Source organism: Methanosarcinales archaeon, from assembly GCA_014859725.1.
Classification (GTDB): Archaea; Halobacteriota; Methanosarcinia; order Methanosarcinales; family Methanocomedenaceae; genus Kmv04.
On sequence record JACUTQ010000003.1, the window covers coordinates 1 to 46,131 of the forward strand.

Below are 46,131 nucleotides of genomic sequence, written 5' to 3' on the forward strand. Positions count from 1 at the left end.
CTCCAATGTCCTGTTTGATTTCATTCTCTTTTACGCTTCAAGGCACGCCAGTCAATGACCCCGGACCAGAGGTCCGAGGCCTGTATATAGCGTTTTTTCAGGATTCTCTCCTAATATTCTCATATATATTCCATGCCGGCTCAACCACATCCCAGCCAGCGCCTACAGAAACGTGGTAGCAACCTGGAGCCCGTAGATGATCTCTAAACCATTTCTCAAGTGGGGAAATTCTGAGCACCCTGCTACTTACCTTTTATCAACTTTGATATATAACTTACGGAATATTGGGGCTGTAAAAAAGTTTGGTGTTAGCATTACATACCAACCCGACCAAATCTTTGCGGTCTTTGCGCCCTTTGCGGTTACAGAAAAAAAAAACCACCGCAAAGACCACGAAGTACGCAAAGTTAAAAAGGTCAGAATATTACTAAAGAACCGACTTTTTAACAGATTTTAAAAACAAACATTTACTTATATAAACATCATAATTCGCACATCACAACCTTTTGCGTATCAGGTGAAATAATGAGTCCGAGTGAGGAAATTCAAAAAAAAATCCAGGAGACAAATGTAAAGTTCATACGATTGCAGTTCGTGGATATTCAGGGTATTGTCAAGAATGTAGCCATACCAATATCCCAGATAGAAAAGGCCGTCAATCAAGGCATATCCTTTGACGGCTCCTCTATAGAAGGATTTGTCAGAATTGAAGAATCCGATATGGTACTAAAACCCAATATCAACACTTTCCAGTTACTTCCATGGCGTAAGAATGGCAGTGTTGCCAGAATGGTCTGTGATGTTTATAAACCGGACGGAACACCTTTCGAAGGTGACCCCAGGTTTGTGTTAAGGCGCGCCATAGCAGAAGCGGCATCCATGGGATTTGAAATGAATACCGGACCCGAACTGGAATTCTTCCTTTTCGAGAAAAAAGACGGTCGCCCCACCACCACTCCCCACGATTCAGCCGGATATTTTGACTTCGGTCCTGTGGACCTGGCTGAAGATATCAGGCGGGAAATCGTGATTGCTTTGGAAGGCATGGGATTTGAGATAGAAGCCTCCCACCATGAAGTAGCCTCAGGCCAGCATGAGATCGATTTCAAATACGGTGATTCGCTTACTACTGCCGATAATGTTGTCACATTCAAATATGTAACCAGGACCATTGCTAATAATATGGGACTGCATGCAACCTTTATGCCAAAGCCCCTGTTTGGTGAGAACGGTAGCGGTATGCATACCAACATCTCACTATTCAAGGAAGGTGCAAATGCTTTTTATGACCCTGATAATGAATACGGGATCAGCGACACATTGAAATATTTCATTGGTGGAGTACTTAAACATATCAAAGCAATCACTGCTATTTCCAATCCCACAGTCAATTCGTATAAGAGATTGGTTCCGGGTTATGAAGCCCCTGTATATATTTCATGGTCGGGTGCCAACAGGACATCACTTATCAGAATACCGGCTGCCCGTGGATCAAGTACTAGGACAGAGCTGCGCAGTCCGGATCCCTCATGCAATCCTTATTTGACCTTTGCTGTATTACTTATGGCAGGACTTGAAGGTATCAAAAATAAGATAGACCCTGGAGAGCCGGCAAATGAAAATATCTTTGAAATGACACCCGAGGGTCGCCTGGAACGGGGCATAGATTATCTTCCAATCAATCTGAGGGATGCGCTGGATGAACTGGAAAAGGATGAATTTATTAAAGATGCCCTGGGACCACATGTATTTAAGGACTTCATGAGGATGGGCAGGGCCGAATGGGATGCTTATAGGATTCAGGTACACGACTGGGAGATCCAGCGCTACATTAACATCATGTAAGATAGGTGAATTTTCGTGATCTCTTCAAACACTGACCCACAGGTACAACGAAAATTAATGGAGATCCTTAGGATCATCAATGAAAGCGATGGTCCCATAGGTGCCCGTATCATTGCTGATAAGATGAGAGAACGAGGATATCAGATAGGAGAAAGAGGGGTCAGGTACCACCTCAGGATCCTGGATGAGCGGGGACTTACCTCAAGGGAAGGTTATTCGGGCCGTATTCTTACAGAATTGGGTCTAACTGAGCTGGAAGACGGTCTGATCGGACACAGGGTTGGATTTATTACTACCAATATCGATGAACTGGTCTATAAAACTGACATTGATATAGAGACTGGTAAAGGTAATGTAATTGTTAACACTGCATTGTTAGATAAGGACTTTTTTGAGCAAGCAATCGAGATTATTGCGTCGTTATGTGACAGTCCGTACTCTATAAGTCCTTATGTTAAGATAATGGAAGAAGACAATTATGAATTCAGGGTGCCTGAAGGCATGGTTGGGATCGCCAATGTTTGCAGTATCACCATTGACGGGATACTGGCTAAAAAAGGGCTCCCTGTAAATACAAAATGCGGGGGGCTAGTCCAGGTAAGAGCAGGTATCCCAACTTCCTTTACTGATATCATAATGTATGAAGGGACTACCATCGATCCCATGAGGATTTTCATGGCCCGTAATATGACCTCGGTATTGGAAACAATGCAAACAGGAAATGGAAAAATCTTAGCAAATGTTAGAGAAATTCCTATGTCAGCAAAAGATTATGCAATAGATATTCTGGAAAAGGCAAAAGAGATTGATATCAATGGTCTGATCAAGTTAGGAGAACCAGGGAAGTCTATTCTCAGGGCACCTATTAATCCGGGAAAGATAGGATTATCCATATATGCGGGTATCAATAGTCTGGCAGCTGTACAGGAGAGTGGAATTGATATATCTGTCCATCCAATTTCAAGTATTATGAATTATAAGGATATGAAAAAATTATAGGTTCTATGGAAATATATGAAACCACAGATGCTGATTTTGAAAAACTAAAAGAATTCATGGAATTAGTGGATTCTGAATTTTTTCCACCATTATCCAGTCGGCCTGGAGGTATTAACGGCCGCATTTCTGGCAATCTTGCAAGGCACCATCTTATTGCTGAGATAGAGGGCAGAGTAGCTGGAGTAATAGGATATCGGAAGAACTGGAATGGAACTGGAGAAGCATATGTCTCATTTATCGCGGTCCATCCTGAATACCGGAGAAAAAGGATCGCTTGTTCCCTGGATACTGCATTGATGCAAAAGCTATCTGTTGATGGGATATCATATCTTCCGGATCCTGGAAGATGACAGAGGTGTGGGTGTGGATACTATATATTTTAAAAAAACTATTGAATGTTGACAATTAATTTCTTAAAATATTGTGAGCGGGTTGGGGAGTGGGGGGTTGTTTATAAAAGAATTGAACCCGCTCAATATTCTAACATAATGACCTTCTATAAATATGTTTCCATTATTCAACATCAGTTGCCCCTTTATTTCAACTGGAGGATTAATTAATTTATGAGGTTTGAACAATAATCCAGATCAAGAATTTTAACCGCATGAATGGTCTAATGTGCAAAACCATTATATTTGATTAAATATTACAATAGAGAAATCGGAGTAACACATTTTAATAAAATAGTGTTACGGTTATAAAAATAATTTTATGAGGAGATCATATGACTGGAAAAATCGGAATACTGGCACTGGGACACGGAAGCAAGCTCCCGCATAATAAAGAGGTTGTGACTGGAGTCGCTAACCTGATAGCTGAAAAATATGAAACTGCTGTGGTAAGGACCGGGTTCATGAACATGAACAATCCAACCATGGATGAAGGATTGAAAGCTTTTGAGGGCACAGGTGTAACCACTATTGTGGCAGTCCCCATATTTTTGGCTCACGGAGTACACACCACTGAAGACATTCCCCAGATACTGGGTATCAGCCGGGAAGACCGCAAGACTACCATCCAGCTAAACGGGAATAACGTCACATTAGTTTATGCCGAACCCCTGGGCGCCGATCCTTTGATTGCGGATCTGGCTTATAAGAGGGTCTTGGAAGCATTGAATTAAATTCGCTTATGCTGTTCGAAAATCAAGATGTAACTGTTGTGGATTTGACCCACGGCGGCATTCCCCTGGCCCTGAATATCGCACAATTTGCCCGTGGTGTTACTGGTATAGACGTATACGGCACCGTGGATAGCGTAGTCCTTACAGGGCTTGAAAAGGACGGCATCGAAATTTCCAAGACAATTCAAAGTGATACCGACCTGATAGTGGCACCCGTACACCTGGACCCGGACTTATTACCTGACAGTAATAGCAATGAAATAATTACCCATCACAGAGCAGTAGGCGAGATTCTATTGAATACTGATATGGGAGCAAAAGTCATCGAGATCACAGGGACAGGCGCCAAAACAAGCACTGCTACATTACTGGCAGACATGATGTCCCGACAGATGTCTGTGATATCCCACACAAGCCGGGGGGTGGAACAATGGCAAAATGGAGCACCAGAAATGGTGCATCACGGCCTGAGCATTGCCCCGGGCAGTATACTTGAAGCATTGGAATACACACGAGGCATCAATCCTGATCTATATATTTTCGAGATTTCGCTGGGAGGAACGGGAGCTGCTGATCTGGGAATAATTACTAGCCTGGATAATGAATATACCATAGCTGGCGGCAGCAGGTCATCATCTATGGCAAAAAAACAGATCATTGATTATGCAAAGCAGGGCAGTACACTGCTGATAAATGCAAATGCGGGTGAAATTGATCTGCCAAACAACATAAAATCAGTAAGTTTTAGCGATACCTCAAAAGATGCTGAATTTTCGATTGATAATTCCAAAAGTGACTGGATTATTCGTTTCAGCAAACAGACCTTCAGGTTTGCCCCAAATACCGGTTATGATCCAAATGCATATACAACCGCTATTATTTGCGCAACAGCCGCATCCACACTGATGGGGGTGAGTCCTGAAACAATTGAATCGACCCTATCTGAATTCCATGGAGTCAATGGCAGGATGCAGGTTGTGAAGCACTCAGGCCGGATAATGCTTGATAATTCCAACTCTGGTATGAATCCAGCATCATTAGAGCATGCCCTGGAATATTCCCGCAATATTTCAGAAAATAACAGCAAGCGTGTATATATTATAGGTGAGGAAGCAGAGCAGGTATGCGAAGGTCTTGACCCCGAAGCTGTCAATACTTTTGTCAGTGAACACGACCGGGAACTTGATAATATCATTCTGGTGGGGGAGCGCATGCATGCCATTACCGGAGATAATATTCAACATGCCGGTAGCCTTAAAGATGCTATTGGAATCGCAGAATCACTGACTTTGAAAAACGACATGATAATCTCATGTGTTAAATGTTTCAGATAAATCGGAGGATAATAGAATGAGCCCAGTACCTTTACAAAAAGAACCCACGATCATACATCCCAGACCCAGTTCCATTGTAGCTGCCCTTTACACACTTCGGGACCTTGATGTGGACGTGGTCATCCTGCACGGCCCTCCGGGATGCAGTTTCAAACATGCCAGGTTACTGGAAGAGGATGGGCTGCGTGTAGTTACTACTGCCCTGGACGAATCGGGTTTCGTGTTCGGAGGACACGACCAGCTGGTTAAGCTGCTTGAAAAAGTCATTGAGAAATTCGATCCTAAAAGGATCGGGATCGTAGGAACCTGTGCCAGCATGATCATTGGTGAGGAACTGCACGAAGCTGTTCTGGAGGTAAATCCCGATGTACCTGTTATTGAAGTTGAGGTCCACGCAGGTTACCCCAACAATACCAAAGGTGTTATCATTACACTGGAATCGGCATTGTCTGCCGGTATCTTGAGCGAGGAAGAATTCCAGCGCCAGAAGGTTCTGCTTGAAAAGGCCACTGAAGTGGAAAAACGCCACGGTGCGGCTTCCAAAGAGTATCTGGAACCCAGCCGGGGTGATACCAAATACACAGTGGCGAAAAGGATTATAGAGTTATTAAAGGCAGGCAAGAAAGGTCTCAACATCCTGAATGCCAAAAAGGAGACGGGTTACATGTTCGCTGATATCAATGCGGCTGTGAACCAGGTGGCAAAGGAACTTGGCTCCACATCTGAAATTATCAATATGGCAAACCTTGATGAGAACCTGGGACTTGACAGGGTAAAATCCCATGCCAGAAACATTAATCGTGATCTTCAGAAAATGGGCATTGAGGTACACGAGATTATCGGCGGGCTGGATGAATACCCTGTTGCAGGAGAGCTGGTCAACCGGCTCATAGCTGAGAAATATTCAGATTTTGATTTTGCAGTGATAACAGGTGTGCCCCATGCCATTCCAATGGACAACCTTCAGGGCATGGAGGTTATCTCAGTGACCAATGGTCCCAGGCAGGTACTGCCGTTAAAGGAGATGGGGCATGAATATGTGGTGGTTGAGATAGACCTCCATCCCAAGACTCTTGGTGTTAGCAGCATCGTGGAATCCGAGTTCGGGGCAACTCTGCGGGAGTTGGCACGGGAGGAGGGGACATGAAACAGATCGCTATTTATGGAAAAGGGGGGATCGGGAAGAGCAGTACAGCATCCAATGTTGCAGCTGCCTGTGCTGATGAAGGATACAAGGTCACGATTGTCGGCTGCGATCCAAAAAGCGATTCCTCAATTACACTACTGAGAGGCGAGCGCATCCCTACGGTTATGGAACTGATGCAGCAGGGATTTGAAATCTCAGAAGAAGATGTTGTATTTGAAGGTTACAAAGGAGTTAAATGTGTGGAAGTCGGGGGGCCTGAACCCGGGATAGGCTGTGCTGGCCGGGGGATTATCGTGGCTATTAAAATGCTGCAGAAAAAATCCTCTGTAATGGCGGACAGTGACCTTATCATATATGATGTTCCAGGGGATATTGTGTGCGGGGGGTTCGCTGCCCCGATCAGGAAAGGGCTGGTCAATGATACGTATGTTCTGACATCTGGCGAATATATGCCATTATATGCGGCAAATAATATCTGCAAGGGTTTTTCCCGTCTCGGTAACCATTTGAACGGCGTGATCTGCAACAGTCGAAATGCTGAGAACGAAGAAGCCATTGTCAAAGCCTTTGCTCAGGAATTGGGCAGCGAGCTGCTGGCTTTTATACCCAAGGACCCCATTGTCCAGACCTGTGAGCGGGCGGGATATTCTGTGATTGAAAAGCAACCTGACAGTGAGATCGCTGGAGTGTATCGCAAACTTGCCAGGTCGATAATGGATGGGATTTCATCCTGCAAACCCCAACCTTTGACAGATGCCAGATTGCGGGAGTTAACAGGATAAGGGTATATTTTTTCACAAGTTTTTTAACGTAAGGACATCCTCTTTCAACTGGGTAAACTGAATGAAAGAAGATATATATGATGTTGATTTTCCCTGCAAACGGCTCAGGGTCATTCTTGAACAGATCGTCCCTGATATTGTAGCACGCTGGAAATCCCAGAAATTGGATCGGGATGAAATAAGAAAGAACCTTGGAAACAGACGCCGCAGGGCGTATGAATTGCTGGAAAAATGCCCGTCAGAAAAATATACTCCTGAAATTATTGAAGAAAAATTCAAATGGGCTTATAAAGAATTGAAAATGGAGTATCCTCATTGACGTTCATTTACAGTAATATTTATTTAACTTATCCTCTTATCTGAAGCGGTGATTGATTGGCAAGTGTAAAACGGGCACTAATAAGTGTATCAGATAAGACAGGAATAGTCAATTTTGCAAAAACTCTTGCTGATATGGGTGTCGAGATAATCTCAACCGGAGGTACAGCAAAAACCTTACGAGCAGCCGGGATATCTGTACGGGATGTTTCAGAGGTCACTGGTTTTCCAGAGATGATGGACGGCAGGGTCAAGACCTTGCATCCAAAAATTCATGGAGGATTACTATGTCTTCGGGATAACATAGACCACATGAGCCAGATTCAAAAACATGATACCAGACTTATCGATCTTGTAGCAGTAAACCTGTATCCTTTCAGGGAAACCGTGGCAAAACAGGATGTCACCCTGGAAGAGGCAATTGAAAATATCGATATTGGCGGACCTACCCTTGTCAGGGCATCGGCAAAGAATTACAGGCATGTGGTCATAATCACAGACCCTGCGGACTATTCGTCTATCAGTGCAGAATTACAGGAAGAAGGGGAGGTGTCACTTGCCAGCAAGGAAAAGCTTGCTGTTAAGGCCTTCGGGCATACTGCAGATTATGATTCAGCCATTGATACATACCTCAGCCATCAACTGGCCAATGAGGATATTTTAAGGCTCAAATTTGTGGAAGGCAAGACACTTCGCTATGGTGAGAACTGGCACCAATGGGCAAAATTCTATAAAGAGACCGGAGTGGACGGACCCAGCCTTTCAAAGATCGTCCAGCATAACGGCAAAGAGATGTCATATAACAATTACGTTGATACTGACAATGCGCTGCAAACCATTCTGGAATTTGGTGACAAAACGGCAGCATGCGTGGTCAAACACAACAACCCATGTGGGTTGGCAACTGGTAGAACGTTAAGGGATGCACTGGCTGCTGCCTGGGATGGGGATCCCATTTCGGCCTTTGGCAGTATCATATGTTTCAATAAAACTGTTGATATTGATACTGCCCAGTTTACGAAAGGGAAATTTGTGGAGGTAATCCTGGCTCCCGGATATGAACCGGATGCCCTGGAATTTTTAAAGAAAAAAAGCAAGGACCTGCGAATCCTGGAGCTGCCTGAGATGGTTGAGGAGATTGAGATTGAGAGTAGATTTACCAACATCGTAGGAGGAATGCTCCAGCAGTCAAGGGATGTTGGTGTGTTCGAGAAATGGGATGTGGTTACGGATACGACATTCCCTGAATCCAAAAGAGAACTGGCTGAGTTCTCAATGACAGCCTGCAAAAGGACAAAATCCAATTCAGTTATCATTGCCTGGGAATATGTACCAGGGAGCTTCATGGTTCTGGGTATGGGGGCAGGTCAGCCCAATAGGGTTGATTCTATACGCAAACTGGCAGTGACAAAGGCCAGGGAGAATCTTGAGGTCATATATGAGCGGCAAAAGCCTGGAATATCTTTTGACCGGTATGTGAGGGATGTGATGTCTGAATCCGTACTGTCATCTGATGCTTTCTTCCCATTTGACGATAGTATTATACATTCTGCAGAGCATTACATCAGGTATATCGTGTCTCCTGGAGGTAGTATCAGGGATAATGAGGTAATTGCCACTGCAAACAGGCTGGGAGTTTCACTGGTATTTACAGGTATGCGACATTTCAATCATTGATATTTGAGGAGAACAACATGGAAAGAGATGATAATTCAACAAAATATATTATTGCGTTTATAATATTAGCTGCCATGGTAGTGGCAATGATATATCTAGGCAATACTGGTAATAGTGGAAAAGTGGAAGTAGGAGATACAGTGTTTGTCAATTATGTTGGCAAGGAATTAAATGGCGAGATATTTGATACCTCACTGGAAGATGTGGCAATCGGGGCAGGTATCCAGCAGCCAGATCGACCTTATCAACCATTACAATTCCTGGTTGGGGCAGGTAGGCTTATTGAAGGTTTTGATAGTGGTGTCCTGGGTATGAAAGTGGGTGAAAAAAAGACAATTAACATCCCACCTGAAGAAGGATATGGGGACATTGATTCTTCAAAGATCCAGGTAATTCCATTAATTGATGAGATTCCTTTAATACAGGATATCCCGTTCCCCGAAACAATTGAGTTAGAGCTATTCAAGTTCAACCAGACCTTTGGCACCGGTTATATTGTGGGTGATTCAGTACAGCTACCTGATACTACCATTGATTTAACCATCAAAGAAATCGGTGAGACTGTAAATCTTAGCCGCGATCTGAAAGTGGGAGATACCTACGATCCTGGTGAGGGGTCACCCTGGAATGAGACTGTGACGGCTATGAATGAAACACATTTGACAGTGAAGCATAATGCGCAAGTAGGTGATGTGCTTCAATTAGCCCCATGGAACAGCACGGTGATCGATGTGGATGAGACTAATATCACAGTCCGGCACAATCCTATCCCCGATACCACAGTGGATACATATTCAGGATCTTTTAATATACATTTCAATGAGACTGCGATTACTCTGGACAATAACCACTTTCTAGCAGGAAAAACCCTGGTATTTGATATTGAAATCGTGGATATTGTAAAACCAAATAATAACTGAGCCCTTATTTTTCCGGGCTCTTATTTTTTTTATATTTTGGCAAAGTGACTTCTTCCATCTGATATGATTTTCATCTGTCTGGAAATCTCAAAAGTATCTGATCTGATACCTATATCCCTGCTCCACCAAAAATAACTGACGATTGGTCCCGAAGGTTTGTTCAATGGTACCCTTTGATACCAGTGTGTAGAAATGAGATGTTTGCTCTTTGGGTCGAAGAATGCGCCCTAATCGTTGTGCTTCCTCCTGACGCGAACCAAATGTACCTGAGACTTGAATCATGACGCTGGCATCAGGCAGATCTACGGCAAAATTTGCGACCTTGGATACCACAAGTATATTTATGCCTCCTTTTCTGAACTCATCATAAAGTTTCTCTCTCTCATCATGCCTGGTCTTACCTGTGATAATTGGCAGCCTCAATGATATGGCAAGCTTTTCTAACTGCGAAATGAATTGACCAATGATCAGGATGCTCTCACCTGCGTGGTTTTCCAACAGTTCACAAACAAGCTCTTTTTTACGCTGGTTCTCCGCAGCGATGCGAAACTTAGCGCGTTTATCAGCATGAGCGTACTTAAGCTCTTCTTCAGACGATAGAGGAACGCGATACTCGGTACAGATGGCTTTAGCGATATAGCCGCGACTCTCAAGCGTCTTCCATGGAACATCATATCGCTTAGGACCTATCAGTGCAAAGACATCATCCTCTTTACCATCTTCTCGCACCAAAGTTGCAGTCAGTCCAAGTCGCCGTCTGGCTTGAATTGCCGTTGTTGCACGAAATACCGGAGCCGGGAGCATGTGTACCTCGTCATATATAATAAGCCCCCAGTTATGCTCAGTAAAGATGTTCAGGTTATGCAACGGTTCGTCCTTTGTGCGGCGATATGTCAACATCTGATATGTGGTGATCGTAATTGGCTTGATCTCTTTAACACGTCCTGTAAACTCGCCAATGTCTGTTTCTTCGGTGTGAGTCTTGGAGAGAATTTCATCGCGCCATTGCCGAACCGAGACATTATTGGTGGCGATGATCAAAGTGTGGCTTGATATCTGAACCATAGTTCCAAGTCCTATAATCGTCTTACCTGAACCGCAGGGAAGAACAATCACTCCACTACCCCCCGTCTTCTGTCCTGCACAGTAAAATACATCTACGGCATCTTTTTGATAATCGCGCAACTGAAATGACTTACCTTCAAGGTCAATGCTGCGCAAAGTGAGATCGAACCGTTCTCCATCCAGATATCCGCACAAATCTTTGACAGGGTAGCCTGCCTTTATCAATGCGTGCTTAAGATCACCGCGTCTGACTTGCGGTATGAAAAGTCCAGGGAGACCGTCATTATCAACCCAAAACTGTTCTAATGACTTATTGTTACGGATTCGTTCCAGAATACGGAAATCTTTCACTTCAAGCTCTAAGCAATCATGTGCGGCTTTCTGTAACACCAGCTTGCCATAGGTCTCATACCACTCCCTAATATCGACAATGACATTTGATGGAATGCCGTAACGCGAGAAGTCTTCAAGACCTTCGACAATCTCTTTAAAAGGCACACCTAATGCTGCTGCATTCCAGAGCGACAATGGCGTGACCCTGTAGGTGTGGATAAACTCGGGTGATTTTACCAGCTCGGTAAAAAGAGCTAAAAAGTCCCGACATTCTACGTACCCGGGGTGTTCAACCTCAAGCATTAACGTGCGATCGCTCTGGATGATGAGTGGCTTTTGTGATCTCATGCAATATCCTCGATCTGGATGGTATAATCTTGTTTAAGTGCCTTAATGATTTTCTTTGCCTCTGATTCGTAATGCCTGGCAAAGGAGAGTGTCAATTTGCCCCAATCTGCAGCAACAGGGCATCTGGCAGCTATAAGTCCTTTGCGGAATTCTTCCATCAACTCTTTTGCTGGAAAGTGAAATGTGATCTGGACTTCCCGTTTTATTGTCCCAGGCTTCTTTGCTTTTGCTCCTGCTTTTGATTTTGAAACGCTTGAACCTCGTTTGGGAAAGACTGTGTGTGCACCGTCTGGAAGAGGCGTAAGTGCTGATGAGCGATGTTTTATGTGAAGAGGGATCAACTCCTTCTGCTCAAGATGTGTGAACAACCTGTCAGGTGAATGCACGATTCTTATCGTCGGTGATATACATTCGATCGTGAATCGGTCGATGTCAGGGAGATCTTTATCTCCCTCAAAAAGCACACCATTCTCATAGAGAGTAAACGCTTCTGAAGCCCCAATCCACTCTTCGAGTTCGATTCGAACATTCTGTGGCAGTTCCTGATCGCTTATGTTCTCCAAAAACTTGATCACATCAAGGTCTCCTCTTTCGCTCAATTGAGTCAAAACCTTCTTTTTTCGAAGTTTTAAAATGCTTGTTTTATCCTTTGCCACAACATCTGCAAGTTTTATCAATTGCGCAAGAATCCGAACCGGATATAATTCCGATTCCACGTGCATCTCGAAATTCGGCTGCACTGTAACTCTGGGCTCTATGATCTTACCGCTCATCACGTGCAGGAACTTATCATTAACTCGAAACGCCTGAAGCTGATTTATCTCGGGCAGGTATCCCTTATACTCTGTCTTGGAATAGGCAACCTCGATATATCCTAAAATAATGGGTAATCCTTCTAGGAATCGTTCCACATATCGACCCTCCACTCGCTCAAATGCATCTGCATCACTCTCTGAGATCTGTATCTCCCTACTCCATGTGCTCTTACCCTCATGAAAATTGCCATATCGACCATTCTTTGCATCGTGTTTATGTCGATATTTGGGCTTCCCGGGGATAAGAAAGTATGGATGATGCTCTTTCAGGTATTGGATCAATGAAGAGGTAGTGTACCAAACACCAGGTGTACAGTATTGCAGAACCTCAATTAGAAATCGCCGGGCTCTGGCAAAATCCAATTCTGGCATAATACCAGTCGCTGATCCCCAGGTCGAGAATCCGGATAGCCTGCCAAGCGAACTTGTAACATAAAACTCATTGTAATCATCAAGATAATTTTTTACTAATAAATCCAGAAGCTTCTTCTCCTGCTCTATTAGTGGTAGACCAATAAACTTTTCATATATTATGGTATCGACTTCTATGTAATTGTCAGGAAATGATGGTTCACTACTTGTGTATCCTGCATATATCCCCTCAGTGTCATATTTTACGAACTTGAATAGAAGCGCTAGTTTATCGATATAATTTATCCAATTAGAAAATCCATATGATTCTACAAATTCTATTATAGAAGAATCACTCATAAGTTTTGACAATCGCTTTAAGTCAGATCGGTTCAACTCATTACTTCGGTGTAACCGTTTCACATCACGGTCTTGCACATACTCAACATAGGCATGCAGATCATGACGTATATCATTTTGGTTGGAAAAGATGCTCAGTTCGTTGATATTTGCCGGAGTTAAGTTTGGTTTTGGTTGCATCATTCATTCCTCACCTTCTTGATCACATGTCCTGACATCTCCACAAGTTTTTGTATTGCGGGAAGAAGGGCACATGGAAATGCGATATAATCATCTGGAAGCGAAACAAGGCTTTGCGAATCAGCAAATGAGTTTTCAATCTGCACCTTAAGGGTCAGATCTTTCACCCTTGCAATCATGAGGTGTTCATGAATTATCTGTTTACCCCATCTCTTTTCAGCCATCTCGATTGCGGTACGAAAATCTATTGAATTCTCTTTTAGCCACTCAAACACACTCTCTTTGCGAACTGTCGTAAGCGCATTCCCGATCTTGATGAGGCTGGCGCTCGCTCGCAGATTGGAATCATGAACATCCAGAATGGCAACCGAAGCCAGCACTTCCAGTGCAGTATATGGGATGGTCATCAGATTCAAAGCTACTGTACCGTCTGGCTCGATCTGAAGATAATGTTCAGGTGAAGATGAAGTCGTATCTTCCATGGAATCTTCAGGTAACCGGTAGTATGCCTTTCCATTTACCACAACTTTTATCAGGCAACCCCACTCCCAGCCGACCTCACATATCTTTTTACAGGGGTGATCCGCCGTCTCTCCTGTAAAGATCTTTAGCATCACAGAGAGACTATCTGCGGGCAGCCATTCATGCTCTTTTAGTTGTGAGAGTGCATAGAGTGTAACTTCAATGAGACTCATATCGTCACTCTTCGTACTGGTATCGGTTGTAACAGACGCACGCCAGCAGGCTTGCTGCCATTTCAACAGACGACTTACTCTGAACTTTTCAGCTCCAATGGACAGATTGCCATCTTCGATAGTGAGCGTGAAAGATTTTTGGTTTGATAAAGTAGATTGTTTTTGCTCCCCTCCGATAATCTCCAGTAGTTTATCACGTAGTACCTCTCTCTTGACATCCCCGGTTTTTGTAAATTTCGAAGCTTTGACAACAGGTGGAAGAAAAACTCCGAATTCCGTAGGAAAATAGAATCGCAAACGTTCCAGCTTCGTAGAGCTGAAATATGCACTCGCTTCCTTCTCTATGATAATGAGCACACCCTTTCGCACCAGATTATTCTTTACTGTTTTGAATGTTTCATTATACCGCTGGTTAAAAGTCCCGTAATAGTACCCTTTCGCAGGTTTTGCGCTGCCGTATAGTCTCTCGAAGTACTCGATACTAACTTCTTTGTTTATCTTATTGAGCAAGTGGAGGAATACAACTTCCTCATAGGTTAATGAGTTCAGTGCTTCCTTTATGCCAATCGGGGAGATGAAGAAGTTTTCAAAAATATCACGAGAAGTCGCCTCCTTGGCAGGAAAACCACGGCTTTTGCAGATTGCTTTAATATCAGAGTCATTGAGATCACTTTTGCACATCTGCTTCAACATAATTTGCATATCCATTCAATCACACCTATTTGTATATCTTAACTCCTCTGTGTCAATGATTATTTCCTTCTTTTTAGAAGCGGACCTTAATTATAATACTTACAAAAAGACTAAAAACGTTACGATTTTTTGTAACGTTCACGCTAATCTCTAAAGTCCCAATCAAGGATTTGATCAGGAAGCGTGCCAGCGCCGTAGCCGGATATGAGCATGTTATCCGATGCTAAGGGCAGGCGTCCGCAGATATGATGGCGGGCAGCGGGAGATTAATGGAACGGATGGAGGCGAGGTTTCTGCTTAAATTAACCGGCCGAATAAGAAAGAGCGATTACTCGCTCTCCCTCTTCTGAGAACGGTAGAAAATAGTAACTATAAATGGTATGAAAAATCATATTCAAATACAAAACTATAAAATAAAACAACACAAAAGATGAAATAATGTCAATATCTATCGGACTGGCTGGAAAACCCAATTCTGGAAAGAGCACTTTTTTTAAAGCTGCCACTCTAGCAGATGTGGATATAGCCAATCATCCATTTACCACAATAGATGCCAATCACGGAGTAGCATATGTTCGAGCCCTTTGTGCATGCCAGGGTTTTGGCAAACTCTGCGGGCAGTGCAAAGACGGTGCAAGATATGTGCCCGTGGAAATAATCGATGTAGCAGGACTTGTCCCGGATGCTCACAAGGGCAGAGGTCTTGGCAATGCATTCCTTGATAACCTCAGGCAGGCTAATGCCATCATCCATGTGATAGATGCTTCGGGTGGAACAGACATCGAAGGAAATCCTGTCGGGATAGGTCAGCATGACCCGTTAGAGGATATCGAATTTCTGGAATACGAGATCACAATGTGGATGTTCAGTATCCTGAAGCGCAACTGGGATCGCCTCTCACGAAAAATACAGGCAGTGGGTCTGAAGATCGAACAGGTCATATCTGATCAACTGCAGGGGGCTGGTGTCAGTGTTGTCCATGCAAGGAGAGCTTTACAAAAGACCAATCTTGCATCAGAAAATCCTGCCACATGGACCGATGACCAGATGATAGCATTGTCAGACGTCATCAGGCTGGAAAGCAAACCACTGATCATAGCTGCAAACAAGATGGATATTGCACCCCCCGAATTAATTGAGCGTTTAAGATCGGCAGACAGGATAGTAGTTCCAACATCAGCGGCAGCTGAATTGGCACTTCGAATGGCGGAAAAAAGCGGTGCAATAGACTACCGTCCAGGTGATAAGGAATTCAAGATCACTGGAGAATTGTCTGAACAGCAAAAGAGTGGATTGGATAAGATCAAGATGCTCCTGGATGAAAATGGTGGAACAGGTATTCAGGAATGTATTAATACTGCAGTCCTGAAACTGCTGGACCAGATCGTGCTATATCCTGTAGAGGATGAGAATAAATACACTGATAAGAATGGAAAAATGCTACCCGATGCATATTTGATGAAACAGGGTTCCTCGCCCCACGACCTTGCTTACATGGTGCATACAGATATTGGTGAAGGTTTCTTATATGCTGTGAATGCCAAGACCAAAATGCGTCTCGGTGAAAAACATGAAGTGGAAGATGGCGATGTTATAAAGATCGTCTCTACAAAATAATAAAGCATCATCATCACCTGATTTTTATTCATAATAATAAAAAACAAGATGCTGCAGATAAATATTTATTCAGATTAATCCATCTCCATATCTTCGACCATGTTCTCATCTATTAGTTTCTCGATCCTCTGCCTGGCATGTTCAAGTTTAGAAGAGCAAAGCCTGGTCAATGAAATACCCCGCTCGAACAGTTCGAGGTTCTCATCAAGAGATAGATCACCGGTCTCGATCTTTTTTACGATCTCTTCAAGTTCTGCCAGGGCTGTTTCAAAATTATTATCATCCTGAATGTCCTTATTCTCCTTTGTCAAATATCTTCCTCCCTTTGTAAAACTTTACTTTTTATTTTCCCATCAATAAGTCGTATCTCCAGCGCATCTCCCTTGTTAACCTGGTTAATACTCTTTACCACCTTTTTATCCACCATGGTGATACTATAACCCCTTTTGAGTGTATTTAGAGGACTTATAGCATTGAGCCGTCCTACAGAAGATTCAAGCATTTTTTTATGTTTATCAATATCGTGTTCTGCAATTTGCCTCATACGCAGCCCAAGTTCGTCCACACGCTGGACGTGTTGGTTCAAATTACTGATAAATCCGGAGCCGTTTACAATTTTTTCGAGATGCATAAGATGATTAGTGTGATAATCTATAATATTTCCAAAAGATGATATCAAACGTGACCAGTTGGTATCGATATGTTTTTTCACATCTTCCCTGTCAGGCACCACCAGTTCTGCAGCAGCCGATGGCGTAGGTGCTCGTACATCTGCTATAAGATCGGTTATGGTAAAATCTGTCTCGTGTCCAATAGAACTAACAACCGGGATATTGGAATTGAAGATAGCCATGGCCACTTCCTCGCTATTGAAAGGCCACAGGTCTTCCAGAGCCCCTCCTCCCCTTGCAAGGATAATAACATCCACATCTGTTAGGTTCAGGCGCTTAATTGAGTTCACAATACTCTTGATGGCATTTTCACCCTGTACTACAGTGGGTGAGAGCAGAATATCCACCGGAAATCTTCTCTTGCTGACATTTATGATATCATGCAGCACAGCCCCTGTAGGTGATGTTGCTACGCCGATGCGTCTGGGAAAAACAGGAAGGGGTTTTTTATGTGCTTCATCAAACAGACCCTGGGCTGCCAGTCTTTTTTTCAGGATCTCAAGTGCCTTATGCAGCTCACCCACACCATCGGGTTTTAGGGCAGTCGCCACAAGCTGGTAGTAACCCCTCACCTCGTATACATCGATGTCACCGAATGCCAGTATTTTCATACCAGCTTCAGGTACAAATGCAAGATTCCGGCATGAGCTCTTGAACATCACGCAGCTGAGCTGCGAATTGGCATCTTTCAAAGTGAAATATTTATGTCCGGACCCATGATTGGTAAGATTGGATATCTCTCCCCTCACCCACACACTATGAAGCAGGGGGTCATTATTGATAACGTCGTGCACATAATGATTGAGTTCAACGACAGAGTAAACAAAGGTTTTATCTTTGGTCTTATCTGTAGTTTTATCTATACCAGATTGAAAATCAAACAGGTTCACAACAATATATTAGAATAGTATAGCATGATACTTTTCATAGGGGACTGAAAGTAATCTATGGTTCTATAACATAGAGTCCAGTGTCATCATCCCTTCTACTTCATCCTCATCTATTATTGAGTACTCAAACACAGATCTGCGTATGCTGATTGGTGATCTGGCCCTGACAGCCAATGAAATGCAATCACTGGGCCTGGCATCTATTTCGATAGTGGAACCATTATATGAAATACTTAACCTGGCATAATAGATACCATCTTTAATCTCGTCAATAAAAACTTCATTTATTTTCGCATCCATGCGGTCAATAATGTTTATCACGAGGTCATGGGTCATTGGCCTGGGAGTGACTTCATCATTTAGTGCAGAGTTTATCGAAATCCCCTCTGACACCCCTACATATATGGGCATGATCTTCCCATCTTTATTAGAGATGATGACAATAGGAGTAAGACCATGGATGGTACTGGTCATAAAAACGCCATCTACTTCCACCTGGATAAAGTCATCCATAATATTCAATTCCCAGAGGATAATAAAAAGGTTTTGTAGAGAAAATTAATGATCCTGATAGAATATCTTGATTCCGGCTGCAGTATTGGCAAGCAGCTGCTGTGCCAGCTCCTGGGTTGGCCATGAGCCCAGGCCGCAATCAGGTCCTGCATATTTTATACAACCATCAAATATCTCATGGATATTACCTAGCCTTTTGGCTATTACTTCAGGTGTTTCCATCCGGGTGATAACCTCAGGGAGTTTATCCTGTTCTTTCCAGACATTGGTATTATATTTTTCATTTAGTACAGCTGTCAGTCCGAATATGTCAGTACGGGCTATACCCACCCTTAGAAATGTATCTGATGCTTCCAGGTCCTTGCGGTCGATAAGTTCCAGATATGATGGGTTAGCCGCAGATTCAACTCCGATAACATTAATGGTCGGAACCTCACACACCAATTTATAATTTAAGGGGGAATGGAGGTGTATCTCGGTATCTATACCATGCTCGTGTGCAGTCTCGCCTGCAATGGTAAGGGCCTGGATAATATAGTCATCGCTATGCATGATCTGGGGGTGTATTCCAATACTGGGTTCGTCGATAGAGACTGTTTTGACCTGAATGTCGCTGTGCTGTTTTATGGAATTCTTTATAAACCTGTCAATACTTCTGGCAAAGGTAAGCAGGATGTCCCCATATGATGTACTTCCGAACTCTTGCTGGTATAATTCAATGGGTCCTGTAACACACACCCTGATCTTCAAAGGCTCCCCGTTTTGCTCTTTATATTTTTTAGCAAGGTCAGAAATGGCTTCAAGTTCCAGTATCTTTGCCTCGGACTTTTTGACCATTAACGGTGATTCAGTGCATTTCGGATTATCGATGATTCTGAGGAACTGCCTGTTCATATCCTGAAACTGGGGATATGTGGGTACTTCCACTCCTGCAGTTATTTTCTGTTCCATTGCCTGTGAAATGATCTCGAATAAACGTTCATCCTCGTTCCTGGTCGATACGGCCTGTTCAATCCATTCCCTTGAAACACCAGCAGGAAGAGGGAAGCTTCCAATATCATCATAAATTATTTCAAAATCCATTACGACCACATATGATATATCTTATGTAAATAATACTATTGCCAGATTAATAAAGACTGTTTGATTTAAACAAGTTTACTTGATTTAAATGAAAGGATATTTTTTGGGTACTCTTATATATATGTATGCAATGTAAATCCCGAATGAGCCAAAAAAGGAGTGAAAATAATGAATTTAATCGAGGAAGCACAAAAAGGTAATATTACAGAAGAAATGAAGGAAGTGGCTGTGGCAGAAGGAGTGGAGCCGGACTTTGTAAGAAGGGGAATAGCTGCTGGTAGGATAGTCATTCCGATTACACCTTACAGGGACATCAAATATTGTGGAATAGGTAAGGGTCTTCGCACAAAGGTCAATGCTTCAATAGGCACATCATCAGATATCTCAGACATCGATATGGAAATCGAGAAAGCAAAAGTTGCTGAAGCTGCGGGTGCAGATACCCTTATGGAACTTTCCACTGGCGGAGATTTTCTCGATATAAGAAAACGTGTAGCAGATGCCATCTCGCTTTCAATAGGTTGTGTTCCTCTGTATCAGGCATTCATTGAAGCTGCCAGGAAATATGGATCAGTGGTGGATATGAAAGAGGACGAGCTCTTCAAAGCCACCGTGGATCAGGCAAAGCTGGGTACGAACTTCATGGCAATTCATACAGGTATTAACCGGATTACAGTAGACCGGTTAAAAGCCCAGGGCCGGTACGGAGGACTCTGTTCCAGGGGCGGCTCTTTCATGACTGCCTGGATGATCCATAATGAAAAGGAAAATCCCCTGTACAGCGAGTTCGATTACCTGCTGGAGATCATGAAGGAACATGAAGTTACCCTGAGCATGGGTAACGGGATGCGTGCCGGCGCAGTACACGATGCTACTGACCGGGCCCAGATCCAGGAACTTGTAATTAATTCAGAACTCTCAGACATAGCACACGAGGCTGGTGTCCAGGTAATAGTGGAAGGTCCGGGACATGTACCCATTGACGAGATCAAGACCAATGTGACCCTGATGAAACGCATGAGCGGTGAAAAACCGTTCTATATGCTGGGTCCGCTGGTATCTGATGTGGCGCCAGGATACGACCATATTGTCACCGCGATCGGAGCTTCCATATCCAGTGCTGCAGGTTGCGATTTCCTTTGCTACGTTACACCTGCCGAGCATCTGGCTCTCCCTAACGTGGAAGACGTAAGAGTGGGCGTCATCACCTCAAGGATAGCTGCACATATCGGTGACATGATCAAACTGGGCAAGCGCGATCAGGATCTGGAAATGGCCCGGGCCCGCAGGGACCTGGACTGGGAGAAGATGTTTTCACTGGCCATTGACCCTGAACATGCCAGGGCGATCAGGGACAGCAGGGCACCTGAGGATAATGAAGCATGTACCATGTGCGGGGAATACTGCGCCCTTAAAATCGTAAAAGAGAATTTTGATATTGGGAAATAGGAATTTTTAGAGACTGCCCCTCGATCGGGTAGTCTATTTTCTTGTTAGATTATTTTATCATTTCTCGGATTTTTTCGGCAGTCTTGGTTATCTCATACAATCCCATTCCGAATTTTATGTCTGGTCATATGATTTCTTTGTCAGGGATTCAACTTGTTTTTGACTACCTCGTCCTTTTCCCATTTTATTTATCGTTTTGGACAAAGTTTGTTAGGATCATTATTATCATCTAAAGTATATTAAATATTATTCGATAGGTTTATACTTATAGTTTTCATTCCAAGTACGAATTATAGAGGAATACTAGCTAATAAAGGAAAGGATATTATATGAAAAGTAAAGTGGTTTTGGCTTATTCAGGCGGTCTTGATACATCAGTATGTATCCCGATTCTAAAAGAATATTATGACTTTGAATATATTATTACTGTGATAGTTGATGTCGGCCAGCCTGAGGACGATGTGAAAAATGCTGAAAAAAAGGCCAAATTGATCAGTGATAAGAATTATACAATCGATGCCAACGCCGAATTTGTTAACGATTACATTTTTCCGCTTATTAAGGCCAACGGGAATTATGAGGGTTACGTACTGGGGACAGCAATAGCACGGCCCCTTATTGCTAAAAAGGTGCTCGAAGTGGCAAATTCTGAAAATGCGCAGGCAATTTCCCATGGCTGTACAGGGAAAGGTAATGACCAGTTAAGATTTGAAGCTGTCTTTCGCTCATCTGATAAGAAGATACTTGCTCCCATGAGGGATATGAACCTGACCCGTGAATGGGAGATCGATTATGCTTTAAAGCACAATATCCCGGTTTCTGTAACAAAGGAGAAGCCGTGGAGCATTGATGAGAATATCTGGAGCCGCAGCATTGAAGGCGGCCGGCTGGAAGAACCGGATTATATTCCGCCTGAGGAGATCTACGAATGGACCCAATCCCCTGAAAATGGGCCTGAAGCCGAAATTATCGAGATCGGATTCAGGGCGGGAATTCCAATATCCTTGAATGGTACTGAAATGGATGGCGTTGCCCTGATAAAGGAACTTAACAGGATCGGCGGAATTCATGGTGTGGGACGAACCGATATTATCGAGGACAGGATTCTGGGCCTTAAAGCCAGGGAAAATTACGAACACCCGGCAGCCACTATACTGTTGACTGCCCACAAGGACCTTGAAAAGCTGGTTCTTACAAGGCGTGAATTGAGTTTTAAAGGACGAGTCGATGAGGAATGGTCTGAATTGGCATATATGGGACTGGTGGATGAGCCGTTGTATAGCGATCTAAATGCATTTATAGATAGCACACAAGCCCATGTAGAGGGAATGGTTAAGCTCAAACTGTATAAGGGATGTGCAACCGTAGTTGCCAGGCATTCACCCTATATGCTGTATTCGACAGACCTGGTCTCATTCAATGAGTCCTGCATTGACCAGAAGGATGCTGAAGGGGTGGCCAAATATCACGGATTCCAGGGTAGACTGCATCAGAAGGTAAAGAAATAAGGATTATATTATCGGACTACACAACAGTCCCCCTTCACAGAAAATCTTATAAATCATGACCATACTTTATTTTATTCAGAGTTGGTATGAAAATTGTATTAAGTCAAAGTGCATAATTTTTATATTAATTCTTTTTTCGTTAAATGGAGGGTTAATAATGTCAAAACTTGCAGTTGTATATCTAAGTACTCAGGGAAATACTAAAATTATGGCTGAAGCAATAGCTGATGGTGCAAAATCGAGGAATATGGATGTAGAAATTAAGAGTTTCTATGATTGGAAACCCGAAGAGGCTGCGGCCGCTGATGCGATAGCTATAGGTTCTTCCACATTTCATTATACCATTCTTCCACCTATAGAAAAATTCATAGATACGATGGTAAAGACAGGAATTAAAGGAAAAGTAGGTGTAGCATTTGGCTCATATGGGTGGAGCGGTGAAGCCCCGGGAATGATCGCAGATAAGATGCGAAAAGGGGGAATGGAAATATTAGATCCGGTACTGAGGGTACAATATAAGCCGGGTGATAAGGATATCAAAGAGTGCAACCGGTTAGGTAAGGATATTGCCGAGAAACTCAAGAAAGGATAACTAATCGATAGGTAAAAGTGGGATTGTGGCATATTTTATAGATATGCCCAACCTTCTTGAAGAATCATTAAAAGCAGCTCCTATCGTTAAACGGGGGGAATACCATTATTTTATTCACCCTATTTCAGATGGTGTACCATACCTGGAGCCCAGTCTATTAGAAGAGGTCACAGACAGGATATTAGCAGTAGCAGAACCAGGATTCGATAAGATACTTACTATTGAAGCTATGGGAATCCATATTGGAACCGCCCTTGCACTAAACACTGGTATACCTCTCTCAATTATCAGGAAAAGACCTTATCATCTTCCCAATGAAGTTGAGATCGACCAATCTACAGGTTACTCAAAAGGCAAACTGTTCTTGAACGGAATATCTAAAGGAGATCGTCTGATTATTATCGATGATGTGATCAGCACCGGGGGCACGATGAAAGCAGTCTGTTCGGCTGTTGAAAAGATCGGTGCAGTAATCTGTGATGTGGTGGTAGTAATTGAGCGGGGTGCAGGGGCTGAGCAGTTCAGACGTACGGGATATCCGCTTAAGACCCTGGTGAGACTTGAAGTAGATTCGAAAGGCGTGAAATTAATTTAATTAATTTTCTTCAAATATGAACAATTCTTCTATATCAAGCAGTTTTGATTTCGACCTGGACAGGGTTGTTGGATTAATAGAAAAATCAGGTGCCAGCACCGTAGGGCTCCAATTTCCTGAAGGGTTTAAAAGGCTTGCGTTCTCAATTGTCCGGGAAGTTAAGAACCGGACATCAGCTGATGTAATTATTTCCGGGAATCCGTGTTACGGGGCATGTGATATCGATATGGCAATTATGGATTCTGTGGATATACTGTTCCATTTTGGCCATTCTGAATTAGAAGGTGGGCTTGATAATGTTATATATATTGAAACACCCTCAAAAGCCGATATTAGACCGGTTGTGGAAAAAGCAGCAATCGAATTGGGATCAGGTACTCTTGGGTTATTGACAACTGTACAGCATGTTCATCAAATGGAAGAGACAAGATCTATCCTGGAATCAAAAGGGATTACCTGCAAATTTGGCCCTGGTGATTCCAGGATAAAATATCCGGGTCAGCTGCTCGGATGCAATTTTTCAGCAGCAGATGTGGAGTGCGACCAGTATATGTACATTGGATCTGGCAAGTTCCATCCACTCGGAGTAGCAATTGCAACCAAACGAAAGGTCTTGGCAGCCGACCCTTTTACAGATACAATAGAATGGATTGACCCGGAAAGGATATTGCGTATTCGATATGGGATAATTACAAAATGCCTTGATGCTAAAATCTTTGGGATTATCGTATCAACCAAGATCGGGCAGAACAGGGAGATGCTGGCAGAAGAACTGGGACGATTAGCTGAAAAACACAACAAACAATACCTCATAATATCACTGGATAATATCACCCCGGATGCACTGTTGCAGTTCAAGGTAGATGCTTTTGTAAATACCGCATGTCCACGCATTGCAATAGATGATTCAAATCGGTACAATATACCTATACTTACACCAATGGAGTTCGAGATCGTGCTTGGGGAGCGGGATTGGGACCAGCTGGTATTTGATGAGATCAGGGATGATACGTAAGGTTATTAAATATTGAATATAATGTGAGATTGAGGTGACTTCGATGTCCAAATATAAAAAAAGAGATATGGAACGAAAAGGCGATCGAAAACAGGAAATTCTTGAAAAAAAACTGATTGAGAATAATCTTGAATCTTTGACAACATCGGAAGGGGAAATTGCTGAGTTGCCTGAAGAGGAGTAATACTTTTTGAAAATACGGGTTAAGGTCCTGGCCGGTGGGGTTAATGAAAAATCTATTGATGTTGAACAGGGAAGCACTTATTATGATGTGTTAGCCTGTCTTAAGATAAATCCGGAGACCGTTATTATCATGGTGGACGGGAGGCCTGTTCCAATGGATGAGATGGTATCTGCTGACTATCTTGAAATATTAAGAGTCGTATCAGGCGGATGAATCTGGTAGTTGGTTTTCTTTTACCTATCCTCTGATGATCTCCCAACCTGACCTTAACACCTGCCTGTTGGTAACGAATCTGACAATGGGCGGAAATATCCGAACTGGGGTGATAGCAGCTGATGCACTCATGTCCCAATCCAATATTGACCTGGTAAAATCCGGAGTGAATTGGAAATTCTGCCCCATTTGCGACGACCCTTTAACAGCATGAAGGTACCCTGTAAGAATACCTGTAAGTCCTGGGTCTTCCATGCCGTAAGTGGTATCAATTGAGAGATGCCTGAACCTGATAGTGGTGAGTAGTTCTCTGAAAAACCTTAATAGCGGTTTTATAACATTGTGGGATTTAATTAGTGGGATTTTTCGGGTTTTCTTAGATTCCGGGGGTTCTTTAGTATCTGCGGATTCTTCAGTATCTTGTAGTTTGGCAGTATCTTTGGTTATTGTTGGTTTTTGTTTATGCTGGAAACTGATCATTCTATGGCTGAAAAGCAGGATGTCGGTTTTTTCATCCTTCAATGAATGTCTTAATTTGATTATCAGCCATTTGATAGATATCCTGCCGTCGATTGTTCCTCTGAATCTATTAGATTCGACATGGACTATTACCGGAAACAGCAAAAGACCCAGGACTATTAATATCAATGCAATGAGAATCCCGGGTATCAGCTGCCAGGTCATACAATCCTGAATTGGAATGTCTTATTTATTCCTCAGTTTGTTCGGATTTTGCAGCCTTTCTCTCTTCCATTACTGATTTACATTTATCCATCACATCTGGCAAAACATCGGCTAGTTGGGCCAGCGTACCTTTATCTTTAATGGTAAGCAGTTTGATGTCGTCCTGGGTCATCACAAGAAAAGCCACGGGTGTGATTACAGCTCCACCGCCGCCGCCGCCGCCTGTACCTTCATCTTTGCCGTTTTTCTTACCTTCTCCACCGCCGCTGCCAAATCCAAAACTTACCTTTGTGACAGGAATTATCGTTCTGCCGTCAAGTGTAATATGTTCTCCCACAACGGTCTTTGTGGAAATCATCTCACTGATTTCTTCGGTAATTGTCTTTATCATTTCTTCAACTATCATCGATTACAACCCCTTGTTGAAGTAAAATTAAACGTGATTATATTTGTAGTATTTGGTCAACTGGTAATTGAAAAGTCCCAGGATATTTTTTCATGTATAGTTCTGAAAATATTTCGAATCAGATTTTGCCAGTAAATATCAGGCCAAGAAGATTTTTTAAAGAGGCTCAAAGCTCAGAAACGGATCAATCCATCACGACATCTTACAATAATCGTTGAAGCAGCAGTAATGTGATAAATAGCCCCTTTTTAAAAGTGTTTCTCGATAAATCGAGTTTCTCTGCAATTGCCCTTGTTCCCATTTTGGGATTTCGCTTCTTTAAGTTCCTTATTGTTATCCAATCTTCCACTAAGATCATCCCCCAAAACCTCCTACAATAAAGCAGGAGTATTTTAATAATAGGGTGGGTCAATTTTTGGTGGGAATTTTCATAAATATCGATTTTCCGATTATTAAAAGCAATTTGTTGGTATAAACCAGAAAAAATACAGATAATTTTAAAAAAAAATGGGATAATCAGAATCCCTTTAACTTCCATTTTTGCTTATTTTTCTAATTTGTTAATTCAACACCTAGTTATCTGTTTGTCATAATGTCTGTGTTTGTCATGTCTGTGTTCGTCGTGATCCTCGTGTTCTTCATCGTCTTCATCTGCATCATCATCATCGGGTGCTGGATCAGGTGCTGGTTCTGGCTCAGGTGCCGTATGATGGCACTGGCCATCGCAGGCGCTGCTATCGGGTCCGTAGCTCGGTAATGCTGAAGCTGCCGGTATTGCAACAATAGCTAATACCATTACTACCAGCAATCCACTAATAAAATATTTCTTTTTCATTTTATTTCCTCCATTCTCTAGTTTTATGGATTTGATTTACACATTATCGCACCCCTAATTTTGAGTGCGAAAATATAAAATTAATAATATATGGACATGGATATAATAATTATGACCATATGTTTCTCAATTATGGGAAAAACAAAAATTTTGAATGATTCAACTTAAAGGTCATGTCTCCGATCAATTGAAAATATTTGATATGTGGAACGGCAAGAGCCACCGGGTATGATAAAGATACTATTTGCAGATGGCTGACATTGCAGGAACACATTGTAAAGAAGTTACCGATTACTTTTTTCAAGAGCTTGAGCTTGGCCAGGTGTAAATAGATGAGATATGGTCATATAAAAAAAAGGAAAAAAAGTGACTGATGACAATCCTGATGAATATGGTGATGTTATGCACTAACAGCAAATTTCAAATGTTGCATCCTTCATAGATGGATATTTTAATTTCTTAATTTTCAGTACCTCACTAAAAAACCTCATTGATTCATTCATCTGATACACCCTACTGAGGACTTAACTTTTAATCTATGTCTCACCCATTCTTCAATAAGAAGAATAAAGACAAAGCCATACATTTTTAAGAAGAAATGAGATCATGCATAAAAATATCTAACCGTTGTATTTTTGGATGATGTTCTTGGTTAATAGCCAAAAAAATTATGGGATTTAGATGAAAAACCAGGAATGGATATATTCCCTAAAAAGCAGAGTTAAGGTTTTATAATATAATATAAGTATAAATTTAAAGGTTGTGGGATATATGTTTAATAATTATGGTAAATGTGGTAATGCTTGTCAGATATGCATGCATTTTGACTTGACTTGCCGGGGTTGTCTAGCTGAAAGCGAAGATAATCCTGATACTTACAATTGTGTCATCTTCAATTGTGCTACAAATAAAAATGTCCAATCATGTCTTAGTTGTATTGATTTCCCCTGTGATCTCATTGAAAGCCTCTCAAGGGATTATTGCCCCATACGCAGCAAAAAACATTTACAAGTTCCATAGTGAATTTTATTTTTACATAATCAAACAGATGGATGAATGATATTTGATTAAGAGCTACGGTAAATGTGGTAATGCATGCGAGTTATGCATACATTATGATTTATCCTGTAATGGTTGCTTAGCTGAAAACAAAGATAAGTCTAAAATTTACAATTGTATCATCTTCGATTGTGCTACTGATAAAAAAGTTCAATCATGTCTCAGTTGTATTGAATACCCATGTGATCTTATCAGAGGTCTTTCAAGGAGTTATTGTCCAATACATAGTGTGAAATTCGTAAGGTTTCACAGAAAAAAATAATTTTTCATTCAGGTTTCATATTAATCTTAAAATATCAAGAGTAACAGCTGATTGCAGAGGCAAGAATTTCCATCCCTGCTTCACACGGCTATCCGAAGAAGTATGACTATGAATACAGGCTTAGCGGTGTATGTAATATTTTTCTCGCTGTAAGCTATCGGCGCATGGTGTAGATAACCGAAAAAAAAGCGGTACTGGGTTTATTTTCTTGAAGAGATTGCAGATCAATACAAACCGAGCATAGGACAAACATCTTCAGCCCCAACCACGCCACCCCGTAATAAAATTGCGGGGCATCCGTGCACATTTTGGATTGTTAGCCATTAATCAAGTCTATTTTTAATTATTTTCGCAATTCTTATGGCTTCTTTTTTGCTTTTACCTTTTTCGTCTGTGACCGCCAAATTTACGTGATTATTATTATAAACAAACAATATTCGAGTTTTTTGGATATCTGTATTTGTGTCAGTGTGTGTCAGAACAATCCCCAATGTGTGGATCGCCCCAATTTATATCAATACCTGATCCAAGTTCGCCCACGAATTCGATAATAAATTCTTCTTTGGAAGTACCCTTTAAGTTGGTAATATATTCTATCGTTGTAGAAGGATTCGAATCGTATTTATATAAGATAATTCTCACTACTCGGCCTGATTGATCCGTCCAACGCGATTTTTCCCCGACATTTCGATAACCTATTGGCAGAGTGGCTCCATAAGTCAGATCGGTCAGATTACCAAATACATATAACGTGTTTTTTGGAACGGCAAAAAAATGATAATTAGGATCTAACGTAAGTCCCCGAACATCACTCTGTATAACAATCGAATCGGTTGTTTGATCATCAGATTCCTGATTATTCTGGTGGCTCGCTGGAGTGTCAGTATCTGTTTTTTCTTCACCGATACAACCAGCAATAAAAACAATGCCCACAATTAAAATGCAGGTCAGCAATAAATTTCTTCATGGATTGCCCTTTGATGTAATCTTTTATTTTGAGTTTCATTCCATTTCACTTCTTTTCAGTCACTATACCCCGTACTTGAAGGATATGGGGCTTGTTAACGTTTTTTGGCATATAATGGTTTTTATTTAAATCCTCAGATTAATGTAAATATCTTTGACATCTTGCATGATTTTACTATTTCGAAATACCATTATTAAATATTTACCACATCACAACTCTATTATTTTATATCCCTGTGATATGACTGCAAAGATCTAACATCAATGCGCTTTTCCCGGGTAGCTCTAATACCTCTGGCAGCAGCCAGTGCGGCGGCTGTTGTTGTGTAGTATGGGATATTGTACTTGATAGCAGATTTTCTGATATAGCTATCCTCATAGACACTCTCCTTGCCAATTGGCGTATTGAGCACATATTGAATCTCGCCGTTATGCATGGCATCGACGATATTGGGCCTGCCTTCATGCAATTTCTTTATAATCTCACATTCAATTCCGTTCTCTTTGAAATAAGCAGCAGTGCCACTGGTAGAAAGAATTCTAAAACCTATGGAGACCAGGTCCCTGGCAACCGGAAGAGCGCGCTGCCTGTCGCTGGCAGCAACAGTGATCAGCGCAGTACCGTTCAAAGGTGGTGTAAATCCGGCAGCCACCTGGGACTTGAAAAAAGCGATCTCGAATGATTGGGCAAGACCAAGCACCTCGCCTGTTGAGCGCATCTCAGGTCCCAATACAGGATCCACCTCAGGGAACATGTTGAACGGGAATACAGTTTCCTTTACTCCGAAATGTGAGTATGTGCGCTTATGCACATCCAGACTTTCCAGTTTCGCACCCAGCATCACTTCCGTTGCCATGCGTGCCATGGACACGCCGGTAACCTTTGACACCAGCGGTACGGTACGCGAAGCCCGGGGATTTGCCTCAAGAATGTAGATCTTGTCATCCATTATGGCATACTGGATATTCATAAGGCCAATGATCTTGAGTTCAGTGGCAATTCGTTTGGTATATTCTTCCAGGGTCTTGATGTGTACCTCTGATATCCCGATCGGTGGCAATACACAGGCGCTGTCCCCGGAATGGATGCCGGCCAGCTCAATGTGTTCCATAATGGATGGAATGAAAACATTCGTACCATCAGATATGGCGTCCACTTCACACTCAAGAGCATCTTCCAGGAACTTATCAATAAGCATGGGTTTCTCAGGTGTGATCTCGATGGCACCCATGACATATTTTGTTAACATTTCCTCGTCAAAGACAATTTCCATGCCCCTGCCGCCAAGCACGTATGAGGGACGAACTACCAGAGGATACCCAATACGTTCAGCCACCTTCAAGGCTTCATCCAGGGATGTGGCAGTACCGGGATCAGGCATGGGAATTTTAAGTTTTTCAATGATCGCCGCAAACCTTTCACGGTCTTCTGCCAGGTCAATGCTGGTTACAGACGTTCCCAGGATCGGCACCCCGGCAGCTTCCAGTTCTTCGGCAATGTTCAGGGGGGTCTGACCTCCGAACTGCACGATCACGCCATCCGGTTTTTCTTTTTCATAAATGCTGAGCACATCTTCCACAGTTATGGGCTCGAAATAAAGTTTATCTGAGGTGTCATAGTCCGTGGAAACCGTTTCAGGATTGCAGTTGACCATGATCGACTCATATCCCAGGTCTCTCAGTGCAAAGGCAGCATGTACACAGGTATAATCGAATTCGATGCCCTGCCCAATACGGTTCGGCCCGCCGCCCAGGATCATGATCTTCTTTCTGTCCGAGACCGGTACCTCATCCGGGGCATTGTAGGTTGAATAATAATAGGCTGCATTTTCAGCTCCGCTGACAGGCACAACATTCCATGCTTGCCGCAGGCCCAGGTTCAGACGCTGCTTGCGGATATCCTTTTCAGGTACTCCCAGTATCTTACTCAGGTATTTATCTGAAAAGCCGTCTTTCTTGGCTTGAATAAGCAGGTCACCGGGCAGCTCCTCACCCTTATAGCTGAGAATTTCTTCCTCCAACCGGACCAATTCTTTCATCTGATTGATGAACCAGGGTTTGATGTATGTGATCTCATATAGTTCATCGACAGACACCCCTTTTCGCAGCGCTTCGTACATGATGAACTGGCGCTCTGATGACGGCTCCATGAGCAACTTGCACAATTCGTCCAGTTCCAGGTCATTGAAATTCCTGGCAAACCCCAGGCCGTAACGACCGATCTCTAAAGACCGTATGGCTTTCTGAAAGGCTTCCTTGTAATTCTTGCCGATACTCATGGCCTCCCCGACGGCTCTCATCTGGGTGCCTAATCGATCAATCGATCCCGGGAACTTTTCAAACGCCCAGCGAGCGAATTTTATAACCACATAATCCCCGGAAGGAGTGTATTTATTAAGTGTTTTGTCCCGCCAATAAGGAATGTCCTCCAGAAGAAGGCCTCCTGCCAGCTTGGCTGACACCAGTGCAATAGGGAACCCGGTCGCTTTGGATGCAAGGGCCGATGAGCGGGAGGTACGGGGATTGATCTCGATGACAACAACCCGGTCGGTCTCAGGATCATGTGCGAACTGGACGTTTGTACCCCCGATAACACCGATGGCATCAACAATTAGGTATGAATACTCCTGCAGCCGTTTTTGAAGTACTTCATCAATGGTAAGCATGGGAGCAGAACAGAAGCTGTCGCCAGTATGTACACCCATTGCATCGATATTCTCAATAAAACAGACAGTGATCTTGTTACCGTCGGCATCCCTCACCACCTCCAGTTCCAGTTCTTCCCACCCCATTACTGATTCTTCCACAAGAATCTGCCCGATCAGACTGGCTGATATGCCACGGGCAGCAATGGTGCGAAGTTCATCCACATTATATACGAATCCTCCGCCGGTCCCACCCATGGTATAGGCAGGTCGGATCACTACAGGATAACCGATCTCCTTTGCGATTTTTTCTGCACCCTCAACAGTTTCTGTGGTCTCGCTGATGGGGATTTCCAGGCCTATCTTATTCATGGTTTCCTTGAACAAGGTCCGGTCTTCCCCTCTTTCGATGGCATCAGCCTGGACTCCTATGATCCTGACACCGTATTTTTCCAGCACGCCTTTTTTGTAAAGCTCGGATGAAAGGTTCAATCCTTTCTGGCCGCCCAGGTTTGGCAGCAATGCATCAGGTCGCTCTTTCTCGATTATCTTCTCGAGAGTTTCGAGGTTTAGCGGCTCTATGTATGTTATATCTGCCATCTCAGGATCGGTCATGATGGTAGCAGGATTGGAATTAACCAGAACAATTTCATAACCTAACTGACGCAGCGCCTTGCATGCCTGCGTACCTGAATAGTCGAACTCTGCAGCCTGGCCGATGAGTATGGGCCCGGATCCTATAATTAATACTTTATGGATATCATTCTGTTGTGACATGGTGCACCTTTCCTGGGGTACCTTATTCCTAATACACGTTAAATATCCTTTTGTTCTTGAATCTTAATAAAGCAGAAAAATAACATAGCTATTCTGCTTTTAGTTCCCATACTGCCAAACGTATCAAGATATGGATAACATTTGCTGGGGAGGGTTTATGATCGTTGGGTGAAATAATGGAAAAAAGGCACATGGAGAAAATACAATCAAGAATGATAAGTAGCGGTGTTCCTTCCCTGGATGAGGTAATACAGGGTTTCAGGCTGGGTGATAATATAGTCTGGCAGGTTGACGACCTGGATGACTATTCCTTTTATGCTGACAGGTTCATTCACCAGGGAATCAGGGACGGTTATCAATGCGTTTATATCAGTTTTGCTCCCCATAACCCGGTGCTCAAACCAAGGGAATATCTGGATCTAATAGAGGTTGACCCGGGCAAGGGGTTTGATTTCTTCAGCAGTGAAGTGCACAGGATAATAGAGAAATACGGCAAACAGGTTTTTTATGTCTTTGACAACCTGTCCTCCCTGGTCGTTGAATGGGCCACAGATGAACTTCTTGCCAACTTTTTTAAAGTCACCTGTCCTTACATGTTCGAACTTGATACGATTGCGTTTTTTGCCCTGACAAGGGGCAAGCACAGTCATTCTGCGGTTGCCAGGATACGGGATACAACTCAGATACTGATCGATGTGTACCGTGTGGACTCCAGAATTTACTTGCATCCTTTGAAAGTCTACGACCGTTATTCTCCACAGATGTTTTTGCCCCATGTTATTTCCAATGGAAAGCTGGTGCCTGTATTCAATAGTGGGGATGCTGCAGCAGTTTCCACCAGCCATCGTAAGAAGGTCCTCCAGAGTACCAGTACCATTGCTCCATGGGACAGCGTGTATAAAAAACTAACACAGTACTGGGAAACCGGTATGGTGTCACAATCCACAGAAACAATAGCCCTCAAACAGGAACTTTCACGGATGATCATAGGGAATCATCCCCTTTTCAATAAACTTGCTGACAATTATTTGACCCTCGAAGACCTTTTGAATATTAGAGACCGCATGATCGGGTCTGGCAGGATTGGGGGGAAAGCCGCGGGCATGTTGATTGCCAGAAGCATTCTGCTTAAAGACGGTGAAAACCGCGATTTTTCAGGAATTCTGGAGGCACATGACTCATTCTATATCGGATCAGACGTATTTTTCACTTTTCTGGTGGATAACGACCTTTTTCGTCTGAGGCTGCAGTTATCAGAGAACTCCAGGCTTACGAGGGAAATGTTCAAAGAGGTGGAAAATCGTTTCCTTAACGGAAAATTTCCGGAAGAGATTACAGAACAGTTTCGCAACCTGATAGACTATTTTGGACAGGCACCCATAATTGTGAGGTCCAGCAGTTTACTGGAGGACAGTTTTGGCAATGCGTTTGCAGGCAAATACCGGAGCGAATTCTGTACCAACCAGGGCAACCCTGATGAAAGACTTGAAGAATTTATAGGCGCCATTAAGCTTGTATATGCAAGTGCATTAAATCCAGACGCCTTTTCATACAGAAGGGTCCACGGTCTCGAAGATACCGATGAAAAAATGGCAATTCTTGTACAGCGTGTATCTGGTATACCATATAAGCACTATTTCTTTCCGACCCTTGCCGGTGTGACATTTTCAAAAAATCTTTTCGCCTGGACTCCCCGTATAGACCCAGAGAAGGGAATGATCAGACTGGTATTCGGTCTGGGTACCCGTGCAGTGGACAGGGTTGGCAGGGATTATCCCAGAATGATAGCAATCAGTCATCCGGAACTCAGACCCGAGATAGGCATGGAAATTACAAAATATTCCCAGTGGGAGGTCGATCTGCTTGACCTTAAGGATAATGAGTTCAGGACACTGCCTGTTTCTGAACTGAACACTGATGGTGACTACCCCAATCTTAAATTATTTATGTCCTTATACAAGGACGGTTATCTTTATGACAAGCATACCGGACGTATAGACGGGGTATCGGGCAATCTTATTCTAACTTTCAACAACCTCATAAGAAAGACCGATTTTGTAGAGAACATAGGAGAAATGTTGAAAATAATCGAAAAGGGTTATGACTACCCGGTGGATATGGAATTTACAGCATTTGTGGATTCAAATAACAGGACGAGAATCAACGTATTACAATGTCGTACCATGAAGATACCAGGTATAACCGGTCCCGTTGTCATACCGGCTGATATACCTCAGAAAAATATCTTATTCAGGTCCAGCAAGATCATTAATGGGGGAGTGATTAGTGATATTCGGTACATAGTCTACATAGACCCGAGAGTGTATGCAGGGATTGAAGAACTGCATGTGAAGAAATCAGTGGGGCGTGTGGTTGGCAGGATCAATGAACGACTTCGTCTGGATGGGGAAGCATATATTTTAATGGGACCCGGGAGGTGGGGCAGCAATAATATTGACCTTGGTGTAAACATAACCTATTCAGATATAGACAATACTGCCGTTCTTGTTGAAATTGCCAGGGGGGGAGGCGGCCATACACCTGAAGTATCCTATGGTACACATTTCTTCCAGGATCTGATGGAAGGCCATATCATCTACATGCCTGTGTATCCTGATACACCTGAATCAGAGTTCAATGAGGAATTTTTCGAAGTATCAAAAAATATACTGGCCGAACTGTTGCCTGATGACAAGATGTTTTGCAGTTTTATCAAACTGATAGATGTTCAATCCTCAGAATCTGTTGCACACGCTGCAGTCGTGGCCGATCCCCAGAGCCAAAGCTCTCTCTGTTATCTTATGTCCGCTTCCTCGCCCTGATACAGAGCCTGGAAAAAGCGCAAAATTGAAAATCATTATGCCAATTTCTGTGGCCTAAAGAGATACAGAAAGTTTTATGTTAATTTTAAGGTAATAGGTTGCCTCTGGATAATTTTTCACGATTTTTAGTAGAAAGCTTTTAATAAGAAATAAGGAAACGGCAAGTCCATACCTATTATATTTGTTTTGAAAAATAGTTATACTTTTATAGTATTTAGTAAGTAAGTGTGTGAAATTATCAGGAGGAAGAAAATTATGGAGAATAATCCGTTTGAGATATCGCAGCGGCAGTTGGATGAGTGTGCAAGGATTCTCGAGTTAGAACCCAGTGTACAGGCAGTCCTTCGAGTACCGATGCGTGAACTGCACATGTCATTACACGTACGTATGGATGACGGCAAGGTCCGTGTATTTCCAGCCTACAGGGTTCAATATAATGATGCCAGAGGCCCAACAAAAGGTGGAATTCGATTCCATCCTGATGAGACCATTGACACTGTGAGAGCTCTTGCTGCCTGGATGACATGGAAGTGTGCACTGCTTGATCTGCCTCTTGGCGGAGGGAAAGGGGGAGTGATCTGTAATCCCAAGGAGATGTCTGATGCTGAACTGGAACGCTTAAGCCGGGCCTATATTCGGGGTTTATCCCAGTTTATCGGTCCGGATAAGGATATCCCTGCACCTGATGTCTATACAAATCCGTTAATCATGGCGGCCATGATGGATGAGTATTCAAAAATTCAGGGTAAGAATGTATTCGGTGTTATTACCGGTAAACCGCTATGTGTGGGTGGCAGCTGCGGGCGGCAGGATGCAACAGCCCGTGGCGGCTGGTATACTATTAGAGAAGCTTCCGATGAAATTGGACTGGACATTCAAAATGCCACCGTTGCCATCCAGGGCTATGGGAATGCAGGATATTATGCAGCATCCCTTGGTAAATCCCTGTTTGGGTGCAAAATAGTGGCTGTCAGCGATAGCAAAGGTGGAATATTCAACAAGGAAGGACTTATTCCGGATGCAGTGTATGAGCATAAAACCAAAACCGGTTCTGTAATCAATTTCCCGGATTCTGAACCCATTACTAATGAAGAACTCCTGGAGTTGGATGTTGATATACTTATTCCGGCAGCGCTGGAAAATATCATCACAGATAAGAATGCTCAGAACATCAAAGCCAAGATCGTCGCTGAGCTGGCTAACGGTCCCACCACGCCGGAAGCAGATGACATCCTGTTTGAAAATGGTGTTCATCTGATACCTGATTTCCTCTGCAACGCCGGTGGAGTGACAGTATCCTACTTTGAGATGGTACAGAACCTGTATATGTACTACTGGGATGAGGATGAGGTTTACAGGCGTTTGGATAAGAAAATATCTGATTCATACCATTCCACATTGCATGCTTCCAAAAAATACAGCATTAATATGCGTAAGGCTGCATATACGGTCGCTGTGGAACGTGTGGTTGAAGCAATGGAACATCGCTGTTGGGTTTAATTCCCTAAACAAGGTTAAAAAGAAGAAAATATGTGAGACGTTGCTTATGAAATTGAGCAACGTCATTTGAGTTATACTTGTTATGCCAGGATAGTCTCTGTTTGGTAGAGGATATCTTCCGCTTCTTGTCTGTAGGCATCCATCACATATGGTATACCTGATATTCTGGTAGCCTCTTCAGTAAGACTCATGAGGTCGTTTCTGGATATTGTGGACAAAGAGAAATTCCTGCTTCCTGCCATCAATTGTTGCAATCCTGTCCTGGTCTTCTGGCAGTAACTGTATATTCCAATAGCGCCCAGCGGGATGTCCTTGACATCACTGCCGTACTTATCAAGTAGTTCCTCGTAGTGTACAAAGATTTCCTCTGGTCTGCGCCCGAATTCTGACACAGTCTTTGGCAGGTCATCTTCCTCGATCCATTTCGCAATGTTCTTCCCCACCATACCAGGGATCATAAGTCCACGACCCATGCATACTGCTTTCACATCGGGGGCGCCCATTGCCAGAGCTTTGAATATCCCGTCCTCGCTTGAGAATCCTCCGGCCATTGCCAGATCAGGTACTCTCTTACCCCGAGCTTTTAGCTTCTCTGCAAACTCATGTACAAGGCTCTGGAGATAGAACGTGGGTATGCCCCATTCATTCATCATGGGCCAGGGGCTCATACCTGTGCCGCCTGGTGCACCATCAAAGGTGACAAGATCCAGTTTTGCTTCGGTCCCGTATGCCAGCGCCATGGCAGTTTCCACCATTGAATATGCGCCAGTCTTAAGTGTAATCCGCTTGAATCCCAGATCACGCAGCCGGTCGATCTCTGCCATAAAGTCTTCTCTGGTAACGAATCCCAGGCGGGAATGTCGTTCAAATTCCCTTATAGCTCCGATCTTATAGGCTTCTTTGATATCGTGTGCTTCAGGATCAGGTGTAACTAAGTATCCCCTTGCCTTCAATTCTCTGGCTCTGTCAATATCTTTAACCTTGATCTCGCCGCCTATGCATTTTGCACCCTGGCCCCATTTGAGCTCAATGGTATCCAGATCGTGTTTACTGCTTACATATTCGGCTACACCCAGTCTGGTGTCTTCTACATTCATCTGGACCAGGATCTCGCCATAACCCTCATGGAATTTTCTGTAGGTATTGATCCTTCTATCCATCTCAGGGGATTTGTTGATCTTGCCCTGGGAATTTAGTTCCAGTTCAGGATCAACGCCGCAGACGTTCTCTCCGCAGACCAGGGTAATGCCCGAGATGGCCGCACCTATGGCAAAATGTTCCCAGTTCTTTCGTGCAATATCTGTGGAGCCCAGGGCACCCGTGAATATGGGCAGTTTCATCTTGACCTTATGGTTCCAACCGTATTCGGTCTCGGTATCGACATTCGGAAATATGGCAGTGTCGGGCCCCGGCATCACATCGATCGGGAGTCCGTACGCACCCACTGCATATCCCTGTATGTTCAGGTGGGAATAGTCTACCGGGTAATTTTTATCGGCTCCTGCCGTACTTTCGCCAAAGGGTCCGGGGTATAATACTTCCCTGCCCCTGAATGTGGCTTTAAATATCTCGCAGTTGCCTCTGCACCCGTCTACGCACCGGGTACAGATTCCGGAAACCGGAGCCACACTCCTAGAGCGGTTAGAGGTTCCGGTAGCTTCATTTGCATTTGGTATTCTAAGATTCACGATTTAGCCTCTTGGTTTTTAGGCAGCTAGTGATGGCTACAGTAACACTTTTCCTGAAATGTAACCCCCTGATAAAAAAGGTATGATTTCTGGAGTTTTCCAGGTATTAGATGTGTTGGCAAAATGAATCTGGAGGGGTTATATTTCAGGTAAGTATTCTGTCGACCGCCAATAGGCAACCGGTAGATTACTATCTAACTATACTATAAATAATTATCCCTAACTTGGGTGTAAATGAATAAATTTTTTATGTGATTGTGGGTAAAAGGTTGCCTTTAATAGGGTTAACTTTAAATATAATATAGTAAGAAAGTGGCGTATGGCGTTGGCAAGCCCACAAAAAAATTGTTTAACCTATGTTAAAAAATTTTGAATTTGAATAAATCTGGAGAATTATATGAAAACAGGAGGTATTAGATGACGGATAGCGAATCCAAACTTTGTTCAATAGTAGACAAATATAATGCTGAACAAGGTTCGCTGATCTCCATATTACAGGATATCCAGGCAGAATATCAGTTTTTGCCCCAGGAAGCCCTGAAATATGTGGCAAACAGATTGAATATACCTGGAGTTCAGGTATATGGAGCAGCTACCTTTTTTAAGGCATTCAGCTTGAAACCCAAAGGCAGGCAGCAGATACATGTGTGTATGGGTACGGCCTGCCACGTGAGGGGGTCACAGATCGTGCTGGAAGAACTTGAACGCGAACTGGGTATTAATGCCGGAGATACAACATCGGACCGAGAATATACGCTTGAAAAAGTCAACTGCGTGGGAGCATGTGCTCTGGGTCCGGTTGTAGTTGAGAACGAGACATATCACGGACAGATGACCCCTATCAAGATCGAAGGTCTGTTCAACGGTAAATAGGTCTGAAGGTGAATTAATTTGAAGCTAACTTCAATTGAGGAACTTGAGGATCTGCATCAGCAAATACTGGCAGGTAAAGATCCTGATAAGCAGTGCATTGCAGTATGCGGTGGACCTGGATGTCTGGCAAAACAATGCACTGAGGTCAGGGATGCTTTTGAAAAAGAGATTCTGGACAAAGGTCTAACTGACAAAGTGGATCTAAGGACTACCGGATGTCACGGATATTGTGAAGCAGGACCTATTGCCCTGATATTCCCGGATGAGATATTCTATCAGAAATTGACAGTCCAGGATGTCGCTGAAATAATTGATACTACGATAACCAGTGGTAAAGTGGTTGACAGACTGCTCTTTAAAGATGCCCTGACCGGTCAGTCAATTATAAATGAAAAAGATATCCCGTTCTATAAAAAGCAAACACAGCATCTCCTGGGTAATAACAAAAAGATCGATCCCCACAGCCTGGAAGACTATCTTGCTAATGGTGGATACTCAGCTCTTACTAAAATGCTGGGCAAAATGGGACCACTGGACGTACTTAATGAGATCAAACGATCAGGTCTTCGGGGTAGAGGTGGCGGTGGTTTCTCTACAGGACGAAAATGGGAGTCAACCCGAAATGCTAAAGAAGAGATCAAATATGTCATATGCAACGCTGATGAAGGTGATCCCGGTGCTTTTATGGACCGCAGTATCCTTGAGGGCAACCCCCACAGCGTACTTGAGGGCATGATTATTGCAGCGTATGCCATTGGATCCAATGAAGGGTATATCTATGTGAGGAATGAATACCCGCTGGCACTGCAGAATATTATTATAGCTATTGAACAGGCTAAACAATACGGAATACTGGGTTCCAACATTTTGAATTCAGGATTCAGTTTTGATGTTAATGTAAACCGCGGTGGCGGCGCCTTCATATGCGGTGAGTCAACAGCCCTTATGGCCTCACTGGAAGGTAAGCCAGGTGAACCCAGAGCCAAGTATATCCACACCTCTGATATGGGACTGTGGGATCGCCCTTCCAATTTGAACAATGTGGAAACCCTGGCCAATGTGCCCCTGATCATAAACAAAGGGGCAGACTGGTATTCAGGTATAGGCACCGATTCCAGTAAGGGTACCAAAGTGTTCAGCCTAGTAGGCAAGATCAACAATACCGGACTGGTGGAAGTGCCAATGGGCAGGACCCTGCGTGAGATCATCTATGATATCGGCGGCGGCATCCCCAATGGTAAGTCCTTCAAGGCGGTACAGACCGGGGGGCCCAGTGGTGGTTGTATCCCTGAAAGCCTGATCGATCTGCCAGTTGATTACGACCGGTTGACAGAAGTCGGTTCAATGATGGGATCAGGCGGTATGATCGTGATGGACGAGGATACCTGCATGGTGGACCTGGCCAAATATTTCGTCAACTTCCTGGAAGAAGAATCATGCGGTAAATGTGTACCCTGCAGGGAAGGACTGCTGCGTCTGGGTGAGCTGCTCACAGACATTACCGAAGGAAAGGGCAGGATGGAAGACCTGGAACTTATCGAGGATCTCTCAGAGGTAATGAGGGATGCAGCACTGTGCGGTCTGGGCAAGACAGCACCTAATCCTGTTATGTCCACATTGAAATATTTCAGGGACGAGTACGAAGCTCATATCAGGGACGGTGTGTGTCAGGCAGGCGTATGCGAGGAACTGATCACATACAAGATCGATCCTGAAAAGTGCAATGGCTGCGGTCTATGCCTGAAGCATTGTCCGTCAGATGCCATATCAGGAGAAAAGAAACAGCCCCATGTGCTGGATACTGAAAAATGCATCAAATGCGACATGTGCTATGAAGTATGCAGGTTTGATGCTGTGGGAAAGAAGTGATATCATGTCAGAAAAGAGAGGCCAGATGGTCAAGTTCATGTTAAACGGTGCAGAAGTGCAGGCTGATCCCAACTGGAACCTGCTGGAAGCAGTACGGTTCTATGGAATAGACATCCCCACATTGTGCTATAATGAAGGGCTTACTCCCTATGGTTCATGCAGGCTCTGTGTGGTGGAGGTCGGCGGCGGGGACAGGACCAAACTGGTCACCTCATGCATGCATCCTGTGGAAGAAGGGCTGGAGGTACGCACCCACAGCAAACGGGTGATAAAGACCAGGAAAATGATAATGGAACTGCTGGTTGCCCGCTGTCCCAGCTCAAAGACGCTGCAGGATATGGCTTCCAGGCTTGAATTACAGGAGGTCAGGTTCACACCCTTAAACGACGACTGCATACTGTGCGGCCTGTGCGTGCGCATGTGCGAGGAACAGATGGTGGCCAGAGCCATAGGGTTTGCCGGCAGGGGTGTTGACAGATACATCACTACGCCTTTTGATATGAACTCAGAGGAATGCCGCAAATGTGGTGCATGTATGCATATCTGTCCGGTCTGTGAACTTAGGTGCCAGGGACCCCAGGCAGAGACCGTACTGTGCAGCGGGTGTCTCAACACCGAACCGGTATGCGCCAATACCTATGATGATGCCATGTGTTTCATGGTTCCGTGCCTGTCATGTGTGAAAAGACCAGAGGATGTGAAATGAGAATTGAATCAAATTATTGAATTTAAATAAATTGAAGAAAGTTATAAAATATTTGGAGGATCAAAATGTCATTGACAAGAATAAATGCGACAGCGGCTACGCTGACAAAGAACAGAACAGAGGGATCGGTAAGTCCCTTAAGTGGCATGTGCGTTACCTGTGTAGACGGGTGTATCGGCATGTGCGAGATCGGTAAGTCTGCATACCGGGGCTCGGAGGTAATTTACCCCCAGCCCTACGGGATCACTACTTCGGCTTCTGAAAAGGACTATCCAATAGATCTGAGCCATTTCACCATCCTGGGGACCGCAGTAGGGGCTCATGGAATTGAGGCAAACAGCGAAGTTGCCATTTTCCCGAACGTGAACCTTGAGGTGGCAATCGGCAAGGATAAGAACATTAAACTGAGACTGCCGTTCATCATTCCAGGTCTTGGCAGCACAGCAGTTGCCAGCAATAACTGGGACGGACTTGCCATTGGTTCTGCCATGGCAGGCATACCTCTGACAATTGGCGAAAATGTGTGCGGTATGGACCCTGACTCTGTCATAGAGAATGGAAGGGTGGTGCATTCACCTGACCTTGCCAGCAGGGTCAAACTGTACAAGGACTGGCAGCGGGACGGATACGGTGACATCATTCTTCAGGCCAATGTGGAGGATACGGGCCTGGGCGTCCAGGAGTATGGTCTGGAAAAACTGGGTGTGGAGACCGTTGAACTGAAATGGGGCCAGGGAGCCAAGGATATTGGCGGCGAGGTAAAGCTCAATACCCTGGATCGGGCACAGCTGCTGCGCAGACGTGGGTATGTTGTATTGCCTGATCCAATGGATCCTGACGTTATTGCTGCTTTCAATACTGGCAGTTTCCATGAGTTCGAGAGGCACAGCCGGATCGGCATGGTGACAGAGGAAGGATTCATGAGCCGTGTAAAGGAACTGAGAGATGCCGGTGCCAAGCACGTGTTCCTAAAGACCGGTGCATACAGGCCGGCAGACCTGGCCAGGGCAGTGAAGTATGCCAGCAAGGCTGAACTTGACCTGCTTACCGTGGACGGTGCCGGCGGCGGTACAGGTATGAGTCCCTGGAGAATGATGAACGAATGGGGTATGCCCCAGGTTGAGATCTACTCACTGCTGTACCAGTATCTGAAGAAGCTGGACGATCGCGGCGAGTATGTGCCCGACGTAGCTGTAGCAGGCGGTATTACCCTTGAGGACCAGGTCGTGAAGGCACTGGCTCTGGGAGCACCGTACTTCAAGCTAGTCGGTATGGCCAGGGCACCCCTGGCAGCGGCCATGGTTGGCAAGACCATTGGCAGTAAGATCAATGAGGGACGCGTACCTGTGTATATCAGCAGGTTCGGCAAATCTGTTGATGAGATATTCATATCAGCTCCTGAACTGAAGAAGATGTATAATGGCAGATATGACGGGATCCCGCCAGGTGCTATAGGTGTGTACACGTACTTCCAGAGGCTTGCTCAGGGTATGCGTCAGATGATGACAGGCAACAGGAAGTTCGCTCTGCAATATATTGAAAGAGACGATATTGCAGCCCTTACCAGAGAAGCGGCTGAGGTTTCCGGCATCTCCCATGTGATGGATGTGGACAAGGACGAAGTGGAAACGATCCTGAATTCCTGAATCGGATAGTTACTTTGACCGGGGGTTTTCCCGGTCGGCTTTTTTTTTATTTTTTAATGCTATTTTAAAGACCTTAATGACCTTTTGGTTCATATCAATGGATAATCTTATGGTAAATTCTTATAAAATAAAACTGGCAAAAAGGTATTCAGATTTATTGAAAAACGTGCTGGACGATAATTTAATTTCAACTTTTTTATACGGTTCAGTGGTTCGAAATGAGGATAACGAATCAAGTGATATTGATCTAATGGCGATTGTTAATAAAAGTCCTGCTGCTGAGCAATTGAAGATTCTTGGAGAATCCGGGCGATTTAATGAAATTAAGGGTTTTGGAGATTTCAAGGATATTTCCTGTGCAATTCTGACACAAGATAACTTTTTAAATCTTCTCGAACTGGGTGCACCAAGGGAAGCAGTCAACCCTCTAAGAGAAGCTGTTGTATTATTGGATACCGGATTTATTGAAGGTCTTAAGAAGCAACTCGAAGACGGTTATATTTCTCTGAGGAAAGATGCATACCGGGATTATTTACGATATGGGGATATCCGCCGATCATATCTGATGAGAAGTATTGAGAATGAGGACCTGGAGGCCGCCCGCTCAGATGCTGCGGCGGCTGCGTCTCATTATCTGCGTGCGTATTTTCTTTGTGAGGCTGGAGAGATGATTGTCTCAAAGAGGGCGCTGGTTGAGGGGATACATGAGGGGTGTCCTGGGATTGCGAGGGTGTATGATGGGGTTTTTGGGGGGGAGCTTGATGTGGATGTTGTATTGGATTCGCTGGATGAGATAAGGGAGTGGGTGACTGAGCATATTTTTGCTTTGAAAAACCGCGGATGAACGCAAATATTGGAATAATTATTACTAAATACTTTCACAACGCACTAAGTAATATTTTATTAGTGATGTGTTCTCTTTGAATGCCAGGGAGAAAAGAATAACAACCTATTTGACTTTATAAAAGATGTAATCAAAAAGTGCTGAAGCCATATGAACAATAATATAATTGCACCAAATATTATAGATAACAGCCCAGATAGGGAATTCATAAAGGTTGTTAAAGACCAACTTAAAAGATCTAAGGAAGCAAAATTTGCCATTGGTTATTTCTTCCTTAGCGGTTTCTCACTTGTAAATGATGATTTTCCTGAACCTGATAGATATACAAGTGAACCATTTTTGCAGATTGTAATGGGGGATGAAACCACTTATCCGACAAAAGAAGAATTGGTTGCAGGATATAATTTAAAAGATATCTTCAAACAACGGATGATAGAAGAACTACAAAAAACTGAACCGAATGAAGAAAAAATAATACATCTTTCAACTCTTAGAGAGTTTATAGCCAATAATATTATCGATGTAAGGCTTTTTGACAAGTCAAGACTTCATGCAAAGTTGTATTTGTTCTTAACCAGTCCTGATGAAGAATTCTCATCTCCAGGTCTGGCTGCTGTGGGTTCATCTAATTTTACCTCAAGTGGTCTAACTACAAACAGGGAATTGAATGTGTTACTTACTTCAAGGGAAGAAGTTCGGTATTTAGAAAAGTGGTTTGATAATCTTTGGGAAGATGCAATTGAATTCAGAGAAGACTTATTGAAGGTTATTGACCTTTCAGGAGTTTTGCCAGACAGTCCTTATCCAAAGATAGGTCAGATGGTAGAACCTGAAATATTGTTTAAGTATCTTGTTTATAACTGGTTTGAAGGACGTGTTTTAAATCTACTTAAGAAAGATATTCTGATGGAATTTCAGCTTGTTGGAGTGGTGAATGCTGTCAATATACTCAATTTCTATAATGGTGTTATACTGGCGGATTCTGTAGGATTGGGTAAGAGTTTTATGGCTTCTGCTGTAATTGAGGAATTCATTTATGGAAAACACCCCACATGGACTGCAAATGATGAAAAAGAACCTTCTGTCTTATTGATTTTACCACCTTCTGTAATATCTCAATGGGAAGAGTTATTGATTGGTGAGATAGGTGAGGATATAAGGATTCGATTATCTTCAGGCGAAAAAGTGAATGTTACTTCTGGTTATTTCCTTACAAACAGGTTAAAGAAAGTCA

At 43.4% G+C, this 46,131-nt stretch carries 41 protein-coding genes; 28 read left to right on the top strand and 13 right to left on the bottom strand.

What is annotated here, in order from left to right; genetic code table 11:
• Positions 1 to 525: 525 nt before the first annotated feature.
• The 10 genes from glnA to IBX40_00575 all read left to right on the top strand — a co-directional run bounded on the left by glnA (position 526) and on the right by IBX40_00575 (position 10,145).
• Positions 526 to 1,845 (top strand): type I glutamate--ammonia ligase, encoded by a 1,320-nt coding sequence (gene glnA, locus IBX40_00530; protein ID MBE0522814.1) that lies wholly within the window; start codon positions 526 to 528, stop codon positions 1,843 to 1,845.
• 57 nt (positions 1,846 to 1,902) lie between these two features.
• A complete protein-coding gene (locus IBX40_00535; protein MBE0522815.1) occupies positions 1,903 to 2,844 on the top strand; it encodes a DUF128 domain-containing protein in 942 nt (313 codons plus the stop codon).
• A 5-nt stretch (positions 2,845 to 2,849) separates the two neighbouring features.
• Positions 2,850 to 3,194 carry a GNAT family N-acetyltransferase gene (locus tag IBX40_00540; GenBank protein ID MBE0522816.1) on the top strand — a complete coding sequence of 115 codons (345 nt, stop codon included), beginning with the start codon at positions 2,850 to 2,852 and terminating at the stop codon, positions 3,192 to 3,194.
• 374 nt (positions 3,195 to 3,568) lie between these two features.
• On the top strand, positions 3,569 to 3,967 hold the full coding sequence (gene cfbA, locus IBX40_00545; protein MBE0522817.1) for a sirohydrochlorin nickelochelatase: 399 nt from the start codon (positions 3,569 to 3,571) through the stop codon (positions 3,965 to 3,967).
• 8 nt (positions 3,968 to 3,975) lie between these two features.
• The gene (gene cfbE, locus IBX40_00550) at positions 3,976 to 5,301 is read left to right on the top strand and encodes a coenzyme F430 synthase (protein MBE0522818.1); all 1,326 of its coding nucleotides are present in this window, start codon (positions 3,976 to 3,978) and stop codon (positions 5,299 to 5,301) included.
• A 16-nt stretch (positions 5,302 to 5,317) separates the two neighbouring features.
• Positions 5,318 to 6,448: a Ni-sirohydrochlorin a,c-diamide reductive cyclase catalytic subunit gene (cfbD, locus tag IBX40_00555; GenBank protein MBE0522819.1), complete on the top strand. Its 1,131-nt coding sequence runs from the start codon at positions 5,318 to 5,320 to the stop codon at positions 6,446 to 6,448.
• Entirely contained in the window at positions 6,445 to 7,230 is a 786-nt protein-coding gene (gene cfbC / locus IBX40_00560) for a Ni-sirohydrochlorin a,c-diamide reductive cyclase ATP-dependent reductase subunit (GenBank protein ID MBE0522820.1), read from the top strand. Before cfbD ends, cfbC begins: the two co-directional genes overlap by 4 nt.
• A 61-nt stretch (positions 7,231 to 7,291) precedes the next feature.
• Entirely contained in the window at positions 7,292 to 7,549 is a 258-nt protein-coding gene (locus tag IBX40_00565) for a hypothetical protein (GenBank protein MBE0522821.1), read from the top strand.
• A gap of 56 nt (positions 7,550 to 7,605) precedes the next feature.
• Complete coding sequence (gene purH, locus IBX40_00570; protein ID MBE0522822.1) at positions 7,606 to 9,225, top strand: bifunctional phosphoribosylaminoimidazolecarboxamide formyltransferase/IMP cyclohydrolase; 1,620 nt, start codon at positions 7,606 to 7,608, stop codon at positions 9,223 to 9,225.
• 17 nt (positions 9,226 to 9,242) lie between these two features.
• Complete coding sequence (locus IBX40_00575) at positions 9,243 to 10,145, top strand: FKBP-type peptidyl-prolyl cis-trans isomerase (protein MBE0522823.1); 903 nt, start codon at positions 9,243 to 9,245, stop codon at positions 10,143 to 10,145.
• Positions 10,146 to 10,232: 87 nt separating this feature from the next.
• On the opposite strand, the gene IBX40_00580 is transcribed toward IBX40_00575, so the two are convergent.
• Genes IBX40_00580 through IBX40_00590 form a run of 3 tightly spaced genes read right to left on the bottom strand, consistent with a single transcriptional unit; the run spans position 10,233 to position 15,000 of the window.
• Positions 10,233 to 11,891 carry a DEAD/DEAH box helicase gene (locus IBX40_00580; protein ID MBE0522824.1) on the bottom strand — a complete coding sequence of 553 codons (1,659 nt, stop codon included), beginning with the start codon at positions 11,889 to 11,891 and terminating at the stop codon, positions 10,233 to 10,235.
• Positions 11,888 to 13,600: a hypothetical protein gene (locus IBX40_00585; GenBank protein MBE0522825.1), complete on the bottom strand. Its 1,713-nt coding sequence runs from the start codon at positions 13,598 to 13,600 to the stop codon at positions 11,888 to 11,890. Before IBX40_00585 ends, IBX40_00580 begins: the two co-directional genes overlap by 4 nt.
• The gene (locus tag IBX40_00590; protein ID MBE0522826.1) at positions 13,597 to 15,000 is read right to left on the bottom strand and encodes a hypothetical protein; all 1,404 of its coding nucleotides are present in this window, start codon (positions 14,998 to 15,000) and stop codon (positions 13,597 to 13,599) included. Before IBX40_00590 ends, IBX40_00585 begins: the two co-directional genes overlap by 4 nt.
• A gap of 423 nt (positions 15,001 to 15,423) precedes the next feature.
• Between IBX40_00590 and IBX40_00595 the strand changes: the two genes are divergently transcribed.
• Positions 15,424 to 16,602 carry a redox-regulated ATPase YchF gene (locus tag IBX40_00595; protein MBE0522827.1) on the top strand — a complete coding sequence of 393 codons (1,179 nt, stop codon included), beginning with the start codon at positions 15,424 to 15,426 and terminating at the stop codon, positions 16,600 to 16,602.
• A gap of 74 nt (positions 16,603 to 16,676) precedes the next feature.
• Here the strand turns inward: IBX40_00595 and xseB are convergent, their stop codons facing one another.
• The 4 genes from xseB to IBX40_00615 all read right to left on the bottom strand — a co-directional run bounded on the left by xseB (position 16,677) and on the right by IBX40_00615 (position 19,759).
• A complete protein-coding gene (gene xseB / locus IBX40_00600; GenBank protein ID MBE0522828.1) occupies positions 16,677 to 16,913 on the bottom strand; it encodes an exodeoxyribonuclease VII small subunit in 237 nt (78 codons plus the stop codon).
• A complete protein-coding gene (gene xseA / locus IBX40_00605; protein ID MBE0522829.1) occupies positions 16,910 to 18,136 on the bottom strand; it encodes an exodeoxyribonuclease VII large subunit in 1,227 nt (408 codons plus the stop codon). Before xseA ends, xseB begins: the two co-directional genes overlap by 4 nt.
• A 90-nt stretch (positions 18,137 to 18,226) precedes the next feature.
• Positions 18,227 to 18,676, bottom strand: a complete 450-nt coding sequence (locus IBX40_00610; protein MBE0522830.1) for a bifunctional nuclease family protein — start codon at positions 18,674 to 18,676, stop codon at positions 18,227 to 18,229.
• Between the two features lie 45 nt (positions 18,677 to 18,721).
• Positions 18,722 to 19,759 carry a methionine synthase gene (locus IBX40_00615; GenBank protein ID MBE0522831.1) on the bottom strand — a complete coding sequence of 346 codons (1,038 nt, stop codon included), beginning with the start codon at positions 19,757 to 19,759 and terminating at the stop codon, positions 18,722 to 18,724.
• Between the two features lie 168 nt (positions 19,760 to 19,927).
• Here IBX40_00615 and thiC point away from each other — a divergent pair, with 168 nt between their 5' ends.
• From thiC to IBX40_00650, 7 genes are all read left to right on the top strand, one after another.
• Positions 19,928 to 21,208, top strand: a complete 1,281-nt coding sequence (gene thiC, locus IBX40_00620; GenBank protein ID MBE0522832.1) for a phosphomethylpyrimidine synthase ThiC — start codon at positions 19,928 to 19,930, stop codon at positions 21,206 to 21,208.
• Between the two features lie 329 nt (positions 21,209 to 21,537).
• Positions 21,538 to 22,716, top strand: coding sequence for an argininosuccinate synthase (locus IBX40_00625; protein ID MBE0522833.1), 1,179 nt, complete (start codon positions 21,538 to 21,540; stop codon positions 22,714 to 22,716).
• A gap of 157 nt (positions 22,717 to 22,873) precedes the next feature.
• Positions 22,874 to 23,308, top strand: coding sequence for an FprA family A-type flavoprotein (locus IBX40_00630; protein MBE0522834.1), 435 nt, complete (start codon positions 22,874 to 22,876; stop codon positions 23,306 to 23,308).
• 43 nt (positions 23,309 to 23,351) lie between these two features.
• The gene (locus IBX40_00635; GenBank protein MBE0522835.1) at positions 23,352 to 23,903 is read left to right on the top strand and encodes a purine phosphoribosyltransferase family protein; all 552 of its coding nucleotides are present in this window, start codon (positions 23,352 to 23,354) and stop codon (positions 23,901 to 23,903) included.
• Positions 23,904 to 23,919: 16 nt separating this feature from the next.
• Positions 23,920 to 24,918 carry a diphthamide biosynthesis enzyme Dph2 gene (gene dph2, locus IBX40_00640; GenBank protein MBE0522836.1) on the top strand — a complete coding sequence of 333 codons (999 nt, stop codon included), beginning with the start codon at positions 23,920 to 23,922 and terminating at the stop codon, positions 24,916 to 24,918.
• A 43-nt stretch (positions 24,919 to 24,961) separates the two neighbouring features.
• A complete protein-coding gene (locus tag IBX40_00645) occupies positions 24,962 to 25,102 on the top strand; it encodes a hypothetical protein (GenBank protein ID MBE0522837.1) in 141 nt (46 codons plus the stop codon).
• Between the two features lie 6 nt (positions 25,103 to 25,108).
• Positions 25,109 to 25,315, top strand: coding sequence for a MoaD/ThiS family protein (locus IBX40_00650; protein MBE0522838.1), 207 nt, complete (start codon positions 25,109 to 25,111; stop codon positions 25,313 to 25,315).
• 24 nt (positions 25,316 to 25,339) lie between these two features.
• Here IBX40_00650 and IBX40_00655 read toward each other — a convergent pair whose 3' ends face one another.
• The 3 genes from IBX40_00655 to IBX40_00665 all read right to left on the bottom strand — a co-directional run bounded on the left by IBX40_00655 (position 25,340) and on the right by IBX40_00665 (position 27,240).
• The gene (locus IBX40_00655) at positions 25,340 to 25,999 is read right to left on the bottom strand and encodes a DUF2953 domain-containing protein (GenBank protein MBE0522839.1); all 660 of its coding nucleotides are present in this window, start codon (positions 25,997 to 25,999) and stop codon (positions 25,340 to 25,342) included.
• A gap of 25 nt (positions 26,000 to 26,024) precedes the next feature.
• Entirely contained in the window at positions 26,025 to 26,405 is a 381-nt protein-coding gene (locus tag IBX40_00660) for a sporulation protein (GenBank protein ID MBE0522840.1), read from the bottom strand.
• A gap of 565 nt (positions 26,406 to 26,970) precedes the next feature.
• On the bottom strand, positions 26,971 to 27,240 hold the full coding sequence (locus IBX40_00665) for a hypothetical protein (protein MBE0522841.1): 270 nt from the start codon (positions 27,238 to 27,240) through the stop codon (positions 26,971 to 26,973).
• Positions 27,241 to 28,056: 816 nt separating this feature from the next.
• On the opposite strand from IBX40_00665, the gene IBX40_00670 reads away from it, so the two are divergent.
• A complete protein-coding gene (locus tag IBX40_00670; protein MBE0522842.1) occupies positions 28,057 to 28,260 on the top strand; it encodes a DUF3795 domain-containing protein in 204 nt (67 codons plus the stop codon).
• A gap of 43 nt (positions 28,261 to 28,303) precedes the next feature.
• Positions 28,304 to 28,561 (top strand): DUF3795 domain-containing protein, encoded by a 258-nt coding sequence (locus IBX40_00675; protein ID MBE0522843.1) that lies wholly within the window; start codon positions 28,304 to 28,306, stop codon positions 28,559 to 28,561.
• A gap of 465 nt (positions 28,562 to 29,026) precedes the next feature.
• Here the strand turns inward: IBX40_00675 and IBX40_00680 are convergent, their stop codons facing one another.
• Both IBX40_00680 and carB read right to left on the bottom strand, forming a co-directional pair.
• Positions 29,027 to 29,515, bottom strand: coding sequence for a hypothetical protein (locus IBX40_00680; protein ID MBE0522844.1), 489 nt, complete (start codon positions 29,513 to 29,515; stop codon positions 29,027 to 29,029).
• Between the two features lie 233 nt (positions 29,516 to 29,748).
• The gene (gene carB / locus IBX40_00685; GenBank protein ID MBE0522845.1) at positions 29,749 to 32,949 is read right to left on the bottom strand and encodes a carbamoyl-phosphate synthase large subunit; all 3,201 of its coding nucleotides are present in this window, start codon (positions 32,947 to 32,949) and stop codon (positions 29,749 to 29,751) included.
• A gap of 176 nt (positions 32,950 to 33,125) precedes the next feature.
• On the opposite strand from carB, the gene IBX40_00690 reads away from it, so the two are divergent.
• Together IBX40_00690 and IBX40_00695 are read left to right on the top strand one after the other, a co-directional pair.
• The gene (locus IBX40_00690; protein MBE0522846.1) at positions 33,126 to 35,771 is read left to right on the top strand and encodes a PEP/pyruvate-binding domain-containing protein; all 2,646 of its coding nucleotides are present in this window, start codon (positions 33,126 to 33,128) and stop codon (positions 35,769 to 35,771) included.
• A gap of 252 nt (positions 35,772 to 36,023) precedes the next feature.
• Positions 36,024 to 37,271: a Glu/Leu/Phe/Val dehydrogenase gene (locus IBX40_00695; GenBank protein MBE0522847.1), complete on the top strand. Its 1,248-nt coding sequence runs from the start codon at positions 36,024 to 36,026 to the stop codon at positions 37,269 to 37,271.
• Positions 37,272 to 37,351: 80 nt separating this feature from the next.
• On the opposite strand, the gene IBX40_00700 is transcribed toward IBX40_00695, so the two are convergent.
• Positions 37,352 to 38,959 carry an FMN-binding glutamate synthase family protein gene (locus tag IBX40_00700; GenBank protein ID MBE0522848.1) on the bottom strand — a complete coding sequence of 536 codons (1,608 nt, stop codon included), beginning with the start codon at positions 38,957 to 38,959 and terminating at the stop codon, positions 37,352 to 37,354.
• A gap of 417 nt (positions 38,960 to 39,376) precedes the next feature.
• Between IBX40_00700 and IBX40_00705 the strand changes: the two genes are divergently transcribed.
• From IBX40_00705 to IBX40_00730, 6 genes are all read left to right on the top strand, one after another.
• On the top strand, positions 39,377 to 39,832 hold the full coding sequence (locus IBX40_00705; GenBank protein ID MBE0522849.1) for an NAD(P)H-dependent oxidoreductase subunit E: 456 nt from the start codon (positions 39,377 to 39,379) through the stop codon (positions 39,830 to 39,832).
• Between the two features lie 12 nt (positions 39,833 to 39,844).
• Positions 39,845 to 41,701, top strand: coding sequence for a 4Fe-4S binding protein (locus tag IBX40_00710; protein ID MBE0522850.1), 1,857 nt, complete (start codon positions 39,845 to 39,847; stop codon positions 41,699 to 41,701).
• 25 nt (positions 41,702 to 41,726) lie between these two features.
• The gene (locus IBX40_00715) at positions 41,727 to 42,407 is read left to right on the top strand and encodes a (2Fe-2S)-binding protein (GenBank protein ID MBE0522851.1); all 681 of its coding nucleotides are present in this window, start codon (positions 41,727 to 41,729) and stop codon (positions 42,405 to 42,407) included.
• 65 nt (positions 42,408 to 42,472) lie between these two features.
• Positions 42,473 to 44,053, top strand: a complete 1,581-nt coding sequence (locus IBX40_00720) for an FMN-binding glutamate synthase family protein (GenBank protein ID MBE0522852.1) — start codon at positions 42,473 to 42,475, stop codon at positions 44,051 to 44,053.
• Positions 44,054 to 44,129: 76 nt separating this feature from the next.
• Entirely contained in the window at positions 44,130 to 44,897 is a 768-nt protein-coding gene (locus IBX40_00725; protein MBE0522853.1) for a nucleotidyltransferase domain-containing protein, read from the top strand.
• A 150-nt stretch (positions 44,898 to 45,047) separates the two neighbouring features.
• A partial coding sequence (locus IBX40_00730) for an NgoFVII family restriction endonuclease (protein MBE0522854.1) occupies positions 45,048 to 46,131 on the top strand: 1,084 nt, incomplete at its 3' end.

Coding starts and splice junctions, on each gene's coding strand:
- IBX40_00655 (MBE0522839.1), bottom strand. CDS start 25,999: ATGACCTGGCAGCTGATACCCGGGATTCTCATTGCATTGATATTAATA.
- IBX40_00635 (MBE0522835.1), top strand. CDS start 23,352: ATGCCCAACCTTCTTGAAGAATCATTAAAAGCAGCTCCTATCGTTAAA.
- IBX40_00645 (MBE0522837.1), top strand. CDS start 24,962: ATGTCCAAATATAAAAAAAGAGATATGGAACGAAAAGGCGATCGAAAA.
- thiC (MBE0522832.1), top strand. CDS start 19,928: ATGAATTTAATCGAGGAAGCACAAAAAGGTAATATTACAGAAGAAATG.
- IBX40_00715 (MBE0522851.1), top strand. CDS start 41,727: ATGGTCAAGTTCATGTTAAACGGTGCAGAAGTGCAGGCTGATCCCAAC.
- glnA (MBE0522814.1), top strand. CDS start 526: ATGAGTCCGAGTGAGGAAATTCAAAAAAAAATCCAGGAGACAAATGTA.
- IBX40_00670 (MBE0522842.1), top strand. CDS start 28,057: ATGCATTTTGACTTGACTTGCCGGGGTTGTCTAGCTGAAAGCGAAGAT.
- IBX40_00665 (MBE0522841.1), bottom strand. CDS start 27,240: ATGAAAAAGAAATATTTTATTAGTGGATTGCTGGTAGTAATGGTATTA.
- cfbA (MBE0522817.1), top strand. CDS start 3,569: ATGACTGGAAAAATCGGAATACTGGCACTGGGACACGGAAGCAAGCTC.
- cfbD (MBE0522819.1), top strand. CDS start 5,318: ATGAGCCCAGTACCTTTACAAAAAGAACCCACGATCATACATCCCAGA.
- IBX40_00725 (MBE0522853.1), top strand. CDS start 44,130: ATGACCTTTTGGTTCATATCAATGGATAATCTTATGGTAAATTCTTAT.
- carB (MBE0522845.1), bottom strand. CDS start 32,949: ATGTCACAACAGAATGATATCCATAAAGTATTAATTATAGGATCCGGG.
- cfbC (MBE0522820.1), top strand. CDS start 6,445: ATGAAACAGATCGCTATTTATGGAAAAGGGGGGATCGGGAAGAGCAGT.
- IBX40_00610 (MBE0522830.1), bottom strand. CDS start 18,676: ATGGATGACTTTATCCAGGTGGAAGTAGATGGCGTTTTTATGACCAGT.
- IBX40_00585 (MBE0522825.1), bottom strand. CDS start 13,600: ATGATGCAACCAAAACCAAACTTAACTCCGGCAAATATCAACGAACTG.
- dph2 (MBE0522836.1), top strand. CDS start 23,920: ATGAACAATTCTTCTATATCAAGCAGTTTTGATTTCGACCTGGACAGG.
- IBX40_00630 (MBE0522834.1), top strand. CDS start 22,874: ATGTCAAAACTTGCAGTTGTATATCTAAGTACTCAGGGAAATACTAAA.
- IBX40_00535 (MBE0522815.1), top strand. CDS start 1,903: ATGGAGATCCTTAGGATCATCAATGAAAGCGATGGTCCCATAGGTGCC.
- IBX40_00590 (MBE0522826.1), bottom strand. CDS start 15,000: ATGGATATGCAAATTATGTTGAAGCAGATGTGCAAAAGTGATCTCAAT.
- cfbE (MBE0522818.1), top strand. CDS start 3,976: ATGCTGTTCGAAAATCAAGATGTAACTGTTGTGGATTTGACCCACGGC.
- IBX40_00625 (MBE0522833.1), top strand. CDS start 21,538: ATGAAAAGTAAAGTGGTTTTGGCTTATTCAGGCGGTCTTGATACATCA.
- IBX40_00575 (MBE0522823.1), top strand. CDS start 9,243: ATGGAAAGAGATGATAATTCAACAAAATATATTATTGCGTTTATAATA.
- IBX40_00540 (MBE0522816.1), top strand. CDS start 2,850: ATGGAAATATATGAAACCACAGATGCTGATTTTGAAAAACTAAAAGAA.
- IBX40_00615 (MBE0522831.1), bottom strand. CDS start 19,759: ATGGATTTTGAAATAATTTATGATGATATTGGAAGCTTCCCTCTTCCT.
- IBX40_00595 (MBE0522827.1), top strand. CDS start 15,424: ATGTCAATATCTATCGGACTGGCTGGAAAACCCAATTCTGGAAAGAGC.
- IBX40_00690 (MBE0522846.1), top strand. CDS start 33,126: ATGGAAAAAAGGCACATGGAGAAAATACAATCAAGAATGATAAGTAGC.
- IBX40_00660 (MBE0522840.1), bottom strand. CDS start 26,405: ATGATAGTTGAAGAAATGATAAAGACAATTACCGAAGAAATCAGTGAG.
- IBX40_00565 (MBE0522821.1), top strand. CDS start 7,292: ATGAAAGAAGATATATATGATGTTGATTTTCCCTGCAAACGGCTCAGG.
- IBX40_00705 (MBE0522849.1), top strand. CDS start 39,377: ATGACGGATAGCGAATCCAAACTTTGTTCAATAGTAGACAAATATAAT.
- IBX40_00720 (MBE0522852.1), top strand. CDS start 42,473: ATGTCATTGACAAGAATAAATGCGACAGCGGCTACGCTGACAAAGAAC.
- IBX40_00580 (MBE0522824.1), bottom strand. CDS start 11,891: ATGAGATCACAAAAGCCACTCATCATCCAGAGCGATCGCACGTTAATG.